Here is a 57,671-nt window from a genome sequence, read left to right as displayed (position 1 = left end):
ATAATTTGATACAATGATGTTGTATCAAGAATGACAATCGCCAGGAGCATATTTCGGATAAACCTTTTCACGCTCTAAAAATAGCCCGCACCCGCTTCAATCACAAGTAAAAAACTACAATTTATGCATGCTATGGTATTTCTGTCCGTTGTAACCAGGCTCAAAAGGCCTACTCGCTCCGCAAACTCTTGACCGGGTTCATGAGGGCTGCCTTGATGCTTTGGAAGCTGATTGTAAATAATGCGATTGCTGTGGCCAGTATTCCCGCCAGGGCGATAACCCACCATTCGAGGGTGGTTTGATAGGCGAATCCCTGGAGCCATGACTGCATGGCGTACCACGCGATCGGGGATGCGATGACTATGGCGATAAGAATCAGTTTCAAAAAATCTTGTGAAAGCAAGCCCACAACCCCGGCCACGCTTGCACCAAGCACCTTGCGTACGCCGATTTCCTTGGTGCGCTGCTCGGCCATAAAAGCGGACAACCCGTACAGTCCCAGGCAGGAAATGAAAATAGCCAGACCGGCGAAAAGATTAAAAATGTTTCCCATTTGCTGCTCGCTCCGGTAAAGGTTGTCGAGGTCTTTGTCCAAAAATCCGAACCTGAACGGGAAGGCGGGGTTAAGTTGCAGATTGATCTTTTCCAATGCTTTGATCGTCTGTTCATTATTACCGGCCTCAGTACGGACCATCACCACGCCGCCCCATCTGTTGATGCGAAGGATCAGCGGCTCCATGGCATATTGCAGCGATTTGAAATGAAAATCTTTAACAACACCAATGATCGTCCCCTTCTCATCGCCGAGGGACATGCTTTTGCCTACCGCATTATTTACATTCATTCCCATGATCTGCATGGCTTTCTCATTGATCATATAACTGGAACTATCGCCGGAAAAAGTCTTGTCAAAACCGCGTCCTGCCAGCACTTTTGTTTTAAAGACATTGATAAAATTCTCATCCACATCCAGAGACGGGAATACAACCTGATTCGGGGCCGTTTGACCATCCCATACCACGTCAACAGTTCCCGATTCAACTGCTGTTGGCAAAGCGGAAATGACCGTAAAATTTTCCGTAAGGTGATTTTGTGCCAATGCCAGTTTTAATGCCTGCTGTTTTCCCCACAATTCTCCGCTCATTGGCAGGTAGAGGAGATTTGATTTGTCGAAACCCAGGTTTCGTTTTTTGATAAAATCAAGTTGTTTGTAAACGACCGCAGTGCCTACGAGCAACACAATGGCCACAACAAACTGCGTAACGACCAGTGCATTCCGAAAGAGCAAATTCCCACCGGCAACCCTAAGTTTGCCCTTCAAAACTTTTACAGGTGCAAATCCCGATAGAAACAATGCGGGATAACTGCCTGACAACAAGCCCGTCAGCACAGCAATGCCGATCAGGCTCAGCAGCAGTTTCCCGTCCAGCAAATGAATGGTGAGGCTTTTTTCAGTCAGCATTTTAAAGATCGGGAGCAACAGGAATACGATGCCGATCGCGATGATCAGGGACAGGAATGAAAAGATGAGCGACTCGCCAAGGAATTGAAAAATGAGCTGATGGCGGTTTGCGCCCACCACTTTACGCAGTCCTACTTCCTTTGCCCTGCGCTCGGAACGCGCCGTAGCGAGGTTCATGAAATTGATGCAGGCTACAATCAGAATGAAGATCGCAATGATGAAGAAAATGTTGACATACTGAATGTTACCATGCCCGGCAACGTCAAGCTGGTAATTGGAATGAAGGTGAACGTCGGTCAGCGCCTGCAACTCGAAATCGATTTTAATGGTTTGACCATGCCCTTTAAAAATGGAGGAAATCTGCTTGATCAGGGCCTGCCGGGCGGATGCTGACGCCGCCGTTTTGTCGTTCAGTTCGAGATAGGTGTAAAATATGAAGTTGTTCCAGCTATTATTTTGTAATTCTGTGCTGGTCCTTGCCAGCGTTTTCATGGGGATCAGGCAGTCGAATTGCAAATGTGAATTGGGTGGCGTATTGGCCAGGACCCCTCCTACCGTGAAGTTTTCTTTATTGTCAATGCGGATGGTTTTGCCAATGGCATCGCTGGTGCCGAAATATTTGGCGGCCATTTCTTCGGTGATCAAAATAGCTCCGGGATCTTGCAGGGCAGTGGCTTTGTTACCGGCCAGAAGCGGAAAAGAGAAAAAATCAAGAAAATTAGAATCCACGTACATGACCCGCTTTTCGTCCACTTTCTTTTCCCCTACTTCAAACAGCATCGGTATCCATTTGCTGATCCGCACCCCGCTTTTGATCTGGGGCAGTTCGGATTTAAACCCGGGCGCCATGCCCGCCGCGCTCACCGCCGCCCGGAAATCTCCTGCACTGCAAGTGAGCCTAAAAATCTGATCGGCACGGGAATGGAAGCGGTCGTAGCTAAGCTCATTCTGAACCCATAGGAGGATCAAAATACTACAAGCCATGCCGATGGATAAGCCGGCAATGTTCAGAATGGAGTAAGATTTTTGACGGACAATGTTCCGCCAGGCGATTTTGAAATAGTTTTTTAACATATCAGGGCTAAGAGAAAAAGTTGGATCGTATTTTGTTTTTTGCTGCCGCCGGCGTACAAATGGCGGAAGCACAGTAATAACATTTATCAGATATCGAAAAAGGGCCTGCATTTTCCCTGAATGTGCATAAGAATACGCGTATAATTCGTCGAGGTCACCTTCTACTTCTTCAAGCGTGTTGTCCGGGTGAAGCCAGCGAAGAACCGTTTTTGCCCACTGTGGCGGTTGCGGGGCATTCATATCCCGCTTAATTTTAATGTGTCGTCGGGCATCAGTTTCCAGAGCTTATTGCGCAGCTCCTGAATATCAGCCAGCGCGGTTTTTCCCAAAGCGGTCACCTTAAAAAGGCGTTTTCTCCTTCCACCGCGCTCGGCAGTGGCCCCACCCAGCCCGGAGGTTACAAACCCCTTTTCTTCCAGCCGGATCAATGTATTATGGACTGAGCCGAAAGCGACGAGCCTGCCCGTCTGCTGCTCGATTTCCTGGGAAACCGTTACGCCGTAAGCGTTCTCGTCAAGAATCGCAATCATCAACAACACCAGCTCTTCAAATTCGCCTAAATACGTCCTGCGCATTTAAAAAATGATTAGTTTACATTTTATAGTATAAATGCGTACCAAGTTTAATAACCATGCAAAAATGCGCTTTCTAAGCGGTTAGGGCCATTTTCGCTTAGATTTGGTTGTTCGTAAATGACCGGAATGTGTCCGATATTGAACAGGGCAAATGCGGAAAGCAGCTGGCATTTGCTAACCCATTTTGGATAACTTAATTCAATTGCAAACTTTGGTGTATACTTAACCAAATACAATGAAAATCCAGCTAACAATTCAGGGGAGCTCAATTCGGGGGATCGAATCGCTTTATGAAGAGATCAACAGGGTTTTTATGAAAGAGGAAGATTGGCTTCTTGGGAATAGCCTGGATGCGCTCGATGACCTTCTATATGGAGGCTTTGGAGCAGCTAAAGGCGCAACACAAGTAGAAATTACCTGGCAGGATATTGACATTAGCAAGGCAGCGCTGGGTCATGACGAAACCAGGCAATATTATCTCGACAAACTGCAACCCGGCTCGCCATTTAACAAAGCATTATTTTCAGAAAAACTGCAAGCGCTTGAAAACGGAAATGGCCAGACTTACTTTGATCTGGTTATGGACGTATTTTCAAGCCATGCCAACATTGTCATCAAGTAAAGGAATGCTATAAAAATCCCCACTTATTAAAATGAGATTAGAAACCGATTACAATGGGATTAGAACTAACGTTTGGTCACTATCGGTGACTCGGTTGAGAATGGTAAACTTTGGTACTATATAAAAAAAGTCCTGTACTTCATAAAGAAAATGAAGGGTTTGGAATGGTTTTAGGGAATCGATACGTGCATATTTTTCGTTAATAAACCTGCTTAGCGGTTTATTGATTAATAACAGCAGCCGTAAACGACCATCTCTATTACATTTTAGATATTAATGGGTAAAAAACATAAGGCCGAAGTGCCAACTCCCTGGCAGAGGCTCGTTGGAATGCTTCACGTCGAGCGTTCGACAATTAATTACATTTTTATATATGCCATCCTGATCGGCTTGATCGGGCTTACGCTTCCGCTCGGGACCACGGCGGTTTTCAACCTGCTTTCAAATGGCGCGTTATACAGTTCTACTTATGTATTGATCGGCGTTGTGCTGATCGGGATCATGGTCGGCGGGGTTTTACTCATTGGCCAGCTCACATTGGTAGAGCTTATCGAGCAGAAGATTTTTACCAAAGCGACGCTTGAATTTGCATACCGGTTTCCGCGGATCAAAAAATCGGAACTGGAAGATGAAAATCCGCCGGAGCTGGTAAACCGCTTTTTTGATGTGATTACCATTCAAAAGGGGTTGACCAAACTGCTCGTAGACATTGTGGCCGCGGGTGTGCAGATTGCGCTATCAGCGATTTTGCTCTCTTTTTACCACCCTATCTTCATGACTTTCGGGCTGTTGACCGTTGTGGCGACGATTGTCGTTCTATTAATGTATTATAAAAGAGGTGTGCAAACCAGCCTTGAAGAGTCACATTATAAATATGAGGTGGTGGCTTACCTGGAATCGGTTGCAGCCGATTTGGACCTTTACCGGGGACAGCCTGACAAGCTCAGGCAGGTGATCGTGAATACAGACCGCATTACCGCAAATTATTTGCAGGCAAGAAACGATCACTTCTGGGTGCTTCGCAAGTTTTTCGCCAGCTCGGTCATCCTGAGGACATTACTGATGGGCGGGTTGCTTTTTTTAGGTTCCTATTATGTTGTGCAAAGACAAATGACACTCGGACAGTTTGTAGCAGCGGAGGTGATCATTGTACAGATCAGCTACGCGATTGAAAAGTTTATGACCAGTTTGGACACCATTTTTGATATGGTGACGGGAAGTGAGAAACTGGCCGCAGTAACCGACCTGGAACTGGAAGAAAGTGAGGTGCGCCATGGCTAGACACGGGATTGACCTGACCAGCCGCATTGATTGGGAGGAACTTGGCGTCCTCTCCGATAAGCAAATACTGAAAACGCGCGGGACCCGAATGCTCGGCCGCATTATGCTCATCCTGCTGTTTTTGTTCATCATTGTGCTCTTCCTTCCCTGGCGGCAGACGATCCCGGGCCGCGGCACGGTGACCGCATTGACCCCGGAAGACCGGCCACAAACGGTTCAGAACCAGATAGGCGGCCGCATTGAACATTGGGCTGTGCGCGAGGGACAGCAAGTGCAAAAAGGCGACACGATCCTGGTGCTCTCGGAAACGAGCCAATCATACTTTGACCCCAATCTGCCGCAACGCTTGCAGGAACAACTCAGGGCAAAAGAAGGCTCCGAAAGTGCCGCGGCGCAAAAAATGGATGCTACCAATGCCCAGATCAGCGCGCTCACGCAGGGTTTGAAATTTCAGTTGACGTCGGCAGAAAATAAAGTTGAGCAGGCGATCAATTACGTGCAGGCAGACAGCGCCGACCTGGTGGCGATCCAGAAGTTTTTTGAAATCAGCAAATCCCGGCTCGAACGTTATGAAGCGGGTTATCGGAATGGCCTTTTTTCCCTAACCGATATTGAAAGCCGCCGATTGAAATTACAGGAGGATAATGCCAAAGTAGTAAGCCAGATCAACAAGCTGAACAACTCGCAGCAGTCACTCCAAAATGCCCGCATCGAGCTGGAGAACATTCGCGCCAAATACATGGAATCCGTTGCTAAGGCGCGGTCCGATTTGAGCTCGGCACTGTCCAGCCGCGTGAGTGCGCAGGGAGAAATTGCGAAGCTTCAAAATGAAATTTCAAACATTAATATCCGTCGCGGACTGTATGTGGTGCGTGCGCCGCAAAGTGGTTTTGTGGTGAAGACTTTGAAGGCCGGGATCGGTGAAAACATAAAGGAAGGCGAATCCATTGTCACACTCCAACCTTTTCAACCGCGCGTTGCTGCGGAAATATATGTGGATGGCATGGACGTGCCGCTGATCCTGGACAGCAGTGATGTCCGCCTGCAATTCGAAGGATGGCCTTCGGTGCAATTTGCAGGCTGGCCATCGGTGGCTGTTGGTACATTTGCGGGTAAGGTGACAGTTATAGACCTGGTGAGCAGTAATAATGGTAAATATCGTATCCTGGTAACGCCCACTAATCCAGTGCCTTACAATGACGAAGAATGGCCGACACAGCTTCGGCAGGGATCCGGTGTTTACGGAAGGGTGATTTTGCGCTCGGTGCCTATATGGTACGAAATCTGGCGATTGCTGAATGGTTTTCCGCCGAGTCTGGAAAGTGAGCCTGAAAAAGTGAATGGCGGAAGTGGAAAGTAGCATGAAGCGGACTCAAATGAATGTAATGATCAAATGGGGCGTTGTGGGCCTGTCGTTATGCACCTGGCTGTTTGTCCAGGATGCGCAAGCAGGCATTGCCTGTGCCCCTGATTCTTCAAAAATATTTACGATCACAGATCTTAGGGAACTCGTGATGCAGAATAATCCGGTCGTTAAACAGGCGGGACTGCTGGGCGATGCCGCGCGGGCAAGGGTAACCCAGGCATTGGGCAGTTTTGACCCAAACCTGAAAGCATCATTCGACCAGAAGCAGTTTGGCGGAAAGGATTACTATAACCATTGGACCAGCGAACTGAAAGTGCCTCTATGGCTCGCCGGTGCGGATTTGAAAATTGGTTTTGACAGAAATGTAGGCGCTTACACGAATCCGGAAACCACGACGCCGCTGTCGGGCCTGGGTGGCGTGGGCATCAGTTTACCCATCGGTCAGGGACTGTTGATTGATGCCAGGAGAAATACATTGCGGCAGTCGCGGGTGATGGTGGATTATGCCGAAGCGGAAAGGGTGAATGAGATCAATAGGGTGTGGTTTCAGGCCGTGAAGGATTACTGGAACTGGTTTTATGCGCACCAGCAATACGACCTCATCCGCCGTGGTGTGGAGCTGGCCAACACACGCTACATTGCCACACGCAACCAGGCGTTACTGGGTGATAAACCGGCCATTGATTCCGTAGAAGCATTCATTACCGTGCAGGAGAGGTCTATCCAGCTCGCTAAGATCGAGATTGAGATCCAAAATTCGAGATTGCTCGTTTCGAATCACATTTGGGATGAAAAAGGAAACCCGCTTGAATTGCCGGAAGATGCCGTACCCGTCAATGCCGACTCGGCTGTGGCCATTGTATCGGCCTATCAGCTGGATAATTTGCTTAACAGCGCCGAAGATAGTCATCCCAAACTTCAAATGCTCCGCAGTAAGGGCGTGCAGCTTGCCATTGAGCGTAATTATCTGCGCGAAATGCTGAAACCGAAACTGAACGTCAGCGGCTCGCTGCTTACCACACGCAGGGATTTCAATTCCTATGTTCCTGACTATTATGATATTGGCTGGAACAATTACAAGGTCGGAATTGATTTCTCATTCCCGCTTTTCCTGCGCTCGGCAAGGGGGAAGCTGAATGAGATCAAGGTAAAGCAAATGGATTTGAACCTCAATGTGCAGAACGAAACACGGACCATTCAAACCAACATTCGCAGCTCGTTCAACGACCTCAAAGCATATCAGGCCCAGCTCACTATACAGGCGCAAAGCATTGTAAACCAGCGCGCGCTGCTTCAAGGGGAATTGCAAAAATTTGACCTGGGAGAAAGCACATTGTTCCTCATCAACAGCCGCGAATCCAAGCTGATCGATATGCTGATGAAACAAGCGGAACTTGTCGCCAAATACCAGCAATCCCTAGCAGATCTTTACTATAAAGCAGGGATGATTCAGGATTAGTGTTTAAAACTACAATTTCTCACCCGGCAAAGTAGCCCTTTCCCAGTAATCACATATCGCCCTCAACTGGTCCTTCAAACCTTCATAAGTTGGCGCTTTAACGTAAAAACCCTGCACGAGGGACATGTAGGCATCGTCAACATCCTTGGGATTGACTGACTCAGATAAAAATATGAATGGGATCGTTCGGCGTTTTAGCTGATCATCTGCGTTGATCACTTCTTTCAATTCCAAACCGGTCATTTTGGGAAGATACAAATCGCACAGGATGATAAAGGGTCTTTCCTTACTGCTATTGAGATAGTCTATAAGCGCCTGACCATTGTCAAAATTGATCACCTCACTGGTGCATCCAATTGATTTTAATGCATCTGTGACCAAGTAGCGGTCATCTTCATCTCCTCCAACGTATAATATCGGTCCGTTTTCCATGTAGCGTTTACCATCACAAACATAAAAAAATCTTGCCAAGTCGGGCGGGAAGTTGGCTTAGGGGCCGGTGACTTTCATCTACCGGCCCCGTAAGGGAACTTCAACCAACCTAACCAGCAAGATAATAACAGTAAAGAACGGACTTCACCCTTCCACAGCTAATTAGGGTCCTACCTTGATGAACTTATGCACCTCCTTTACACCCAAATCATTGAGAACTTGTATGGTATAAATTCCGGTTGGCAGAGTGGATGTTTCGACTTGGTAGGGCTTTCCGGAGAAGTTTACATCTTTGGATAAAATTATTTTTCCTGCTGCATTGTAGACCCGCAATTTTCCGGCTGAAGCTACATTACCCGTTTCCACTGTGAGCTGATCGGCGACCGGATTGGGGTAAACCGAGAATCCATTGGCCTTACCCAGGTTAACACTACGGATCGTGCTGAATGTGAAGGTTTTGTCAAGATCAATCATTTTCAGACGATATAGATTCTCGCCATTTGACGGGTTAAGGTGGATGAACTCGTATTTTCTTTCTTCAAAACTCTCCCTACCTGCCTGTACATCACCCAGAATGTCCCAGGATTTACCTGCGTCGTGGCTATGCTGGATTTCAAAATGGCTGCTGTTGACTTCGCTGCTCGTAGACCACCGGACCTGCACAAAGTTTTCGTTTTTCTCGGCTGTGAATGCAACCAGCGTAACCGGCAGGCTCGCGCAATCGGTTTCTACTTCTTCCTGCGAGTTACACCCCGTGCTATTATTATAAATTGCAACAACATCCGGACTGCTCGTTGTCAGGAAAGCACATATACCCGCCACCGCACACGTCCCCAGACTCTCGTTATTCGTAATGGTAAGCCTTTGCTGAATGTAAGTGAGGCCATTCAAATCTTTCAGATTTTCGAGCAGCGGATTGGAATCCAGTATAAGCTCCCCGCCTATGGCTGTCAGATTGTTCAATCCTTTGAGAGAGGTCAGTGCGTTATTACCCAGAATTGAGAAAGTATCTGTAACTGAGCCCAAAGTCTCAAGACCCGACATGTCGGTCAGCGCCGCATTATTTTCAATAATGACAGCATTTAGGTTTTCAAACTTACCGATCCCGGCCAGACTTGTCAGCAGCGGATTTCCTGAGATCCATAAAGTGGAATACGGCCCGATAGACACAAGATTGTTTAACCCTTCCAGGCTCAGCAGCGAGCTATTTTCAGCAATCAGTAAACCACTATTTGTTCTTGTGAAAGCTGATAGATTACGGATATTGGTCAAGTTAGGATTAGCAAATATTATAAATCCAGGCAGTTCCATAAGCTCTCCGTCAACAGATATGAGGCCGTCCAGCCCTCTCAGACTGGTTAATCCCGGATTTTGTAAAATGATAATCTGCTCGGCAACTGTGGTCACATTTTGCAAACCCTGCAAATCCGTCAGCGCGCTATTAAGAATGACCTGAAGTGCTGTTAATGTAGTGAGTTTTGAAAGCGCCTGAATGTTGCTTAAAGCGAGATTGTTAGCGATAATCAAAGAACCGACTTGGGTCAAAGCTGCAAGTTCGTCCAGGTTGGTCAGCCCTGCATTATCTGATATTACCAGCAAGTTTTCCAGCGCGGTAATATTTTCCAGGCCTTGCAGATCGGTAAGCAAATCGTTGTCTTCGATGATGACGCCCCCCGCGCTCGATAATGTGAGATCGCTCAAAGTCGTCAGTGCAGCACTCTGATAAATATAGATGCTTTCAACTGATTTAATATTTTGCAACCCTTTCAGATCGGTGAATAAAGGATTTGCTCCAATACTAAGTTGGCCTCCAATGGCCGTGATATCCGAAAGCGGCAAAAGATCTGTAAGGGATGCATTATCAGTAATGGCTAAATCGCCACCCAATGCTGTAATATTTTCCAGGCCGGCCAGGCTGGTCAGCAATGGATTGTAGGATATTTCCAGATCATCATTCACCACAGTGATGCCGGAAAGGGCTTGAATGCTGGTTAGCGCGTCATTATTCGATACAGTAAGTTGGTCGGCGAGCGTTACAACATTTTGAAGTCCCTGCAAGTCGGTAAGCAAGGGATTGTAGTCAATGGACAGGTCATCGCCGATAGAAGTTAGTGTAAGACTGCTCAGTGTGGTCAGCGACGGATTATCAGAAATATCCAGATCACGTCCGACAGACTGGATGTTTTGCAAGCCAGCCAATGTTGTGAGGGCAGCATTTTCATAAATTAAAATGTTGTCCGGCACATTCGTAATTTTTGAAAGTGCAGTTAGATCTGTCAATAACGGATTGTAGTAAATCTCGATGTTGCCTCCAACAGAGACAATGTTGTGAAGGCCATTGAGACTGGTCAGTCCCTCAACACCTTCGATAGAAATGCTTGTACCAACACTGGTGATAAAAGACAAAGGAGAAAGATCAGTAATGTCCGAGGCTCCTGGTTGCCCGAAGATGTGCAAGCTTTCCGGCAAGGATGTACATCCGCCAAAGTCGTTGGCAAAATCAGTGAGTTCAGCTTGCGAAGAGATAATAACATTTCCACTGGGGCATTGTGCGAAAGAGGCAAAAGGAAGCAATAACGCAATGAGGCAGTAAATTTTTTTCATGCAAAACGGTTGAGTATAATTGAATAAAGGAAAGTTTAACTTAACTGCAAGAGCGTATAATGGATATTCTACTGTGCGGATTTTTTATGCATGCGACATTTGTCACTGCAATACTTTACATCTTCCCAAACCTTTTCCCATTTTTTACGCCAGCTAAACGGCCTGCCGCATACTGCGCAAATCTTTTCGGGAAGATGTTGTTTCTTCATTTTGTTAAAATGGATGTGATAAATGACACTGCCAGCAAAAAGTTTGGTTTTTTGCTGGCAGTGTAAAAATGAAATGCTATCAATGATCAATTATAGCCAGTAAGGATCAAATTATAGCTTAAAGCCTAATGTTGCTCTCAGGATATTGTTTTTCTGGTTGCTATCTTTAAAAAGCGGGCTCATCCCCCATTCATGTGACAAATCAAGCGTTACAAATCCGAATTCAAGACCAACCCCGGCGTTCAGGCCGTAGGAAAAGTCTTCAATATTTTCTTTATCAAAACGATCAGAACCATTCTTGTCCACATTCAGAACATAGTTTCCTACCACACCTCCTTTGATATTAAACCGGAAAAATCCACCTTTTGCTTTCGTCAAATAAACACCCAGCATTAGCGGCGCCTTTAATGAATGGATTCTTGGGCCTGTCAATAATGGCGCGGTTGAAATGCTGTCTTCGCTGGTCACATTCATGGAAGAACTGAAATAATGCACTCCTGGCTGAATAAAGAACTTGCGCATTCTGAACCTGAAATCAAGGCCCGCATTCCATCCTGCGCGTCCTTCGTACTGATCATCCTTGAAATCTGCATTGAAATTGGAAGCATGTATCCCGACCATTGGAATCACCCACATTCCGGAATTCCTTTCGCGTTTCTCGCCAAACCGCTCCCTGAAACCAAGTCTCCCTTCATTGTCTGCAGCTTCACGGTTTTCAGCATCATATCTGCTTGGAGCTGCCCCGTAAGGTGCCGCACCCGCTGGGGCCGGCTGGCCTTTTTTATACCGTAACCAAGCCTGGTAGTCTTCATAATCAGCTTGATCCTGGGGCGCCATGCCTTCTCTCACAGGCTGAGCAGCCTTGGGTTGTTGTGCATTATAATCTGCGGGAACAATGATATTGTTGATGATGATGGTTGGCTGTCCGGGCTGCTGCGGATAATTCTTATAAGTAGATTCCAGCGCACGCTGGGCTACTGCCGCCATATTGGCTGCGTTTGGATCCGCGGTCACATTGCGCTGGACAATGTAAGGTGCATTGGAATTTTGTTCAGTTCCCGAAGTGTTTTGAACAGCATTTCCCGGTTGCGGAGGGTTAGCGTTCCCTACCGCAGGCGCTGGCGCAATAGCAGGCGCCTCAACGGGACGCGCAGGCATCCCTGTGCTGGAAGCAAGCTCCTGCTCCTTTTCCTGTATTTCTTTTTGAAGATTTGCCACTTCCTCATTGAGCTTATCCACGTTGTCCGAAGCTTTACGGGCATTTTTTGCATCACGCTGGGCATCCTTTGCAGCACTGGAAGCCTTCTTGCTTAATTTTTTGTCCTGCGGGTTAGCAGCAAGGTCCCGGGCTGCGGCTGTATTGGCATCAGCAGAAGCCTGTGCTTCTGAGGCAGTTTTCTGCATTTCAGCGCGCTGCTTTTCCAGATCCTGCTGTTTCTCGACGAGCTTGATCTTTTTCTCATTCACTTCCTTGCTGGCCTCAATGGCCTTTTTCTGACCGTTTAAGGCCTGTAAGGAGTCGTTAGAAACTACTTGCGCAAAAGCCGACGTTGAGAATAGTATTGCAGCCAATACGTGTGTTGCTAGTTTTGTTTTCATAGGTATTTTAGTTTTAATGATGAATCAATCCGAGCGGTGCGCCCGAAAAAAGAGTGGGAATTGACGATAATGAAGCATCAAAATCGGGAAGCCGCGTCAATTGATCTATCAGGGAAGAATAAAATACTATGCCTTGCAGCGAGAAAGCTTTAAGCGTAACAACACGCGACACGAATATCTGTACTAATTGCTTTTTCCTAAATATTTCCAGAGAACGATCACAGATAAAGTCATAAATATGACAGCGAAATTGATCCCAAGCTGAGAACCTTCACCTCTTGACACATGGAAAATAATGGCAGCGACCATTAACAAAACGATCCCATAGCAGGCATAGAGCGTCAAAACCGGCCAGATGCGTAATAAGCGCGGAATGATTATCCCGATGCCGGCAAGGGTGTCTGCCACACCCGCAATGGTTACCAGCACATGATTCCCTGCGGTCCATGGCCACATTTCTGAGAGTTGTTCTGCCGGCATGAAAAGTTTGATATACCCACCCCACAAAAGCGTTAAGGCCAAAAGAACCTGCAACGACCATAACAAGGCATTAAACACTTTAAATTTGACTTCCTGTTTTTCCATTTTGTTTTGCTTTAAATCCATAAGCAAAACTATCTACCTTTACTATCCATACGATAGCGCTTCCTGATCGGATAGCACTATCCAATCAGGAAGTAACGGGAAATAAACAACGATCAAAATGTTAACCACAGGCGGTTGCCCTAAAACGGCGCTTTCAATAAAAGACGCATTAGAAGCCCTTGAAGGGAGATGGAAATTGCTGATCCTCTTCTCGTTATCAGGCGGAAGCAAGCGATTCAAGCAGCTTGCAAAAGAAGTGCCTGGCATTACGGACAAAACATTATCCAAAGAGCTCAAAAACCTCGAAGGCAACAAGCTGATCACCCGAAGCGTTTACGACACTTTTCCGCCCACTGTCGAATATACAATCACAGACCATGGCAGATCACTTGAAAATGTACTTGAAGCACTGCATTACTGGGGCTTACGACATCGTGCCGTTGTGATAGAAGATTAAAATACAGCATCATCATTGCACATTTACATGCAATCATAGCATTTGCATCATGCTGGTTAAGAGATACTTCTATTCAGCCACTCCTGAACAATGTTAGTCAGATTACTTGTGGCTGCGGTAATCGCATCCAGCCTTTTAAAGCTGGCTATTGCTCTATCATTTTCCTTCCAGACCAAAAGTCCGTGATCCTCAGTGATAAGCTTGTCCACTGGCTGTTCTTTAACCTTTGCACCTCTGTGAAATACGAGTTGAATTTGTTTCGGAGGCTGGATTCTCATCGTAACCCTATCTTCGGCTCCAACCGAATAATTGGGACCGTTCCACTTAATGTTTTCTGCCAAACGGCTGTCAGCCTGTAATATAATCAGGCGCAGTGCATCAATCTCCCTGCGGAGCGGGTGTTCTAATTTATCCAGGAAATCAGACACCTCCGGATTTATGGGCATAATGTTTTGGATTAGTGTATACAAAGCTAACAGCACGTTTATGAAAATCGGAGAGAAATTATTTAAAGTACTAATTTTATGAAAGCACTATTAGGATTAACACTCATCGCAATGCTCATCGCCGACCAACCTCGCAGGGTTTTACTGTTTTATACTGACAACGGAAAGGAAACGTGGAAAGAGCAAGTGAGCACGCTGAATGGACGCCAAAAGGATATCCGGGACCGCGATATTGAAGTAAAATCTTTTTCCAATTCAAAAGAAAATATCCCGGAATGGCGTAAATGGAAAATTGACACCACAAGCGCATTCACATTTCTTCTCATCGGTCGCGATGGCGGGGAAAAGTTAAGATCGAATGAGGTGGTGAGTCCCGAAAAATTATTTGGCCTGATCGACGCCATGCCAATGCGGAGAAATGAGGTGAAACAGAAGCCATGATGGACAGACTGTCTTGTAAGAATTTCGATTAAACAAGACTACGGGTGTAAACCTGATCTGAATTACAGAACGAGCGCTGAACTTATGGGGTCGATATAAATTTCAGAGGTCGTCCGTGAAATGGCGTCTTGATTTCGCCTGGTTGAATTTTCGCGTATTATAATCGCCAGATTTGTTCCGGGGAATTGACAGGCTTTCCCAATGCTCATTAGCAGCCATTTTTGCAATGTAAACGATCTGACCGATGTGGTAAGGATAATGGGCAAGCTGCCGGTTGATCGCCTCCATGACTGTGTGGCCGTCATTCCGGATGTAAATGACCGTTTCCAGCTGGTCGTCGCGGAGGTCGCGTAACGTAGTTAACAAACGCTCCCAGCCATTGTCCCAATGTGCCATAATTTCTTCGCGGGTCGCAAAACGATCTTCAAATTCAGCATCCCGGTTTCGCCATGGTTTCTCTCCATCCGTCGTTAAAAAATCAGTGAAACGCGACAGCATGTTCCCACTAATGTGATTCACGATCACCGCAATACTGTTGCTCTCCGCATTGTATTGCCAGAAAAGATCCTCGTCGGGCAATTGCGCGATCGCTTTCTCGCCGAGCATTTTGTAATACTCAAATTGCTTGATCGCACTGCCTAAATAGCTAGTTTCCATGACCCGGTTTCTTTTGTCAAATACAGAGCGTAATATTAAGGTAATTATTCTGGATGGGAAAAACGCCGCCTGATGATACGGCAGCATTACTGGCTAAAATTGAAACCAACATGAATTTTCAAGGACTCGATACTGACATACTAATTAAACGACTGACGAAATTCAATCGGCGACAGGTTTGTGTTGGCTTTGAATAATTTACTGAAAGACTGCGGATAGTCAAACCCGAGTTCGTAAGCGATTTCGCTAACAGACTTGTTGGTTCCCGAAAGCTTTTCTTTGGCCTTATGAACGATCACATCGTGCAAATGATGCTGGGTACTTTTGCCTGTCAGCGTTTTTAGCAAGCCACTCAAATAGTTAGGAGACACGTGCAATGCACCGGCGATCTCGGAAACAGACGGCAATCCTTTCTTCGCCAGTTCATTGTTTTCGAAACGTTCTGTCAGCAGGTTTTCCAACCGGATTAAAATGTCATGGCTGCTGGCTTTTCGTGTGATAAATTGACGCTGATAAAAACGGTCGGAGTAATTCAGTAAAACTTCTAGTTGGCCGATAATGATGTTCTGGGTAAAGGAATCAATGCGCGCGTGATATTCTCGGCGAATGTTCTGCAAGATATCGGTAAGGATCTGCTCCTCCTGTTCGGACAAGAAAAGCGCCTCCTTGACAGAATAATCAAAGAATTCGTGTTGTTTGATTGTTTTGGCCAATGATGTATGCCAAAGAAAATCGGGATGGAAAATCAACAACCACCCCGAATGTTCCAGCACCTGATCGGGGCCGGCTTCTATGCCGATTTTCTGACCGGGAGCCATGAATGTCATAATGCCCTCATCAAAATCATAGGCCTGCTGGCCATATTTCAGCTTGGCGTCAAAGTTTCGTTTCAGCGCAATCGCATAAAAGTCCAGCACCCAGCTTTGGGGATGATCTCCGGACAGCTCCCTCATATCTTCGAACCGCAACACGCTGACCAGCGGATGCGCGGGTCCAGGCAATTTCCTTAAACTATGGAATTCACTGATGCTCTTGATATGGTAAGGCTCCTTGTCTTTCATTTTGTAATATCCCTATTTTTGAACAAATGCAGCTGAAAATGTTTTGGCAAAATCTGTTGTTTTTACACTACCCAATTTTGCCGGTCTGTTTTGGTAATAATGTTCAGCGATGAGGCCCGTATGATGCCCTGTCTGCAATTCGACCATGCTGGCCGCCATGTGCGGCGGCATGCCTGCGGCTTCCAGGCGGCCCTGGATCTCTTCTCCTGGAACCACGATCCACTTCAACTCCGGCATGCCAATTGCTTCTCCTAAAATGCGGGCTACTTCATTGCAGGTTAGCTCGTCGCTGGCTACATACCGAATGCTTCTGTCCAAAGCAGATTTTTCAAGCTCTTCCACTGCTGCTGCGGCAATGTCTTTGGGATCTACCAACACCGTTCTGTCGTCCCCGCCGTAGGCCGCGACTATGACCCCAGCATTTTTGATGGCAGGGATAAATCCGAAAAGGTTATAGTAAAATGATGTTGGGCGAAGATGGGAAATGCTAACGTCTGTCGGGAGCTGATCCAGTATTTTTTCCAAATAATACGATCCGGCGATGCCACCGTTGCCTTTGTCCAGATGCGCGCCCCAGCTGCTCAGATTTACAACACGCTTCATGCCCGAACCAGCGATTGCCGACGCATAATTATTGCTAATGCTGCTAAAATAGGCGACCGGATCCAGGTGCGGGTCGAAATAACTTACGGGCGGGACCATGGTATAAGCTGCATCTGCACCTTCAAACACTGTGGCCAGAAAATCTGCATCCTGAACTGAACCGAATGCTGCCTTTGCCCCTATTTCCTGAATAAGATCTTGCTTGTCCGGATTGCTGCTGATGACTGTAACTTCATGTCCTCCTCTAACCAATTCTTCTGTAAGCGGCTTACTAATGTGCCCTAATGAACCTGTGACGATTATTTTCATTGCGAATTTTGTTTTTGCTGTCAGGAAGCAAAATTCGTCAGGAACAGACACGCGCACATAACCAAATCTATGCTTGTTGTGCTAAAAACTCCGATTCAAGTTTCGGTCATCCCCTTTTCCTACCCTGGACTGCCAAACTTTCGTGCACAATGCATGTTGGTTCACCTTTACCTACTTCTTGGTCAACTTCATTCTGTCTTCGGAAGACGTGCCGTCGCTCCATACTCTTTTCCTTATTACTATGAGTCTGTCGTCTTCAATCGTTCCCTTAACTTCTATACGACATGGCAGACGATGGTTGTCGGATAAAAACTTAAAATCCAGCTTGTCTGTGCTGTTGATCATGACGTTTTTAGCGGTATCAAGTTCGGGAGGATACGGGCCACTTTCATACAGCCGCATTGCTTCTTTAAAAGTTATTTGGACACTCGAATTTGAGATTTTCTTAATATTCCATTCATATGCAACGCTGGATCCGGAAGTGAATAACGTATCGACATAAATACCCTCTAACCGGCTCGTAAAATCCGGCCCGGCAGCGGCAGGTGCAACCTTTTCATTTGAGCAGGAAAATAAGATTAAAGTAAATGGTAAATATATACACCGTGCCGTGGCAGAAAAGACCAAGTAGGCAAAGCCTTTTAAAGTAGGATAAGGAGCCATTTATTTATCTGTTTGTAGGTTAGAAGGTTACACAAGTAATTACTTACTGCTTAAAACGCAACGCTATAAAAAGAACAATCCCTTGATCACGGGTTTGAGCTGCTCATAACTGCACACCGTCCAGGTTATTTGCCTGGGAAAGAAAATTAAATATTGAGTGGGGAGCAGTATACAAATCAGCGATGCTCCTCTGAAAATTTGCTTCGAAACGGCGGTGTCATATTTTTGAATAATTACAGCGGAAAGGATCAGCAAAGGGAATCCATAGGTCAGGCTTCTTGAAATATCGAAAACCGAATAGGCAATAATGATGTGAATGAGCATGATACTCATCATTGTAAAGGCTAAAAATGTTTCGCCCTTTTTAATTAAATAAAATACAGAGACCACAAATAAAATCCATAAGCCTTCAAAACTTAAAAATATTCCTGCAAGCCGGTGCTTTAATTGGTAGGGAATCAAACTTAAATCCACCCCTGAACCTTTGCCGGTAGGTGTATGCAGACCGAACCGGTTGGAGAGTAAGATGCGTAATGCAAGATAAAAGATGGCTACCACCAATACGATGTTCGAGCGGTGCTCTGCCCAGTAACTCACAGACCAGAAACCTTTTACGGACCGAATATTAAAATCACTCTCTGATAAAAGACGGAACAGGAATATTGATGATAATGCTATCACAGCCCTTTCGTCAGTCCAGCACGCGAGCGTTAATGTTGAAAAAATGGCTATGCGGTTATGGAAATACATTCCAAGTAAAAGGAAAAAATACGCAAATCCATCAAACCAAAAATCGTAGTCCCAAATAAATGCTTTGGCAAGATAAATAGTGGATATACCAAGGACAATGGGCAGTACCGAAGAACGGGAAAGATGTTTGAGCAGCAATTTAATAAGCACAAACAAAAATGGGATCAGTAATGCCGATTGAATTAAATAAATGAATACAACACTTTTTGCATTTGTACCGGTTACGCCTATTGCTTTGGCTAATAGCGGGACGGTTAAGCGAAAATCTATTTTAGCACCATGGGTTTCCGTGGCACCGACAAAAGGATTTAGAGGAGCGTTTACTTTATTAAAAAAATAGGAATGAGTGATATTTAAATTTTGGTCTGAAAGTAACTCTAAATATTTAGGATAAGTCAGGAGCAGCACTGATATAAATATGACAAACGAGGTCGCTAAGATCCGCAGATTAGAGTCTAAACATTTTGCAAAAAACCTTTCAACAAATGCCCTTTTTAACCAATTATCCTGAGGCCCGTTATTGTCTGAATCTTTTGCTAATGGGGGCGATTTTTTGCCTGATATAAATACAAGTGCCTGGTTCATCGCGTGCATGGAGGTTGATTTCGATCAAGAATCCGCTCCGAACAACAGCGAACGACTCATGCTGGTTTGAAGGAACTATAACATAGACACCCAATGCCGGAAAAAACGTTGCGCGTTGTATTTAAGTAGTCACAAAGTAAGGAGTTAACGCTTATGCTATTATTATGGCTAAGTAATGTTTAAATTAGGAAAAAATAACCTTCCTGATCGTATTGGATGAACGCAATGCTAAACAATTAATGATTCTCCATGAAATTATTGATAAAAACGATTCTTTACACCTGGCTTTTGTGCGTGATCGGGTGCAAAGAGGACCAGGAGCCACAGAAAGCACAGTGTGGTTGCGATAGTGATGCAGAAGCATTAATTGACAGTATATCCGGTAAAATAGAATTTAATTCGGCTGAACAGCCTGTTAGGTACATCCTCGAAGGGTACTATGGAGCCGGATTTATGGTTTGTAATGACGCAACGTTTCAGGGCCTCTTGGTTCAAAATAAAATCATGAGTGGTGATAGTGTCGTATTTGGCGGGGAAGCAAAACATACGTGTAGGGATTGCGAATTCTGCGGGTTAATTTCGATTACTGCCTTAACAAAAAAATAGCCATCACTAGGAAGTTAGCGGAGCGTGAGTGAGCCTCCTTTAATTTTTGAAGGTCAAGGTGAAACGCGCGCCTTCATTGGGCTTACTTTCCAGCAAAACGCTCCCACCCAGGCTGGTAATCTGGTTATAGATCAGGTAAAGGCCGATTCCTTTACCGTCCGCATGGTTATGAAATGTTTGGTTTAATTGAAAGACTTTATCATTAATTGCCCCCAAATCAAAGCCAAGACCCTGATCCGAGAATATCAACTGCGTGGTCTTGGCATTCCTTATTGACTTAATAAAAATCTCAGGATTCCTGCCCGGAATTGCATATTTGATTGAATTCGTGATCAAATTTAGGAATGTACTTTCGAGATATTCCTGATTATACTTTACGGTCCGGTTCTCTGAAAAATCGATATGAAAAATTGCCTTTGAATTTTGTATCAGCGACTCCAAGGAACTTCTGACTTTATTCAGGGAGTGTTCAACGTCCAATTCTTCAATTTTCACAGTAAGCAGATCCTTCTGCAACAATATATCCACATAATGATCCAATGTTGATTTCAGGCTTTCTGCTGCGGATTTAAGAATATCCAAAAATAACAGTGTCTCCCCATCTGTGATTTTGGAAATGTCCATTAAATCAAACACGGACAGCAAGTTACTGACTGGGGAGCGAAGGTCGTGCGATGTGGTGTAAGTCAGCTGTTTGAGCTCCCGGTTCACCTTCGTCAGGTTCGCGATCAGCACATTACGGTCTCTTTCCAAGAGCTTTAAATGCGTAATATTTTTTGCAATAGCATACACCAGCTTCTCCTCATAGCGCGGAATGGAAGTCCAGGAAAGCCAGATTACCTCGCCATTTTTAGTAACATAGCGATTCTCATAGTCAAGGAGCGGTTTATTGTTTTTGAGCTTATCGCGGTACTGCCTGGTTACATCCCGGTCTTCGGGATGAATAAAAGTGTCAATGGGGCTGGTCAGCAACTCATGCTCAGTGTAACCCAGTAAATTCGAAACAGCTGGGTTAATGTCTTTGAAGTAGCCGTCAAAACCAGCTATGCAAAGCAGATCTGCTGAATTTCTGAAGAATAAGTCTTTATCAAATGAGGTTCTGGGTTCGGGCAAGGTTGGAGGTTCGTTCATGATTGAAATTTCATATTATTCTAAATTTAACCCGGAAAAAACTCCAACAGCATCAGCCTGTAAGTTTAATTGATGCGAAGTGTGAGCAACACTTCCGGGCGGGAATAGAATGATTACAATATCATACTATATTTGCGCATTTTAATACAACATCGTATTATATTTGAAAACATTTAAAATACAGACGATGAATTTTAATGGAAAAAATATCCTGGTTGTAGGCGGAAGTTCCGGTATCGGTTTATCACTCGTGAAAACTTTACATGAGAACAATGCGTCGGTGTTTGTGATTGCTCGGACAAGGCCAGCCGATCTTCCGGAGGGCATTTCGTACTTGCAAGCCGATGTGACAGGCGACCTTGAAGCGATCAGCGGGTTTTTGCCGGAACAAGTGCATGGCCTGGTTTATTCCGTCGGCAGCATTAACCTGAAACCATTCAACCGGCTTACGGCCGACGATTTTTTAAATGATTACCGCCTCAATGTCCTGGGTGCTGCCCAGATTATTCAGCATGCATTAAAGTCATTGAAAAATGCGGCAGGGGCTTCTGTTGTTTTGATAAGTTCTGTTGCAGCCAATACGGGGCTACCCTATCACGCAAGCATTTCGGCAGCCAAAGGTGCTGTACAGGGACTGGCCATATCGCTGGCCGCTGAGCTGGCTGGTCAGAAGATTAGGGTTAATGTAGTTGCGCCCTCACTCACAGATACGCCCATGGCTCAGAACCTGCTGAGCTCACCCGAAAAACGGGAAGCCTCTGCAAAAAGACACCCGCTTTTAAAATATGGGCAACCAGAAGATATCAGCCAGGCAATCGCTTTTTTATTATCAGACGACAGCAGCTGGATAACCGGCCAGATCATCGGCGTTGATGGTGGCCTGGGCAAATTAAAAACCGTTTAAAATGAGCACAAATATAAACAGCGGGCAGATTGCCGAACTCGAAAAGCAATATCGCATATGCCTGATAAACAGTGTTTTGGGATATAAATCGCTGAATTTGCTTGGAACAATCAATAAGAACGGCGACACCAACTTATGTGTGATCAGTTCAGCCTTTCACCTGGGGGCCAATCCTCCGTTGATAGGGATGGTTATGCGGCCCGGGCGGGAGCACAACGACACGCTCGCTAACATTCAGGCAACTGGTCAATTCACCCTGAACAATGTATTGCCCGCGTGGTACAAACAGGCGCACCAAACCAGCGCCAGTTATCCGTCCGGTGTTTCCGAGTTTGAGACTTGCGGATTTGATGCCCAATATGTTCCCGGATTTGAAGCACCTTTCGTGCAACAATCAACGGTCCGGATCGGATTGAAGCTTCGCGAAACCATTCCGATGGAGATCAACCGCACGACCATCGTGATCGGTGAGATCATTGAAATCCTGGTTGAAGATGCGCTCATCGGGCAGGACGGCACCATTGATCATATTCATGCAGAAACGATGACCGTGGCAGGATTGGATGCGTATTTTTTACCAAGCCCCGTCGGCCGGCTGGCCTATGCAAAACCTGATATTGAGCCACATGAAATAAATGAGCCATGAAATCATACCAGCTTATTCATGAGCTAATCTCACTGGTTGAAGAACTGGAAGGGCAAAACCCGGACAAAGAAGTCACCATGCAGGACTTTGCCGGCTTTGTGGTCCATAAGGCTGGCAACGCTGCGTCAGACGTTAACCCGACCGGCCCTGTGCGCCAGGATGTCAGATTTGGTAAAAATGAGATAAGCGCACAGGAACTGGTATTCCAGCTTGATAACAACATTGGCCAATTGTTTGTATACATGAGCCGGTATGCGAAATCATACATTAAAAAGGCGCTGGACGGTACACCATTGCTGGCAGCCGAAGATTTCACGGCGCTGGCCATTTTGCTTACCCATGACAACCTCTCCAAAAGTGAACTGATCCACTATAATTTGCAGGAAAAAACCTCGGGCACGGAAGTTATCCGGAGGCTTCTCGCAGCCGGACTTATTGAACAGTGGGACAATGAAAAGGACAAGAGAAGCCGGCAGATCGCGATCACCGATCAGGGCAAACAGTTGCTGTACATGGTGTTTGAAGACATGAACCATGTTGGTAGAATGGTCTCGGGGAACCTTACTGTTTCTGAAAAGCTGACGCTTCGGTATTTACTTCAAAAATTAGAGGATTTTCATCAGCAGCATCATCAACAAAAAACCATTTCCAGTAAAGCGGATCTCAAACGCGTGACCGAAGCCCTTGTTAACCAGGAAACTAGACTTGTTACCACCGACAACATGCAAATTCAGTAACGCTGCGATACAGGTTACTCTGCGTATCCAGGCAAGTACACGCAAAATGTTGATCCCTGACCAGGATTACTGATCGCCGTGATGACGCCGCCATGATTGGATACGACACGCTCGCAAATGGCCAGCCCGATTCCCGTTCCTTTAAAATCGCTTTGCGTATGGAGCCTTTGAAAAACCTGGAAAATCCGGTCCAGATACTTGATATCAAAACCAATACCTTCATCACGAACATTGATCTGGTGCACCACCTGGGTACTGTCCGGGAATTTCAGTTCAGCAGGCAGATCAGCTTTATTTCTTCTAATGTGTTCGATATGGATACGTGGCGGTTTTTCGCCAGGCGTAAACTTAATGGCATTTGAGATCAGGTTTTGAAATAAATGGGCAAGCTGTGCTTTGTCACCTTCCAGCATACCGAGTTTATCAATTTCAATAGCAGCTTCTCGTTCCTGAATTTCATAGGCCAGGGTTTCCAACACGTCGGTCATAACCGCATTCAGTGAGATCGGGCCATATTTTTGTTGGCGCGAATCGACGAGGGAATACGCCAGCAAGTCTTTCACCAATGCCGACATCCTTTGTGCCGATGCATTGATGCGGCTTAATAGAAATGCCGGTTTATCATCAACGCCGGCACCAAATTCCTTTGTAAGCAGGGAGCAGAAAGATTGGATTTTACGCAGAGGCTCCTGCAAATCGTGGCTGGCAATGTGGGCGAACTGTCGAAGGTTATAATTTAGCCTGACGAGGTCTTCGTTTAAAGCCGTTAGCTCCCGGGTCCGAAGTTCGACCCTGCCTTCAAGTTCCAGGGATAATTGTCTGTATTGACTTTCGCTTTGCTCTATTTTTTGCCGGCTGATCACCTGTGCTGCTACATTCTCACTGAGCTCTTTATTTCTCCTTCTCAGTTTCAACAAGTTGACAACCTGGCTAGCCAGGATTTTCAATGCTTTCAGCTGCTCCTGGGTTAAGACTTTTGGCTGATGGTCAATCACGCATAATGACCCTAATGCAAATCCATCTTCATCAACGAGTGGGGTGCCGGCATAAAAAATCACATGCGGATCACCGGTTACCAGCGGATTTTCGGCAAAACGGGGATCTTCCCGTGAATCACTGATAACAAAAGTTTCATTTGGGTCGAGTATCGCATGGGCGCAAAACGAATATTCCCGCGGCGTTTCACGCGCATCAAGTCCATGATTTGATTTAAACCACTGTCGGGCATCATCTACAAGGCTAACCAGGGAAATGGGTGTTTGGCAAATTTGCGCAGCCAGGTAAGTAATATTGTCGTAGTCCTGTTCTGGCAGGGAATCCAGGATGTTGTATCCTCTAAGTGCGCCCAAGCGATCACGTTCACCAGAGGAAGTATTGTTAAAATCCATCAATCAAAATCATCACTGTCCAAGCGTTAAATATACGGCTTTGTTTTGCAGTTGACACATTTTCAAATGCATTCCAACCAAATTGCCCCCCGGCTTGTCACCAATAGGTCACTAAACCTAAGATCTTACATGAGCGTTAACCTATCTTTACTTGTCTTCTTGTTTTTTACACTTAGCACGATAAGCTGCCGGGTCGATCAGGAGGGGCCGGGAATAGTCGGTCCGGAACCGGAGCCGCGAATCAACTACCTGGGCAGGGACAGTATCACAACGGGCGATTACCGGGGCATTGCAATCAATGCCTCCAAGGACGATGCTTTTGAAGTATTGGAAGCTTACCGGGAAAACAAAACAGTCGCTTACGTGAGTGCAGTCAATAATTATTTTGCAGACGTCAGCGACCTAAAAAATCGTCTCCAGTTTTTCGACTGGCTGGTGCTCGACGATACCTATGATACCCCAACAGGCATACAATTCCAACTAAACGCCGGCCAGGTTACAAGCATTCGCCTTAACCAGGGTACAACGCTGGGTCAATGGCCCGAAGCGGCTGATCCTGAGGTGGCAATAAAAGTCGGTGATACTCAGGCAATATTGTATAAAAAACTCGTTGCGCTGAGCAAACAGCCGGAGTATACACACAAATTTAAGCGGGTTGTCCTGGGTGCCAAGTACACCTACGCCGTGTACGATGCCATGAAGGCTGAACTGCCGTGGGCATTTATATATGATACTAAGTCCCAAGGTATGATGGAGCAGGTTCGCATTTATTTCAAGGACAAAAAGGTTGATTACATCATCGTAGATCGCTTTCAGCAATATTAAAAACCTTGATAAGCGCATACGTGCCGTTCTAAGGCGATGGTCAGGCGTAAGGTGCGCCGACCGTTTCCTTATAGACGCCGGCAACGCGCTTACTTAAACTGACCCGAAATCTCTGGGGTTTTGCGACGATACGTGCACCGGTCCAGGTGGATGCGATCACCATTCCGGCGGCGATTAGAATAATGTCTTTGATAATATACTGCGCTTCAAGGGTTGGGGCATGCAATGTGCCGGAGAAAAGTTCGGAAGGATAAAGAAACAGCGGGGACATTGCACCAACCATTTGAAGGGCAAGTAACCACACACCAACGCGCAAAAACATGCCGGTAAGGAAGCAAAAGCCGATCAAACATTCAAGAGTTGCAACAAACACCATTGCACTATGACCGTTGACAACCCCTAATGTAAGCTCGGATGTTGTGCGGGTGGCCAAAGACTCAATGGGGCTTATCCCTGTAAAAAATTTGAGCACGCCAAAACCCAGAAAAACGATCCCCATCGTAAAGCGCAGAATGTTGATACTATTGGCTACCAACCATTTATTCATGGATGTGTCGAGTTTATCAAAACGGTCGAACAGGCTAGGTGAATTCTTCATGTGTAGTAGGTCAAGTTTTACTAATCTACGCCTGACCTACCTTAAAAAGATCGATTTCCGGGAAAGTTTTCGACGACAGTTGCTCAGACGCCTGGGTTTTGCGTTCCAGGCAACCGAGCTATCTCCCTATCACGAACCGGTCCAGGAATTTCAGTCCGTCCCGCGAATAAATGCGAAAAATGTAATGCCCGCTCGGAATATTTTTGACCGAAATCCCCTTTTCAAATTGGCTGTCAATCCGCGAAACCACTTTGCCTGCATCGTTCACCACTTCTGCCTTTGAGATTTCCTGGAAATTGACATTTCTGAATTGTATATGATCTGAAACGGGATTGGGATACAAAAAGGCATTTTCTCCCGCATTCATTCGGACCGAAAGGACGCGGCTGAATGCAAATGACTCATCCCGATCGATCATTTTCAGCCTGTAATAGTTTAATCCTTCTGCCGGAAAGGAATGGGTGTATGTATAGTGTTGCACTTCCTGGCTCTCCCCCGCAGCTTTCACGTCGCCGATCGCAGACCATGCCTTGCTATCCGTGCTGTGCTGAATTTCAAAATTCCGGCTATTTTCCTCTCCGGACGTTTTCCAGGTGAGCAAAACTGACTTTGCTTCATTGCTGACGGCAAAATCAACGAGGTTTACCGGCAATGTGGTTTCCGAATCAAAAACACCCCAGGCTGAAAATTGCGTGACATTTTCGACTGTTATGCCATAACCTACGGTTGGGAAAGTTTCGGAGTACTTCGGGCCGGCTTTATTTTCCCAGTCCGTTCCTCCCCAGCGTTTCACGTAAATATTTGTTAAATCAAAACCAACAGGCATTAAAGGGTTGAGCGCAGGCCATCCAAACTTCAAACTGAATGGCTGTTCAAGTGAAACATGGTCTGAAGTAATATTCCATTCGGCATCAAGGCTTTGCGTATTTTCGGGATCAGGATGCGCGGGATTACGGCTCGCAACTCGCACAGCGATAGTGACGGGTGCCGAGGACGAGCTATTTGCCGTACCCGTAATGGTTACTGGCGTGAAATTTTCACTGGCAAATCCGTTCTGACCAAGTAAAGCTTTTCCAATGAGAAATTCTTTGTTGATGGCGCCGCCCGGCACCACGTATTTCAGGCTTCCTGTACCAGTTGTTACGATCCGTTGGTAGACTGTGCGTGAATAAAAACCGATGATATCCACCCCATTACAAGTTAGATCAAAGTTCCCGATATCGATAAAACCTGAAACCAGATGAACATTATTCGCCGACGAAACCGGAGATGCCAAAACCGAAAGGTTGCCCGTTAATGTTACACCCGCCTTATTGTCAATAGTCAAAGATCTTGTATTGAGTTTCGTGCCGTCGAGCGTTTGCTGAATATTGTAACCACCCAATGTGAAGGCGGCCACTTCCAGAAGACCCTCATTCATGAATTTGCCTTTGACTTGAAATGACCTGTCGCCCGTGTCATCCAGTGATTTACCGGAACCGATCGTCAGGTTCAGGCACGAGGCGTCGGTATCCAGGAGAACATTTCCATTGATCACCACATGGTCGGTTGCAGCCGGCACCACGCCGCCTTCCCAGGTCGCCGGATCATTCCAGGAACAACCCTCGCAATTTTTGGAGCTGACCGTGCCCGGATACCGAAGACTAGGTGCTGCCGCGCATGGTGAATAGCTAGCCTTTACCCAGCCCGTGGTCGGCGGATCTGGCGAGGAACTCGCGTCATTGGACGCAAGCGACAAAATTCCCGCCCTGATTACCCACTGGTTATAATTATACTGGATAAACTGCGGATTACAATATCCCATACAGCTCGATGAAACCGAATAGTTGGCTTCGTAAATGTTTCTGCCACCTGCGTCGGTGCCGGACAGATAGTACGGACCATTGACGTTGTATTCCGAAGAGGTGCAGCCTTCCAGAATCACGATTTGCGAATAGGTTTGAAAGGAAAGAAATACAAAATAGAGTAAAAGTAATTGCTTCATAAGCAGGACGTTTTTGAGGAATGGAAGAGAATTGATCACTACATAATTTGGTATAGTAAGCTCCTGATTTTCTGCGCATCCCTGCCGAAATTCTTCCCAAACACCTTATTTTTCTTCCGAATCGGGCATTATTTCAAACGAAAAAATCGCAGCATAATCTTCCTGTAAAGACGCGTTTTTTTGTTGCCGAGATTGCTTAAATTTACGATTAGCCTTTGCTCCTCAGCCCCTGCTATGATGTATCGTTACAAAGAACTGCTCCTGCTGCTTGCGTTCGCATGCATTGTTGTATCCACACCTGAATGTCAGGCCCAATATCAAAGTCAAACCGCGTACTCACGATTGATCGAAACACAGCAGGATTACAACAAAGCGGTGGAAAGCGGCGACTCGCTCGAAATTGCCGAGATGTGTTACCGGCTTGGTAAGCGCTACATTGGTTTAAACGACTTTTACCAGGCTACCAAATGGTTGCAGCGCGCCTTAAAGATCCGGAAGCCAATGGGCCCATCCGAGGATCTGGGAAAGGTTTATTCGATCATGAGCGAATGTGAAGGCTATCAGAACAACATGGCCGGCCATCTTGAATATGTCAAACTGGCCATTGACAATCTTGGGAAGTCGGGGTCCAGAAGAGGCATGATGATCAGTTACCGTTTATTGGGTGGAATTTATGCCAGGACGACCGAAGATCTCCGGCAATCCCCACTGACACTCTCTATCAAGCCTTCGCCCGACAGCGCGATTTACTTTTTCGCGCGGTCCCTCGAAATTGCCAGGGAGCTTAACCTTCCTACCGATGTAGCGCTGATTTACCAAAGTATGGCTAACTCCTGGCTTGTGAAAAAGGATTTTAAAAGAGGTGCAGATTATTTTCAAAAGGCTGCCATGATTTTTGATTCCATCCATAAGCCGGCAGGCGTGCGTGAAGCATATCTCACTGCGGCATCGTCATTTTTGGACCAGCAAAGTCCGGCAATTGCGAAATCGTGGATCGACAGCGCTTCAAAAGGCAGTGACTCGCTGCAAAAGTCGGATGTGGTCAGCGAGTCTTTTAAAATGCACCTGGTACGATCAAGATATTACCAGCAGACCGGCGACTGGAAACGCGCATTCCTCTATTGGGAAAAATACAGTAAGTACGTTATTTATCAGCGTGATGCGTATAAAAAGAATGCTGTGGATGGGCTTACGCTGCTGTTTGAAAATGAAAAAAAAGAGCTTAGTATCCAGCATCAAAAAAAGGAGCTGGCATTGCTCCGGAAAAATGAAAATTACCAGCGACGGATTACTTTGGGCATACTGACTGCATGCGCGATCTTCATGGTGGCGGGTTATTTCTTTTTCCATTTGTACCGGAAATACCGCCGCCTGAGCCACCTGAACAAAGAACTCGTCAAGGAACAGAGCCATCGTATCCGGAACAACCTGCAATCCGTTGCGGATCTTATTGAACTGCATATTTTTCAGTTATCCGATCCCGCGTCGATATATGTTTTGAAAGAAAGCTTGTCCAGAGTAGAAACAATATCGCTCATCCACCGGGATCTTTACAACACCGACTGTCAGGACGCCATTGAGATACACACATTTATTCCTGCTCTCGTCCGAAAAATCATTTCTCAGCTTCCGAACGGGATCCATGTCCATTTTGAGATTGAGGATTTGCTACTACACGTGGACCAGGCGATCCCGGTCTGCCTCATTATCAATGAACTCGCTACAAACGCTTCAAAACATGCATTTAATCACCACGCAGAACCAGAGCTTTACGTATCGCTCACTCTAAACGATAGCTGGATTAATCTTACTTTTAAAGACAATGGTCCAGGGTTTGATAAAGGCGTGCATAGAAACTCATTCGGGATCAGGATCATTGAGCTGCTAACGAAAAAGCTGAAAGGAAAACAGGCATTTAAAAATGAGGCAGGATGCACATTTACGCTTTCGTTTCCATTGTCCAGAAAATCGAAGTTTGGGAAAATCGCAAAAAGCAAGGAGTTAAATACAGGGAATTATGTTTAATGTGATCATCATCGAAGACGATACGCTTTTGGCCGAACGAATTTCCCATCACCTGATGCTGGAAGGATTTCACGTTTGCGGCATTGCCGACAATCAGCAAGGTACCAATGAAATTCTCTCAAAGAATGCCGTGGATATTGCGCTCGTCGACATCAATCTGAACGGGCCGGAGAACGGCATTGTGATCGCCAACGAACTTGTGAGGATCAATTCGGTTGCGGTCATTTACATATCAGGCGAATCGTCGGATGAGATCATCGAAAAAAGCAAAAAGACCCATCCCACGTCTTTCCTGATCAAGCCGCTGGACATGTGGGCAGTAGTTACACAGGTAAAGATCGTTGCGCACAATCTGGAACACGGCAACTATCTTTTCCCCGGTTCCGGAAATTCCCTCGAAAGCATTCATATCCCTGGAAATAAAGGACTTATGCGTTTCAAAAAACAGGAAATAGCATACATCCTTGCCGATCGGGGGCATTCCAAGCTATTTCTTACACGGGAGGCCCACCAGCGAATGTTCCCGAATAATCTCTATTCTTACATTCAGGTATGGATCCACATGGGGAAGATCGCCGAACAATTGCCCTGGTATTTTTATCGCCTGTCCCGTTCCATGACCGTCAATCTGAACCAGATAGATTTGATCGGCCAGGATAGCATTATCATTCAACAAAACGAACTTCCATTACCTGACGGCGCCCGTTCAACTTTGCTCAACCGACTCAATATTGTCAGGGCAAAATAGTCTAACCCCAGAGATTTCTTAAAATTTCCGAATATTCAGGCACCGGATAAAGCCTTCACCAGAGAACAATAATCCTTGATAACTTTGCACGTCCTTAACTTTACACAACCTTGAAGAATGATGACATTTGTTTCAAACTTCATTTGTAATACTTTTATAGACAGCGAACTGCTGATTTATTACAATAAAAGATTGAAATACTTTAAGCTTATTGCGCTGTTTTGTATACTCGTAACTGCATGCTCGAAGAGAGAATCCAAGCAGTATACGATTGGCTTTTCGCAGTGCACGGGTGCTGACGATTGGCGTAAAACCATGCAGGAGAGCATGTATAGGGAACTGTCATTCAATCCGGAGATCAACTTTGTGATGAAGGATGCGGGTGGGCAGAGCCAAAAGCAGATCACTCAGATTGAAGAACTGCTCAAACAAGATATTGACCTGCTGATCGTATCTCCCAATGAAGCCGAGCCGATTACGCCCATAGTAGAAAAAGCCTATCAAAGCGGAATTCCGGTTATTATTCTGGATCGCCGCACGAATTCTGATCAGTATACTGCCTATGTTGGTGCTGACAATGTGGAAGTTGGTCAGATCGCCGGAGCTTATACGAATACGCTTTTAAAAGGAACCGGAAAGGTGATTGAAATTAGCGAAAAACCGGGCTCGTCCGCAGACATTGATCGTCATAAGGGTTTTATGGAAACGATCAGCCGCTTCCCGGGCATTAGGCTGACGGCTAAACTGGATGGGGATTGGGACAAATATTCTTTCGAAGCGCCCCTGACCAAACTGCTGCAAACGCATACGGACATTGACGTTATTTTCTGCCAGAATGATCGCCGTGCACTCACTGCTTTTAAGGTTTGTAAAAATCTGGGTCTTGAAAAAAAGATCCGACTCATTGGTGTAGACGGGTTAACCGGGCCAAATGGCGGCATTGATCTTGTTGATAGGAATGTTTTAAATGCTACTATTCTATATCCAACCGGCGGAGAAGAAGCCATCCGAACCGCGATTTCTATTCTTCAAAAGAAGCCATTCAAAAGAGAAAACCGACTGCAAATCACCATGATCGATTCTACCAATGTCAGGATCATGAAATTGCAGAGCGAAAAACTGGTGGCGCAGCAGCAGGACATTGAGCGTCGGCAGGAGAAAATTGAGGAGCAGCGCGCAATATCTGAAAACCAGAGCATTGTGATTTACACCGTTTCCATTACACTTGCCCTGGCACTCATTTTCGGAGCCATTTCCTTTTATTCTTTACGCGAAAACCGGAAGATCAACAAGCGGCTGGAAGTTCAGAATCATGAGATATCAGATCAGAAAAACCAGATCGAACAACTTGCGCAAAGTGCCGAGATTGAAAATGAGGCCAAACTCAAATTCTTCACCAACATTTCGCACGAATTTCGCACACCGCTTACCCTGATATTGGCACCCATTGAAGATGTTTTGGCAAGTGAAAAAATCCGTGATCCGTTGATCAAACAAGAGCTTTCATTGATCCGGAAAAACACATTAAGATTGCTCCGGCTGGTGAGCCAATTGATGGATTTCAGGAAACTGGGAAGTCATAGAATGCAGGTGCGCGCTGGCGAACATAACCTGGTGGCGTTTGTGAAAGACATTATGGTGGCGTTTGAACGCATTGCTTCCAAACGAAAGATTGATTTTCAACTGATTGCTTCGGATCCCGAAGTGATGGTTTGGTTCGACGCCACGATGCTGGATAAGGTGATTTTTAATTTACTTTCCAATGCATTTAAGTTCACGCCGGACAAGGGAAGGGTTTATTTGTATATCAAAACAAATTCCGGTAATCAGGCGCAGATTACGGTGGAAGACAATGGAATAGGCATGACGGAATCGGAAGTTGCGCACGTTTTCGAAGTTTTTTATCAAGCTGAAAGCGGTTATAAAGCATTGGGAACCGGCCTCGGCCTGGCGCTTTCCAAGGAGTTGATTTCACTGCATAAAGGAACAATTTCAGTTCGCAGCCAGCCCAGTAAGGAAACAGCATTTACCATTGAACTGCCGCTGGGTAACAAACATTTCCACGAAGATGAATTACGAACCGAGCAGGCTGAGGACTTTTCCATGGTTCAAAATTTCGAAATTCAGGAAGAAGATCCCGCTTCCAATAATGCTTCTGCTAAGGAGGTTTCAACTCACGAACAATCTGTCCTGCTCATTGAAGACAACAATGATCTGGTCAGGCTTTTAGAACAAAAACTGAATGTCAATTATCAGATATTGGTTGCCAATGATGGGGAAGAAGGTTTGAGATTGGCATTTGAGCACATTCCCGATCTGATCGTGTGCGACGTGACATTACCCAAAAAAGATGGTCTGGGCGTGAGCGCGATACTCAAAGCGGATTTCAGGACTTCGCACATTCCAGTGATTTTACTTACCGCCAGAACCACCATCGAACAACAGATCGAAGGCATTCAAACGGGCGTGGATGCTTATATTACCAAACCGTTCAATCTCCAATATGTTCAGGAAAGCATAAAGACATTGCTGAAAAACCGGTCGGTGCTTCGCGAACATTATACGAGTGAGTTGCCGATTGAAACTTCGTCGGGAACAAATCCCAATAAACTCGACAAGAAATTTATCACACAATTCACTGCATATATTGAGGAGCGTTATGATAATTCGGAATTGAGTGTGGAAGACATTGGCAGAGACCTCGGCATGTCGCGCGTGCAGCTTTACAGAAAAGTGAAGGCGTTGCTAGGCATGAGCGTGAATGAATACATCCAGCAAGTAAGGCTCAACAAAGCCAAGTTCCTGCTGCGCCGCGACGATCTGACCATTGCAGACATCGCCTATAAAGTAGGCTTCTCCTCTCCTACTTATTTCTCAACAGCCTTCAAGGGAAAATATAACCAAACCCCTATGGAATATAAGAAATCGTGAGCAGCCGGTTTTTTATTTAACATTTTCAGTCTATTGTTCAATTTCTGTCTGAGACAATTCATCAAAAATGATACAAATTTTAAATAAGATGTATCAAAAGTGAAAGATGACTTATGTATCAAATTTCAAATAATAGGCTAAAACACTGATTATCATCATTATATACTTCTAAAATACCACTGTATCAAAGTTTAACTTTTTTGAGATATTATTTAGTTATTCCGGGCGCTTAGTGGCGGTAGTTTTGACAAAAAATCAGAACTACCAATGAAAAACAGTAAGGTATTAGTTTGGTCGATCGTCGTTGCACTTGGCGGATTCCTTTTCGGATTCGACACGGCCGTGATCTCGGGAGCGGAAAAAGCCATTCAACATTTATGGGATCTGTCCGCGGTCGAGCACGGATTCACCGTTTCCATTGCATTGATAGGAACTGTTCTTGGCGCAATGTTAGGCGGCATTCCGGCAGACAAGCTCGGAAGAAAAACCACCTTATTTTGGATCGCTGTTTTATATCTGGTTTCTTCGCTCGGTTCTGCCCTTGCAACCGACTGGTACGTTTTCATTTTCTTCCGGTTCTTAGGTGGCTTGGGTGTAGGCGCTTCTTCCGTAGCTGCGCCGATGTACATCTCTGAAATCTCTCCTGCCAAGTCACGCGGGAAAATGGTTGGCCTATTCCAATTCAATGTCGTTTTCGGAATTCTCATCGCTTACTTCTCCAATTACTTCATGCAGGATATGGGCGACGATGCTTGGCGTTGGATGCTGGGCGTGCAGGCTTTGCCGTCTCTGATTTTCTTACTCGCAATTCTTTACGTTCCAGAAAGTCCGCGCTGGCTGATCATGAAAAAAGGCGACGTGCAGCAAGCGAGAGAAATCCTGAACATTATCGATCCCCAGACCAGCGAAGAAACATTGTTTGCGATCATGAATGCGAACGAAGAAACCAAAGACAAACCTTCTGCCCGGCTGTTTTCGGCCAAATACAAAACACCCGTAATGCTCGCCATTTTGTTCGCGGTTTTCAACCAGGTATCGGGTATTAATGCCATCATTTATTACAGTCCGCGCATTTTTGAAATGACGGGATTAGGAGCAAAAGCTGCTTTCTTGTCTTCTGCGGGAATTGGTTTTGTCAACTTTGCCTTTACGCTTTTGGCGATCAACTTTATCGATCGTTTTGGCAGACGCACATTGATGGCGATTGGCTCCGTAGGCGTCATCATCACGCTTGGACTGGTTGCCAGGGCGTTTTTTATCCAGGATTTCACGGGCGTTCCGGTGTTCCTGTTCGTCTACATTGCATTTTTCGCATTCTCCCAAGGCGCAGTGATCTGGGTTTTTATATCTGAAATTTTCCCTAATGAAGTGCGGGCAAACGGCCAGGCGCTGGGAAGCTTTACCCATTGGTTCATGGCGGCTATTATCGCTTTTTCTTTCCCTATCATTTCCGAATATCTGGGCGGCGGAATCACATTCTCATTCTTCGCTATCATGATGATTTTGCAGCTCATTTTCGTTTGGCGCATCATGCCCGAAACCAAGGGAACTTCGCTGGAAAGGACTGACAAAACAATGATTCTACATTAATATCTCAACTTATATGACACCATCAATAACCGTTTTCGGAGAAATGCTTTGGGACATGCTGCCTTCTGGCAAACAACCCGGCGGAGCACCCATGAATGTGGCCATTCACCTGAAAAACTTCGGCTTGAATCCGGCCTTCATCAGCCGCGTTGGCGACGACGATCTGGGCGTTGAACTCATGGATTATCTTAACAATCAGGATTTTAATACAGATTTTATCCAAACCGGCATTACACATCTTACCGGAATCGTAAAGGTTAACCTGACCGATAAAACAGAAGTTACTTACAAAATTGTGCAGCCGGTTGCGTGGGACTACATTATGACGACGCCTGAAAACAAAGAGTTAGTAAAGAACTCAGATGTATTTGTCTACGGCACGCTTTCCGTTCGCAGCCAGCAATCGCGAGACACACTTTTTGAATTGCTGAAAGATGCAAAACTGAAAGTTTTCGACGTCAACATTCGTCCTCCGCATCTGGACAGAGCAACAACTGAATATTTGCTAGAACAGGCTGACATTGTAAAAGTTAACGAGCATGAGCTCAACACGGTTTGCACGTGGTTTGGCATACAGCCCGAAGTGGAAACGCAGATGAAATTTCTCTACGAACGCTTTAATCTGAAACTCGTTTGTGTAACGCTTGGTGCAGATGGTGCGATCGTTCTTTCCAGTGACGGATTTCATACGCAAGGCGGATATGTAGTGGAAGTGCAGGACACGATTGGCAGCGGCGATTCCTTTCTGGCCATGTTTCTCAAAGAGTATATTTCCGGCTCGTCCATTCCCACAGCCCTCAAAAAAGCCTGTGCAGTTGGTGCATTGGTTGCCTCCTATTCTGGTGCTACACCTGTGATTGCCGAAAAAGAAATTGCTGATTTTTTAACAAATAATCAAACGAATCATGTTTAAACGACTACCGCTTCTGGCTTTTGCCATACTCTGTTGGGTGCAACTTGCGGCTGCTCAGTCCAACATCACCGGAACCGTGAAAGACGGCGCCGGCGTAACACTCCCGGGCGTAAGTATCCTGGAAAAGGGTACAACCAACGGCACATTATCCGATGCCGATGGAAAGTACAGCATTAGCATTAATAGTGATGCAACGCTTGTATTTTCTTACGTGGGCATGGTCCCGAGTGAAGTGATTCCAGGCACCAATAGTGTCATGGATGTGACGCTGGAATATGACTCAAAAAGCCTGAATGAAGTGGTTGTTACCGGCTATCAGTCTGAGCGAAAGAAAGATATCACAGGTGCGGTGAGTGTGGTGAGCATTAAAGACATTAAGGACAGCCAGGTGGGTAATCCCGCAAAAGCATTGCAGGGAAGAGTGCCGGGCGTGTTGATCACCACGGATGGAGCCCCTGGCGGAGGTGCTACGGTAAGGATCAGAGGAGGCAGTACATTGGGCAATAATGATCCGCTTTACATTATTGACGGCATTCCGACCAAAAGAGGATTGAATGAAATTAACCCGGCCGACGTCGAATCTATCCAGGTTTTGAAAGACGCTTCGTCTGCAACCATTTATGGTTCAAGGGCTGCAAATGGTGTTGTAATTGTGACGACCAAAAAAGCCAAAAACGGTCAATCGCGGTTGAATGTGAATATTTCCACCTCAATTCAGGATTATGCTTCGAAACTAAAAACATTGAATGCAGACGGCCGCGGCCGCGCTTACTGGCAGGCTGCAGTGAATGAAAAAGCGGATCCAAATGCGAACCAGATTTATCAATATGACTGGAATAACGACTTCAATAGTCCGGCATTGAATCAGGTTAAATATCCGGAATTCATTGACGCGGCAAAGACAATGAAACCTGCGAACACTTATTGGTATGATGAGATTGCGCAAAAGTCTATTATTCAATCGTATGACATGTCTATTTCCAATGGTTCGGAAAAAGGCAATACGATGTTTTCGCTGGGCTATTACGATAACAAAGGAGTTGTAAAATCGACGCATAATAAAAAGTATAATGCAAGGCTGAACACGGATTTCTCGCTCTTTAAGTCCAAATTGAAAATCGGCGAGAACCTGTCTGCTACTTACATCCAGGATGTGCAGTCTCCAACGGCCGATATATTGTTTGCGTCGCTGGTTTCACAGCCCGTTGTGCCGGTTTACACAGTCGATGGCGGCTGGGGCGGTCCGGCTTCGGGAATGACTGACCGCCAAAATCCGGTAAGGCTCATCGAGGACAACCGTCAGAACAAAGGAAACTTCTATCGGCTATTCGGAAATGTATTTGCCGACCTGGAAATTATCCCGAAACTGCATTTAAAAACCAGCTACGGAATTGATTACAGCGGTGGATATAAAAGGCTGCTCCGGAAATCATACACCTCAGGTTTTTTGTCAGATCCAACCAATCAGGTTTCCAACTTCCAGGATTACTCGGGAAATTCGATCTGGCAAAACACACTGAACTATGACATTCAAACCGGTAAGCACCAAATTGGAGTCCTGGTAGGACAGGAAAGCATCCGATATATCGCCCAGGAATTTTCGGCGAGCAGAAGAGGCCTGGCGTTGGAGAATATCAATTATTCCTATTTGAACGCAGGAAGCAACAACATTAATAATGGCGGCAGCGGCAGTGCAAATTCACTTTTCTCCTATTTCGCGAAAGTTAATTACACTTATGCCGACAAATTCCTGGCATCGGCAACCGTACGACGCGATGGTTCGTCACGTTTTGGAAAGGACAACCGCTTCGGAACATTCCCTGCATTTTCATTGGGTTACCGTCTGAGTGAAGAAGCATTTATTAAGGATATTCCTTTCATTTCTGACTTGAAACTGAGATATGGCTGGGGACGCTCGGGCAACCAGGAAATTCCAAACAATGCTACGCAGTCTTTATACTCAGCCATTTATGGCAGCGATCCGACGTGGGACTTTGATAATGGCAGTGCTTATGACATTGGCGGAAATGGCACCGGCCAGCTTCCGTCAGGATTTACATTAATTCAGCAAGGCAATGATGCGCTGAGATGGGAATCCCTGGCAGAATCAAATTTTGGTGTGGATTTTGGGTTCTTAAACAACACATTGACAGGTTCTGTTGACTATTTCCAGCGAAAAACTTCTGACATTCTGATCAGCCCGGCCTATCTGGCTGTGATAGGCGACGGTGGAAACCGGTTTACCAACGGCGCTTCGATGAAAAACAGCGGTTTCGAAGCATTGCTTTCCTATGACACTAAAATTGGCAACGATCTTCGAATCAACCTGACCGGTAATTTCTCACTGTATCGCAATAAGATTACTTATCTGCCCAAAGAGGTGATTGCATCCTATCCGGGAAACGGGACGGACAAGACCATTCTTGGTCGCCCGGCTAATTCATTTTTCGGATATGTAGCCGACGGCATATTCCAAAATCAGAGTGAAGTAGACAATGCTGCAACGCAACCGGGAAAAGGCGTGGGACGAATCAGATATGCAGATTTGAACGACGATGGCACCATAGACGCCCAGGACAGGGATTTTATCGGAAACAGCACGCCTAAATATATGTATGGTTTCAATACTTCCGTAAGCTGGAAAAATTTCGATCTGAGCGTTTTCTTCCAAGGCATTAATGTAAAGGTTCAGAACGAATTCAAAACCTACACTGATTTCTCATCACTTTGGACCGGCACCAACTGGGGTGAAAGAACGCTGGACGCATGGACACCCGAAAACACAAGTTCTGATATCCCTGCATTAACATTGGTAGACAGAAATAACGAAGGCCGTTTCTCGACTTACTTCATTGAAAACGGTTCCTATTTGAAGCTGAGAAATGCACAGATCGGGTATAATTTCAAAAGTCTGAATGCTCTGAAAATCCAAAGTGCGCGGTTGTATCTGCAAGGGAGTAATTTATTTACTATTAAAAGCAAAGCTTTCACAGGTCCCGACCCGGAGATTCCCAACTTCGCTTTCCCCATACCCATCATAGGAACAATTGGACTGAATGTCACTTTCTAAATTCTGAAATCATGATCACAAAAAAAATAATATACGCCCTGACATTGCTCATGGTGCTTTTCACGGGCTGCGACGATGCGCTGGTAGAACCGGCCCAAGGTGTCATTTCGGGTGAAGATTTGGATACGCCGGAAAATGTGGACAAGATGGTTGTAGCAGCCTACTCCGCTCTCGGAAACGATCATTACACCTCCCCTTTTTCCAGTATGTGGGCTTACGGGAGCATTCGCGGAGGCGATATGTACAAAGGTGGCGACGGCCCGGGTGATTTGTCAGAGTTCCATTTGTTCGAAACATTTTCGCTGAACCGGGTTGATAATGCATTGATCGACCAGGTCTGGTTCAGATTGTACGTCGGTATCAGCCGAACTAATGATGCATTGAGAAGAGTGAGCGCAATGTCTGATGCAGAATATCCCGAAAAAGCAGCCCGCATGGGTGAACTGAATTTTCTGAGAGGGCATTTCTACTTCTTGCTGAAAATCCTTTTCAAATATGTCCCTTACATCGACGAAACCATTGCCAAAACCGATTATCCGACCATTTCAAATGACAAACTTTCAAATGATGAACTATGGTCAAAAATTGAAGCTGATTTCCGGAGCGCAGTTGACAGGCTTCCTGAGAATCAAAGTGACAAAGGCCGCGCAAACAAGATCTCGGCAAAAGCTTATCTGGCAAAAACACTTTTGTACAAGGCTTATGAGCAGAGCGAAACCCATGCAGTAGTAACTGTAAACAAAGCTCTGCTGACAGAAGTGAATGCGCTTTGTGATGAGGTGGTCAACTCCGGAAAGTATAACCTGAGTGCAGATTATGCTGACAACTTTCTGACAGCAACCGAAAACGGTCCCGAATCCGTATTTGCAATTCAATACTCGAAAAATGACGGAACGCCGCTCGGCCGACTTGATTACGGACACGCGCTGAATTACACCATGAACCAGGAATACGGCTGCTGCGGTTTCCACGTTCCCAGCCATGACCTGATCAATTCCTTCAAAACAAGTGCTGACGGACTGCCTCTGTTTCAAAACTACGCTGCCAATGACGTTGCAGCATCGCTGGATTTCCAGACCAGCTCATTCGATCCGCGGCTGGACCACACCGTGGCAAGGCCAAATGCGCCGTTCAAATATGGAAAAAGCTATGTATTCCAAAAATCCTGGGCCCGTGCTCCGGCAGTTTATGGGGCATTTGCAAGCATTAAAGAAGTGGTTTTACCGACGGACCCGTCGTTTCAAAAAGTGCCACCATTTATGTCCAGCGCCAAAAACTGGCAGATTATCCGGTTCGCCGATGTACTGCTTTGGAAAGCAGAAGCATTGATCGAACTGGGTAGACAAGACGAAGCACTTCCTTTGATCAACAGAATCCGTGCCCGCGCAGCCACAAGTACGGGTTTGCTCGTAGCAGCGGATGGTAAACCAACGGCCAATTTCAGGATCAAACCGTACGTGAAGGGTTCGGATTGGACACAGAGCTATGCAAGAATGGCCATGCGCTGGGAAAGAAGACTTGAATTTGCTGGGGAAGGTTATCATTTCTTCGACCTGGTTCGCTGGGGCGTTGCGGCTGAAAGCATTAATGCGTATTTCCAGATTGAGAAAACAAGGGCAACGCATTTGGGAGACGCGAAATTTACTGCCGGCCGGGATGAATATCTTCCGATACCATTGAATCAAATCAATTTCAGCAGTGGCTTATACAAACAGAATGCAGGATGGTAAATGTCAGCAACTGGTCTGATCCAAACACAATAAAATAACGATATGAAAAAAATAATCATTGCATTGCTCCTTATTTGTGCCTTAACCGGCTCGAATGCCATCTCTCAGGCTTTTAAGGAAAAATATCGCCCGCAGTTTCACTTTACGCCCAAAGCCAACTGGATGAACGATCCGAATGGCATGGTGTATCACAACGGGATTTATCATCTTTTCTATCAATATTATCCGGACGATAAAATCTGGGGACCGATGCACTGGGGACATGCTACAAGCAAGGACATGATCGCCTGGAAAGAGCAGCCGATTGCATTGTATCCGGATAGTCTGGGTTACATCTTTTCCGGAAGCGCCGTTGTTGATAAAAATAATACAGCCGGATTCGGGAAAGACGCATTGGTTGCCATTTTCACGCACCACGACCCGGTTCAGGAAAAACAAAAAACCGGCAAACACGAAACGCAAAGCATTGCATACAGCCTGGACGACGGTAAAACGTGGACGAAATACAAGGGAAACCCCGTGCTTCAAAATCCAGGGATAACCGATTTTCGCGATCCGAAAGTAAGGTGGTTTGAAGCACAGAAAAAATGGGTCATGACGCTGGCAACCAAAGATAGAATTACATTTTATTCGTCACCAGACCTGAAATCATGGACGCGCGAAAGTGATTTCGGAGCAAACGAAGGCGGCCACGGCGGCGTATGGGAATGCCCTGACCTGTTTCCGATCAAACACGAAGGGAAAGACATTTGGGTGCTGATTGTGAACATAAATCCGGGTGGGCCAAACAAGGGTTCCGCAGGTCAATATTTCTTGGGCGATTTCGATGGAAAAACATTCACTTCCAACTCCAAAGAAACCAAATGGCTGGATTTCGGAACCGACAATTACGCAGCTGTCACATTCGCCAATACAGGCGACCGCAACATTCTGATGGGCTGGATGAGCAACTGGCAATACGCCAATCAGGTTCCGACAGATCCGTGGAGAAGTGCCAATACAATCGCCCGTGAATTGGGTTTGAAAACGGTTGGAAAAGAACTGTACCTGACTTCGGTTCCTGTGAAAGAACTGGCTGTTTTGAACACCACAACATTTTCAATGAAGAATGTTAAAGTCAAAGATCAACTGGATCTGACGGATAAAACGAAGAATAAAACGGGATTATTTCGACTGGATTTAACAACTAAAAACACAGCAGATTTCTCTATTGTGCTGGCCAATGAAGCGGGTAACGAACTGATAGTTGGTTATGACAAAGCCAAAAATCAATATTACATTGACCGTTCGAAATCCGGTGCAATTGATTTTGAAAAAGGTTTTGGAAAAAAACACATTGCGCCCAGATTTGCTACGGAAACTAACATTCCATTCACATTGATTGCAGATGTAGCATCCGTGGAGCTCTTTGCCGACAATGGACTCACGGTAATGACAGATATTTTCTTTCCGGAGAACCCAATGTCCAAACTGTCCATTAAATCCGTTTCGGGAATCAGTGTTGACAATTTGAAATATACGGTTTTGAAACCTTCGGTAGAATAGTCCGCTAATCTTGCCGAAACAGGTTCTTATCGTTCGTAAGAGCAATTCAGAACCAAAACCAGGATTCATTCATCCATTCACTGCGCAGAAACATGTAACAGACATAACAATTTCTTCACAATCTATTAACACAGGCAAAATGCCGTTCGCAGACCTTTGCGGGTCAAACAAACGAACGGTTATGCCATTGTTAACATTTACCAGGTTTTCACTTCTTTTCATTTGCTGCTTCGCCTTTTGTACCGCTTCATTCGCCCAAAACGGGCTTATCACCGGTACGATCATGGATGCCCAAAGGCTTTCTATGCCAGGCGCTACGCTTAAAATAACTCCCGGAAATCAATACACGATCTCCGATGTGCGCGGAAAATTCGAGTTTCTGAATGTGCTGCCGGGAAATTATAAATTGGAAGCAACCTACATGGGTTACCAGCCTTTGTCCCAGGATATTGTGGTTGAAAAAGGCCAGGTCGCCTCATTTACCCTGGTGATGCAGGAAGGCGGACTGAATATGAATGAACTGGTCGTGCTGGGCGACCGGCTTAAAGGCCAGGCCAAGGCGCTCAACCAGCAGCGTAATAATGAAAACATTAGTAACATCATTTCTTCCGACCAGGTAGGCCGGTTCCCCGATTCCAATATCGGTGATGCATTGAAAAGGGTGCCGGGCATTACGATGCAGAATGACCAGGGCGAAGCGCGAAATATCATTATCAGAGGACTTGCTCCCGAGCTCAACTCTGTCACAATAAACGGCGACCGGATCCCGTCAGCCGAAGGTGACAACCGCCGCGTCCAGATGGACCTCATCCCGTCGGATATGATCTCGACCATTGAAGTAAATAAAACACTGACGCCTGATATGGATGCAGACGCAATCGGGGGTTCGGTCAACCTGATCACACGGGCGGCACCGAATGGCCAGCGGATTTCAGCGACGCTTTCAGGCGGCTATAACCCGATCCGCGGAAAAGCATTGTATACAGGAGGTTTTGTATATGCCAACCGTTTTGCCAAAAATGCAATCGGGATGGTTTTGAGCGGTTCTTATAATAACAACACTTACGGTTCCGACGATGTGGAGGCATCGTGGACGCGCGACGATTTCGGAAATGTGTATGCCAATGAAGCGCAGATCCGGAAGTATGATGTGCAGCGGATCAGACGCAGCCTGTCGGCCGCATTTGATTTTAAACTAAGTGAAAATCATACCATTACTGCCAATGCCATGTATAACTGGCGTGATGACCGCGAAAACCGTTATCGCCTCAGCATCGACGACATTGAACCTATTTACGATGATGCCGACAATATAACCGGATATGAAGGACGTGTTGGCCGTCAGACCAAGGGCGGACTAGATAATAACCGGAACAAAGCAACCCGCCTGGAAGATCAGCGCGTACAGAATTACTCGCTGAAAGGAGAGCATTTGCTCGGCCCGAAGGTAGATATGGACTGGAGTGTAAGCTACTCCACCGCCAGCGAGGACAGACCTAACGAACGTTACATCAACTTCCGCGAAGGCGGCAACACATTGATTTACAATGGCGACAGCCGCGCACCATTGTTTTCAACACCCGATCTGGACCAGGGCTCTCTCGGATTGAATGAGATCAGCGAAAACCATGATTTTACAAAAGAATCGGAACTTGGAGCGAAACTGAATTTTCGTTTGCCCTTCTCGGTAATCGCTGGTCAGAAAGGTCGGCTGAAAGTAGGTGGCCGGGTACGCCTCAAAACAAAAGACCGGGATAACATTTTCTATGAATACTCTCCCATTGACGAAGATATGATAGCCAATCTGGGCAGTGTGAACACTGTAAATTGGTCGGGAGAAAATTTTCAGGCTGGCTCGCATTTGGTACCAGGGCTTTTTGCCAGCAAGACATATCTGGGAACATTAAACCTGGGAAATTCAAGCCAGTTTGAACAGGAAGCCGTAGCCAGCGAATTCCTTGGGGCGAATTATAATGCCAAAGAAAACATCCTGGCAGGCTATATACGCTGGGACCAGGATTTTTCCGATCGGTTATCCATGATCCTCGGCGCACGTCTGGAAAATACATCGATTGATTACACCGGAAACCTGATCACTGATGAAGAAGAATTGACCGGTACGCGCACCGTAAAAAACGACTATCTGAATGTAATGCCCTCCGTCTCATTCAAGCTGAAAGCGACCGATGACCTTATCCTTCGTGCCGCTGCCACCACTGCATTGGCCCGGCCTAATTACTATGCATTGGCACCATATATCAGCATCATCCCCGGCGACCGCGAAATTACAGCGGGTAATCCAAACTTAAAGTCAACCTATTCATGGAATTTCGACTTTATGGCTGAAAATTATTTTCAGTCTGTTGGACTTGTTTCCGGCGGTGCGTTTTACAAGAACCTTAAAAACTTCATTTACACCTATCGCAACCAGCAGTATACAACCGCTGCATTTGCCGAAGATTTCCCGGGCCAGGTTAACCCGATCGGCGAAGGAGAAACGTGGGATTTTTATCAGTCAAGAAATGGAGAGAGCGTCAATGTTTTTGGTGTGGAAGTAGCTTTCCAACGTCAGCTTGACTTCCTGCCGGGATTTATGAAAAACTTTGGTATTTATACAAACTATACTTTCACAAAATCTTTTGCAAAAGGGGTTTATAACGAAGATGGCGACGTCAGAACGGATGTTACATTGCCGGGAACTGCTCCCCATATGTTCAATGCATCGCTTTCGTGGGAGGACAAAAAGTTCTCGGCACGCCTTTCGGCCAATTACACTGCGGCTTATCTGGACGCGCTTGGAGGAGAAGAGTTTGATGATATCTATTATGACAAACAATTCTTCCTGGACGCCAATGCAGCTTATAAGATTACCAAAAACCTGCGCATATTCGCCGAAGCAAATAACCTTACCAACCAGCCGCTCCGTTACTACCAAAGCATTCCCTCACGTACAGTACAGGCCGAATACTATCGCCCGCGTTTCAACATGGGCTTAAAATTTGACCTTACGAAATAGTTTTGAATATGAAATTAACTCACCAATTATACCTCGTCTCACTGATCGCACTGGCAGCATGTACCGGCAAAACCACCGACCAGAAAGCCGAAACCGGTCATGTATCCATTGATACGAATACTATGCTTCAACCGCTGTTTATAACGGACTCAACCATCCACGACACCGACGATCCGGCGATATGGATCAATCCGGCTGATCCTGCGAAAAGCCTGATCATAGGAACGGACAAGGATATCGATGGCGGTTTGTATGTTTTTGATCTGAATGGGAAAATACAGGCGGATAAGGTGATCCGCAACCTACAACGCCCTAATAATGTGGACGTGGCCTACGGCCTCATACTGAATGGGAAACCAATTGACATTGCAGTGGTTACCGAGCGTAAAGCCAATAAGATCCGCGTTTACAGTCTGCCTGACATGAAGGCGATCGACAATGGCGGTATCGAGGTTTTTACTGGAGAAACTGAGCGTGACCCGATGGGGATCTCACTTTACACTCGGCCTTCCGACAAAGCTATCTTCGCAATCGTTGGCCGGAAATCTGGCCCGGCTGAAGGCTACCTGTGGCAATATCAGCTAAATGACGATGGTAAAGGAAACGTAAAGGCGGACCTTGTGCGGAAATTCGGAAAGTATAGTGGCAAAAAAGAGATCGAATCCATCGCCGTTGATAATGAAATGGGGTACGTTTACTACTCGGACGAACAGTTTGGCATTCGCAAATACTACGCTAGCCCTGACAGCAGCGGCACCGAGCTTGCCATCATCCCGAACACTGGTTTCTCAGAAGACAATGAGGGGATATCGATTTACAAAACGGGCGGCAAAACGGGCTATCTGCTCGTATCGGATCAGGGCGCTGACAAATTTCACATTTTCACACGGGAGGGAGAAAAAAACAAGCCCCATCAGCACAAACTGGTACGAATTGTCAAAGTCGCCGCTCACAAGAGCGACGGCTCTGATGTAACAAGTCTGGCATTAAATCCTGCCTTTCAAAACGGGCTGTTCGTAGCTATGTCGGAAGGAAAAGTCTTTCATTACTATCGCTGGGAAGACATTATCGGGAACGCGGCCAAAAAGTAATGTCACCGTGTTAAATGCATATCAACCAATTGCAGTTCTTTCTTCACAAAATTCATTTCAAGTGTGCTTAGCTTGCAATTGAGAGCTTTTTTGAAGGAAGTTACTGCATTGGTATGATCATTTTTATGCAGTGCTATTTTTGCGTAAAGGCAATGCAACAAATGGTTAGTCTGGAAAAACGGGTTTGATTTTAACTGATCCAATATCTTGAGTGCACTTGCGTGATCTCCACTAAAATACAGGGCAGCTGCGTGACTTAGCGCTGTGAACGGGGAAGGATTACAAACCATCAGCTTATCATACAAACGGATAATAAGATGCCATTTGGTTTGCTGAAAAGTTTGCGCAGTAATGTGCAGGTAAGCAATAGAAGCTTCTAGCTGATACATTTCAAGGTTTGTGGATTCCTTTTGCGACTGCAGGAAATATTGGTTTGCCACGCCGATCATTTGCTGATTCCAGCCACTGCGGTCGTGTTCAGCAAGCGGTATCAGCTCATTGAGTGCGTTTAATCTTGAACTGGCGCGCGCCAAATTATATAACATCAGTGCATATAAGGATTTTACTTCTCCATTGGCGCATATTTTCAGATTGACCATTTCCTTCGCCAGGCAGAGCGCATCTTCGCAGAGCGTCTCGTCGTTCAGTTGTCCGTCGTCAGAAAGTCGATAGCCTTCTGTAAACATCAGATACAATATTTTAAGGGCTGTCCTGATCTTCTGTTCTCCAGGATCGGTTACTGACACTGAAAGATTCAAATTCTGTGACTTTCGCTGAATTTTCCAGCGGTAAAGGATCTTAGTGATCGTATTTTCATCTGAGGCCAGCAAGGCTGCAATCCGTTGCACTTTTAAACCGCTCACATTTCTGAGTGCTATTATCAACTGTACTTTCGGAGTAAGCTCCGGCTGGATAAAGCCAAAAAGCACCCGCAAGGATTCTTGTTCGCTTTCGGAATGTTGGTCATCTGCCATTAGGTTATGGTCAAATTGTCGACCTTCTTTTTTCAGCAGATTGTAAGCCGTGTTACGAATAGTCTTGTACAGCCAGGCATCAGGTCGTTCCGGAATGCCGTTATGCCACTTTTCAGATGCTAATGCAAATGCCTCCTGAACAATATCTTCTGCAACGGCGATCTCGACTATTCCGGTATGATACATCAATACCGCAACCATTTTACCAAAATGATTGCGGTATAAATCTGAGAGTAGCTGTGAGAGGCGGTCGTCCAATCTATTGCGGAGTTTCCATGATCTGCCGGACTTCGATGCTGATCTTCCCCTGAACAATGTGGGGACATTGTGTTGCGATTGCAACGGCCTGTTCCATATTGGCCGCCTTGATGATAAAATATCCGCTGATGCCTTCTTTCGAGTCTATAAACATCCCGTCTGTCGCAACTTGCCTTCCAACAATTCTGGACGCATTCTCCAAAGGATCACCTGAGATAAAGTTGTCAAATTTTATCAACTCTTCGACCCAACTGTTCATTTCGGCAATGTCTTGTTCAAGCTCTTGCTCCGACATTTGAGATAGTCTGTCGAGATCCTCACGAATAAGAAAAAGGAATTTTTGCATAATGATCTTTTCTGCTATAATACATTACTTCATGTTTAGCGGACACATTAGCTGAAATATTTTTTGAAATAAGTCAATTGAATTAATCCTCAGCACCAACTGCGGTAAAATGTTTCATAGTCGGCCAGTTGTTGGAGATCGTCTTTTTTTCTCCCCACTCCCCTACGCTGTACAGGTTGCCTCCGTCAATGATCAGCAGGTTTTTGGTATTGGCGGTCAGCTGTGCATCTGCGGCATAAGTGCCATTTCCATGCTCCATGATTGCGCCGGAATTTGAATCCATTTTCCAAAGTTTGCCTTTTTTCAGGATATACAATTTGTCATTAAATGGCACCATCTCAGTCACACCCTTGTAGCCGCTGCCCATTGAAACAAAATTCTGTCCGTCCATAGAAACCCTGAAAAGTGTATCTCCATTAACGATGAACAGGAAGCCGTAGCAGTAAGACAAGGCCGTGGCTGGCAGCCAGTATTGGCCGGGGGATTTGATGCCTACCCCACCGACAGGGTTGTAGTTGTACAAATATCCGTTTTGAAGAAAATAGACTTTCTTCTGTGCATAGATCATACTTTTTATGCCTGAAATACCCGTAATCGTTTCAGTTCGGGCACCCGTCAGTTTATTCACAGCCCAAATCGTGTTGTTGTGAGCTATGTATAGCGTATACTGCGTTGCGCACATGGCTTCGGCATTTTCCCAGTACATCGAGCATGTTGCTCTTTTGCCTTTCAATGCATCACCGGCGTATAAGTTGCCGCTAAGGGCATAAATGTTGCCATACATTACAGTGATGCCATACGTGTCTTCATTGCTTAGCTTTTCGCGCTGCACCGTAAAAGTAGTACCCGGCAACAACGTCATCACAGGCTGACCATTTTTCGAATAGGCATAGGAATCCAGCATCATAATCGACTTCATATCCATATACATGTATTGAAATCCGTCATAGCCCTGCGCCTGATAAGTATACATATTGATAAGGTCCGCTTCGGCAACATTGTTGAGATTGATCTTGATACTGTTGAGACGGTCGTGGCGGGTATGTTCGTGAAACAAACCTACAGTATGCCCGATTTCATGCAGTATCGCTCCTTTCGTGGCAAAAATCGGCAGGGTAATGAACTGCTGGCCGCCCACACGGCCAATGGATGAAGAGTATCCGCGGCCGCGTTTGAATGTGACATAATTGACCCGAATGCCTGGATAAGTATTTCCCAGATTTTGCAGCAACACAAATTTGATCGGGGTTGTTGCTTCAAATTCGGCGATTGCCGACATAATCGCATCCTTGTTGGTAATGGTCGGATCGATCGTGTAGTTGATCGTCGCATTGCTCCATAGCTCGGGTTTGTTGGACAGTCCGGCGGCCTCCGTGCGTGCATTCTTGCCTGCGAGCTGTTCGGGCGAGAGGATAATGTCTCCCTGGAACACTGCCTTTCCATCGATCTCGGAATAAGTGATCTCGCTGCCAAAAAGTGTACCTTTTTTTAATGTTCCGGTTTCCCCGGGATAGGCAGTTTCAGGGTCGGTACGGCTTGTCGCATTTTCAGAAATGGCAACAACCTCATTTTCCGGCATCATTTCCCGGCAGGAAGTCATATAAAGCATTGCACCGAGCAGCAAGCTTGTTTTGGTAAACAGCAGAATTGATTTCATGATAGCAGCGATATGATGATTGATACATTGGTCGAATGCGTTGTGCATTGAATGACCAAATGTAGATCGGGGTGAGCGCTGCCGCGGCTGATAATCGATGAAGGGAATGTGAAAATCGCTGAATGGAATACGGTCCCGTATAATTACGCAGGCATACTATCCGTTATCGTTCAGAAGGCAAATTATGTGAGTTTGATCACGTAAGCATTCAATTCTGCCATCTTACCATTCTCAAACCGCCAGACGTCACAATAGGAATAATTTGCAGTATTTCCATCCTCATCCTTCAAATCGATTTTGCCGACTGCGGTAACATAATCCCCTTCCCCGATCAAATTTTCTACCTCAAACTTAGGCGGTTCAAGGTAAGTATCAGCCATGTATTGTCGTACAGCCTCCTTGCCCCTCAATGTCTGCTCACCAACAAACGTCCATACGGTGGCATCTGTACAAAACGCCAGAAACCCCTCATTATCATCATTCATCACCGCGTCATTGGCAGCCTGCAATGTTTCCTTATTTGTCATAACTGTGAAAAGTTTAATTAATTCGGTTCATAAGGCCCGGGCGTGGAGCCTTCACTATGGTTATTCGCTGAGTCGGTTGATGCACAAAATTGCAAAAACAGAATAATGCATACTACAAGTTCAGATTATCTTAATCCGGACCGGCCCTTTAATCGCTTTCACATCAACAGGTATCCCCTTTTGCGTTATGGCCACGCTGCCTTTATTATGTAAATCAATTGCTACCCCGAGTACATCTTTCATATGCTTACGCCAATCGTCAGGAAACAGCATGCGTGCAATTTCAGAAGGACAAGTACTTTTCTCAACGCCACGGTGAATGGCCGTTGATAGGATGGTTGCTGCTATTTTCTCGTAATGTTGCATGGGTATGCCACTGGAATAAAGCTAGTGGTCAGAAATGGCCAACAAATTATGATAGCTATATTTTTCAAAGTATTTAAGGTGATCTTTTTCTTTATTGATTTCAAATAATTCATTTTTGATTTCTACCCTCAACCAATATTCCGGATTAAGATTGGAAAATGAACTCAATTTCAATAAAATGTCCGTATTTAACTTTCTTTCACCAACCAAATATTTATGAAGATTGCTATCCTTCATTTCAAATAGCTCAGCTAATTTCTTCTGACTCACATTCAGTGTTTTGAGATATAACTTTATGAAATCTATAATTCTCAACGGATCAGATACGCGTTCGGACGATATATAGTCCTCAATCTTGAATTGTATCGCTAGTAATTCGTTTTTTAGCTTTTGCTCTTTTGATTGTTTCTGGGAATGGGTCGTAATAAATTCTTTTAAAGAAGTTCTTTTTTCATCATTCCAAATATCACTTAACTGAATTTCTTTACTTTTCATGAGAGTAGTTTAAGAATTTATTGATCAATTTCTCGCCAATCTCGGGACTAATTACCATTGTGGTTTCGCCCCACTTTAATGCACCGTAATTTGTACAATATACTGCAATTAGTTTCATTTCATCTTCTTTGCTCTCTTCAATCACATCGAATGTCAACCATCCTTTAAAATGATCCATGCCTAAAACAAAGCTTAATCGACACGCAAATGCAATTAAACATCCTGCGACATGCTTATATGTTTTCGTCTTTCCTTTGTTATGAGGAGCCAATTCGATATACGCCATATAAGGTTCGACCGTGTCTCGTAATTGAAAAATAAGGCAACCTTCGATGATGTTCGGCGTGCCTTCGGTAACTAAGATATAAGCCTGGAAGCCTGGCTTCTTTGAATGTTTCTTGAAGTTGAAACGCCAGCCATCCGTTATAGAAGGCAGTACCACGCCGGAAGGCGGAACAATCTTCGCGTTAATAAACTGCTTATCAATGACGTGAAAAATAGATACATTCATTTAGTTAGTGTGTTTGATACAAAGATAGAGAAAATTATACAAATTGTATAATTTTCTCTATGAATTTTCGATCGCAATCAAGTCTGAGAAACTTACGAAATTGACCCTAATACTTTACACTCAACTTTAAATTTCCACCTAAACCCTCCCTGACAATCCGCATTAAGGTCGAGAGCCTGATATCACTTGCATTATTTTCGATGCGTGAAATATACGTTTTCGTCGTACCACATTTGTCGGCAAGTTGTGCTTATGTTAAACCTTGTTTCTTCCGCAATTCCTGAATCATAGCTCCTAATTTGAAGGCTTCAAACTCTTCTTCGTATTGCTCTCTCTCGGCGGCTCCTCGCTTTCCGTATTGGTCGTCGAGATGTGCCGTAAATGATGTTAGTTTCTTATTTAGAGGTCCGTTGTTCATCGAAATATTGAGTTTTAAAATAGCCCTGATAAACTTTTCGCTCATTGCTGATATAGTGTGATAAGATTATATAAAGTTAGCCAATTAGATAACAAATCGAAAATCTTTCACCTTATACTACCTGTAATTTATCTGCTTCTTTGGTAAGAGCAGGCAGATCTTCCTGCGTCAACTTCATCAATATTAGAGCGCATAAGAAGCCACACAATCGACAATATTTACTAATTTTGTATCGTGCACGATATAATCTTGTACGATATAAATCATCATATAAAAGAGACTGAATATGCAAAATACAAACACCAGCATGGCACAAAATATCTTCCGGGTGATTCTGGGACTATTCATGCTTCTCGCAGGCATCGGGCATCTGACCTTTCAGCGTGCCGAATTTCAGGCGCAGGTGCCCCAGTGGGTTCCCCTGGATAAAGATTTCGTAGTTCTTTTGTCTGGAATTTTAGAGGTAGCTTTTGGGTTGGCGATGGTTTTCCTTGCGAGACAGAAAGTATGGGTCGGGATGGCGCTTGCGCTGTTTTACGTCCTGATCTTCCCAGGCAACATTGCCCAATATCTGAATCGGGTCTATGCTTTCGGGCTAAATACTGACCGTGCAAGGCTAATCCGCTTGTTTTTCCAGCCAGTGCTGGTGCTGTGGGCGCTATGGTCAACCGGTTCGATTGCCTGGGCGAAGAAAAGGTGGATCAGTTGAGTATAACAGACGAAATACAAGCCGCAAATGCTATGGACACAGATGAATTACTGAAACTGGAAAACCAGATCTGCTTTCCCTTATATGCAGCATCGCGGCTGGTAACCCAATGCTACCAACCGGTGCTGGATAAACTCGGCCTCACCTACCCGCAGTATCTGGTAATGCTTGTACTATGGGAAAACGATAATGTGCCCGTTAAGACCCTTTCCGAAAAACTCTTCCTGCAATCTAATACGCTTACACCACTACTCAAGCGGATGCAGGAAGCGGGCCTGGTGGGACGCACCCGCTCCGAAAAAGATGAACGCAGCGTGTTAGTTTCCCTCACCGCCGAGGGCAAAGCCCTCAAAGCAGAAGCACCACAAGTGGCGCAGCAGTTCGGCGAGCACATGGGCATTAGCATGGAGGAAGCAGTTGCACTGCACGAGCTGCTTTACAAGCTGATCGGGAATATCAGTGGAGAATTGGTGTGATTTCCTTTTGGCCTTTGAAACTTTGGGAGATCCCGAATTCGAATGACAACTCCGTTTTGTAAGCCAGCATATTGTGGTACGCTTTTAGCAGACGATGGTAACTTAATATAAAAAGCACCATAACGGCCTTGTTAAATCCCGATAGATGATCGATACAGCACATTTCCAAACTCAAAATGATTCATCTACGGAGCGGTTGTTGGCTGAAATCGCACAATTTTCAGTTAAGTCAGATCATGATGGCTGCTTTCCCGAGCAGGAATTTGCCTTGCTGAGGAACTCAGGGCTGCTTACCATCACGCTTCCTGATCATGCTTTTAGCTTTGATCAATCCCAGACTTCCGATTTATTGCAGCTCCTGAAATCCGTTGGCAGGGCTAGTTTACCTGTTGGCCGGATTTATGAAGGGCATATCAATGCGCTTTACCTGATTTTTCTTTTTGGAAACGAGGCACAAAAACAGCATTGGAATAATGATGCGGATGAAAATCTGTTTGGCGTCTGGAATACGCAGGATGCTGCCGGTGTGGAAATCCATGACTTGGGCAATGGGCGTTACAGGCTGAGCGGATGTAAAACATTTTGCTCAGGAGCCGGCTGGATCGGCAGACCGCTTGTAACCGGAAAATTAATTTCACCTGACAAAACAGGATGGCAAATGTGCATTATCCCGACCGAAAAAGTGCAGGCCATTCAAGCAGACAGTAGTTTCTGGAAACCGCTGGGCATGAAGGCGTCGGCTAGTTTTCGAATGGATTTTACGGGTATTGAGATCGAAGAAGCAGATTTACTGGGCGCGCCAGATGATTATTATCGTCAGCCTTATTTTGGCGCGGGAGCATTGCGGTTTGCAGCCGTTCAACTGGGCGGCGCAGAAGCGATTTTGGAAGAGACGCACCGTTTTCTCAAAGAGGTAAACCGCACCGATGATCCATTCCAAAGCACCAGAATGGCAGAAATCACTCATTTGATTGAAACAGGAAACCTATGGCTTAACCAGGCGGGAGCAAATCATGATAAATGGGCTGGTACGCCCGATGCGACGGAGAAGTTGCTTGCCTATGCCAATATGACCCGGACGGTAATTGAAGATATCTGCTTGCGAGCCATGCAACTGGCTGAAAGATCAGTGGGATCGCGTGGCTTGATGCGGCCCGGCGTGCTCGAACGTGTGCACCGCGACCTTACCACTTACTTACGACAACCCGCGCCGGATGCTGCGCTGATGTCTGTCGGAAAATATGTTTTGAACCAACAAAATACCAGAACACTTTGGGACTAGCACAAGAGGCCACTTTCTATGACCACGCACCGGTGCTTTTACCGGCTGAACAACAACTGCTGGGCAAGACACTGATCGTAGCGCCACATCAGGATGACGAGTCGCTCGGTTGCGGTGGGATCATTTATTTATTAAAACAAATGGACATTCCGGTGCATGTGGTTTTTGTAACGGACGGAAGCAAATCACATCCCAATTCTAAAAAATATCCGTTTGAAAAATTGGTTAGTCTTCGCGAAAATGAATCGGTTGAAGCACTGGCGATTTTAGGAGTTGGCAAGAATGACATTACATTTCTGCGACTCCAAGATGGACGTCTTCCTACTGCTGAGGCGCCTGATTTTCAGGATGCAGTGAATGCTTTTAAATCAGTTTTAAATCACTTTGAACCCAAAACCATTTTCACTCCCTGGCAACGCGATCCGCATCCCGACCATCGGGCGACGTGGCAAATTGTGAATCAAGCTGTTCAAGCCGCCCCCTACGCGATTAGGAAATTTGAATATTTTATCTGGCTCTGGGAACGGGCTGGTTCGGATGACTTACCCGTCGCGGGTGAAGGTAAAATCTGGAAAGTGGACATTGAAATTGCGCAGGATTATAAGAAAACGGCCGTGGAAGCTTATTTGTCGCAGACTACTTCCCTGATAGACGACGATCCGGAAGGTTTCACATTGTCCCCCGAGGTTTTGGCGCATTTTGATAACCGTTTTGAAATATTTTTAGAGAGATAAAAACAATAAGCCATGTCAGATCAAAAACAAACATTACCGGAAGATTACTTCAATGACGTTTACCGCAACAGCAACGATCCCTGGAATTTTGAAACCAGTGAGTATGAGTTGAATAAATACAAAACGACAATTCAGGCACTGACGAAGGCGCATTATCACAATGCTTTTGAAATCGGCTGTTCCATAGGCGTGCTTACCGAAATGCTCGCTCCGAAATGCGATGCGTTACTTTCAGTAGACGCAGCAGAAGCGCCACTCGTGAAAGCGCGTGCACGGTTGGAAGGCTCTAAACATGTGCAGATTGAGAAAATGGCTGTTCCTGAACAGTTTCCGGATCAGCAGTTCGATCTGATCCTGATGTCAGAAGTGGGCTATTATTTTGCTATGCCTGATCTTGAAAAGTTAATGGAAAAGATTTTGGCACATTTGGAAAAAGGCGGGCAGTTACTGCTCGTTCACTGGACCCCGGAAGTGCACGACTACCCATTGACCGGTGACCAGGTGCATGAACTATTTCTTGCCGCAAGCGGCCAGTCCAAACCGCTTAAACACGTGCATAGCCACCGAGAAGAGAATTACCGTTTGGACTCTTTTGAAAAACAGTAACATCCGGTTTGTTGATAAAAGCACGTAATTGGGCAATCGCCTGATCAATGGGCTGTAATGCCATAGCTCCATTCGTCTCTTTGTAATAGGAATGGAGCATACTCCATAACGGTCCGAAATAGGTTGAATTTACCAATGCCGATTCCAGCCGATCTGTGTCCATTTGCAAATGTGAAGTGATATGATCCAGTTCATTCGCATCAATCCTTTTTGTCTGCTGATATTTGGACCAGCAACGCCGGAGCATGTTTCTTAAACGGAACGTGCTGATAAGCAAGGTAACGTCTTCCACCATTTGCGTTTCGGCCTTTTCCTCGTCTTGCTGCCACTTCCTGAGCTGCTCGGAGAACCCGATTTCCACGCGGCCATCGGTTCGGGTGGATGTGTAAACTTTAACATGAAAGCTGTTGCGGATCCTGGCATCCTGGTTCAGCAATGCTTTGTAAAATGCCACATCTTCCAAAAACGGCAAAATGGGTAGCTTCCCTGCCTGCGCATACATTTTACAAGTAACGGCCATGTTAGCCGCAAAATATTGAAAATGACGCGGATAAGGATTGTGAACCTGCGGATCAACCAGGCATTCGGCATGCGTTAGCAAGCAGCGGTAGGTTACGTCTCTCAGATGATACAGACGTGCAATTTGTTCGTTTTTATGCGTCAAAATTCTGCCACCGACGGCATCATTCCCTTTTGCGATTTCCGCCATAATCTGAAAAACCCATTGGCTATCAACAATGGTGTCGCCATCGGTGGATGCAATAATGCCATCATCAGATCCTGATAAGGTTAATCTTTTATATGCTTCGTCCATCAGCAAACGCCTCACCGTGCCAATATGTGCCTGGTCTTTCGGTAATGCAATATTTCCCGCCGAAAGCCCAAATGCCGGGAAAGCTTGTGCATAGCGGGTAACGATCTGGAAAGAGTCGTCGGAACTGTTATTGACCAAAACAATTACCTCATATGTGCCCCGTGGAAGCGGTTGTCCGCTCCCATCCGTTTGATTGCGTAATGCTTCAAGGGTTTGATGCAAATGACTTGCTTCGTTGCGGACAGGGACTATAACGCAAACTTTACAAGATGAAAAATGACGGCCGATGCTGTTAGAGACGAATGTCACGTCAGCATGCTGAGGTTCCGGACTTTGCGTTTTCGAGATCAAGATGATGGACAATAATTTTTTTGTGCCCACTACTCTATAATTGTACCTGATCCAACTGCCCTTAAATTTCCCCAGGCGTCGTCACTTGCCATACCGCAATTTTAAAATTATCGATTATCGGCAGACTGCTGATTCCCTTTTAGCCGGAGGACTTCCGCTTCAAGTTCTTTGACATGTTCCTGCAAAGGAGTAAGCATTTCGTTAATTTCTTCGACCGAATAACGGGGCGTGATATACTTTGGACAATTCCAGTCAAAAGCGATTACATGAAGAAGAATAATCCGTTCTGCAAGGTGTTGATAACCCTCTGGAATTACCAGGCCAGCTAGATCCGGATGGCTGTTAATGTCCACCGTTTCTAATTCGGCATAAATCTTTAAGCGCGCCTGATGGGCATAATCCATCAGGATAATGGACACTTTCGGATGG

The 57,671-nt window shown here is 45.6% G+C and carries 54 protein-coding genes and 1 pseudogene (2 of these 55 running past the window's edge); 26 read left to right on the top strand and 29 right to left on the bottom strand.

Translation table 11 applies throughout. The annotated features are described in order from the left end of the window. From L0659_RS13760 to L0659_RS13750, 3 genes are all read right to left on the bottom strand, one after another. Nucleotides 1-71, bottom strand: the start of a protein-coding gene (locus tag L0659_RS13760) for a hypothetical protein (RefSeq protein WP_235126682.1). Its footprint begins 310 nt before the window's first position; 71 of the gene's 381 nt are visible here — the first part of the coding sequence; its start codon is at nucleotides 69-71; the stop codon falls past the left edge of the window. A 98-nt stretch (nucleotides 72-169) separates the two neighbouring features. Continuing rightward, a complete protein-coding gene (locus L0659_RS13755; RefSeq protein ID WP_235126680.1) occupies nucleotides 170-2,776 on the bottom strand; it encodes an ABC transporter permease in 2,607 nt (868 codons plus the stop codon). Further along, nucleotides 2,773-3,111, bottom strand: a complete 339-nt coding sequence (locus tag L0659_RS13750) for a PadR family transcriptional regulator (RefSeq protein ID WP_235126679.1) — start codon at nucleotides 3,109-3,111, stop codon at nucleotides 2,773-2,775. The genes L0659_RS13755 and L0659_RS13750 overlap by 4 nt, the downstream gene beginning before the upstream one ends. 235 nt (nucleotides 3,112-3,346) lie before the next feature. Between L0659_RS13750 and L0659_RS13745 the strand changes: the two genes are divergently transcribed. The 4 genes from L0659_RS13745 to L0659_RS13730 all read left to right on the top strand — a co-directional run bounded on the left by L0659_RS13745 (nucleotide 3,347) and on the right by L0659_RS13730 (nucleotide 7,839). After that, a complete protein-coding gene (locus L0659_RS13745) occupies nucleotides 3,347-3,733 on the top strand; it encodes a barstar family protein (RefSeq protein WP_235126678.1) in 387 nt (128 codons plus the stop codon). Between the two features lie 276 nt (nucleotides 3,734-4,009). Further along, nucleotides 4,010-5,014 carry an ABC transporter ATP-binding protein gene (locus L0659_RS13740; RefSeq protein WP_235126677.1) on the top strand — a complete coding sequence of 335 codons (1,005 nt, stop codon included), beginning with the start codon at nucleotides 4,010-4,012 and terminating at the stop codon, nucleotides 5,012-5,014. Next, on the top strand, nucleotides 5,007-6,374 hold the full coding sequence (locus L0659_RS13735; protein WP_235126676.1) for an HlyD family secretion protein: 1,368 nt from the start codon (nucleotides 5,007-5,009) through the stop codon (nucleotides 6,372-6,374). The genes L0659_RS13740 and L0659_RS13735 overlap by 8 nt, the downstream gene beginning before the upstream one ends. A 1-nt stretch (nucleotide 6,375) precedes the next feature. After that, nucleotides 6,376-7,839 (top strand): TolC family protein, encoded by a 1,464-nt coding sequence (locus L0659_RS13730; RefSeq protein WP_235126675.1) that lies wholly within the window; start codon nucleotides 6,376-6,378, stop codon nucleotides 7,837-7,839. Between the two features lie 9 nt (nucleotides 7,840-7,848). Here L0659_RS13730 and L0659_RS13725 read toward each other — a convergent pair whose 3' ends face one another. From L0659_RS13725 to L0659_RS13705, 5 genes are all read right to left on the bottom strand, one after another. After that, nucleotides 7,849-8,271, bottom strand: coding sequence for a response regulator (locus L0659_RS13725; protein ID WP_235126674.1), 423 nt, complete (start codon nucleotides 8,269-8,271; stop codon nucleotides 7,849-7,851). Nucleotides 8,272-8,433: 162 nt separating this feature from the next. Then, complete coding sequence (locus tag L0659_RS13720) at nucleotides 8,434-10,875, bottom strand: T9SS type A sorting domain-containing protein (RefSeq protein WP_235126672.1); 2,442 nt, start codon at nucleotides 10,873-10,875, stop codon at nucleotides 8,434-8,436. Nucleotides 10,876-10,943: 68 nt separating this feature from the next. Then, nucleotides 10,944-11,084 carry a DUF2256 domain-containing protein gene (locus L0659_RS13715; RefSeq protein ID WP_235126671.1) on the bottom strand — a complete coding sequence of 47 codons (141 nt, stop codon included), beginning with the start codon at nucleotides 11,082-11,084 and terminating at the stop codon, nucleotides 10,944-10,946. Nucleotides 11,085-11,195: 111 nt separating this feature from the next. After that, nucleotides 11,196-12,683 carry a porin family protein gene (locus L0659_RS13710; protein WP_235126670.1) on the bottom strand — a complete coding sequence of 496 codons (1,488 nt, stop codon included), beginning with the start codon at nucleotides 12,681-12,683 and terminating at the stop codon, nucleotides 11,196-11,198. A gap of 183 nt (nucleotides 12,684-12,866) precedes the next feature. After that, complete coding sequence (locus L0659_RS13705) at nucleotides 12,867-13,268, bottom strand: DoxX family protein (protein ID WP_235126669.1); 402 nt, start codon at nucleotides 13,266-13,268, stop codon at nucleotides 12,867-12,869. A gap of 118 nt (nucleotides 13,269-13,386) precedes the next feature. On the opposite strand from L0659_RS13705, the gene L0659_RS13700 reads away from it, so the two are divergent. Then, nucleotides 13,387-13,725: a helix-turn-helix domain-containing protein gene (locus L0659_RS13700; RefSeq protein ID WP_235126668.1), complete on the top strand. Its 339-nt coding sequence runs from the start codon at nucleotides 13,387-13,389 to the stop codon at nucleotides 13,723-13,725. Between the two features lie 56 nt (nucleotides 13,726-13,781). Here L0659_RS13700 and L0659_RS13695 read toward each other — a convergent pair whose 3' ends face one another. Continuing rightward, nucleotides 13,782-14,171 carry a DUF1801 domain-containing protein gene (locus L0659_RS13695; RefSeq protein WP_235126667.1) on the bottom strand — a complete coding sequence of 130 codons (390 nt, stop codon included), beginning with the start codon at nucleotides 14,169-14,171 and terminating at the stop codon, nucleotides 13,782-13,784. 78 nt (nucleotides 14,172-14,249) lie between these two features. On the opposite strand from L0659_RS13695, the gene L0659_RS13690 reads away from it, so the two are divergent. Further along, entirely contained in the window at nucleotides 14,250-14,612 is a 363-nt protein-coding gene (locus tag L0659_RS13690) for a DUF4174 domain-containing protein (RefSeq protein ID WP_235126666.1), read from the top strand. Nucleotides 14,613-14,714: 102 nt separating this feature from the next. Here the strand turns inward: L0659_RS13690 and L0659_RS13685 are convergent, their stop codons facing one another. The 5 genes from L0659_RS13685 to L0659_RS13665 all read right to left on the bottom strand — a co-directional run bounded on the left by L0659_RS13685 (nucleotide 14,715) and on the right by L0659_RS13665 (nucleotide 19,240). After that, nucleotides 14,715-15,269: a DUF1572 family protein gene (locus tag L0659_RS13685; RefSeq protein ID WP_235126665.1), complete on the bottom strand. Its 555-nt coding sequence runs from the start codon at nucleotides 15,267-15,269 to the stop codon at nucleotides 14,715-14,717. Between the two features lie 140 nt (nucleotides 15,270-15,409). Continuing rightward, on the bottom strand, nucleotides 15,410-16,330 hold the full coding sequence (locus L0659_RS13680) for an AraC family transcriptional regulator (RefSeq protein WP_235126664.1): 921 nt from the start codon (nucleotides 16,328-16,330) through the stop codon (nucleotides 15,410-15,412). Nucleotides 16,331-16,342: 12 nt separating this feature from the next. Next, nucleotides 16,343-17,242 (bottom strand): NAD(P)H-binding protein, encoded by a 900-nt coding sequence (locus L0659_RS13675; RefSeq protein WP_235126662.1) that lies wholly within the window; start codon nucleotides 17,240-17,242, stop codon nucleotides 16,343-16,345. 171 nt (nucleotides 17,243-17,413) lie between these two features. Continuing rightward, on the bottom strand, nucleotides 17,414-17,905 hold the full coding sequence (locus tag L0659_RS13670; RefSeq protein ID WP_235126661.1) for a hypothetical protein: 492 nt from the start codon (nucleotides 17,903-17,905) through the stop codon (nucleotides 17,414-17,416). A 63-nt stretch (nucleotides 17,906-17,968) separates the two neighbouring features. Further along, complete coding sequence (locus tag L0659_RS13665) at nucleotides 17,969-19,240, bottom strand: hypothetical protein (protein WP_235126660.1); 1,272 nt, start codon at nucleotides 19,238-19,240, stop codon at nucleotides 17,969-17,971. Between the two features lie 249 nt (nucleotides 19,241-19,489). On the opposite strand from L0659_RS13665, the gene L0659_RS13660 reads away from it, so the two are divergent. Beyond that, a complete protein-coding gene (locus L0659_RS13660) occupies nucleotides 19,490-19,846 on the top strand; it encodes a hypothetical protein (RefSeq protein ID WP_235126659.1) in 357 nt (118 codons plus the stop codon). Nucleotides 19,847-19,885: 39 nt separating this feature from the next. Here L0659_RS13660 and L0659_RS13655 read toward each other — a convergent pair whose 3' ends face one another. Beyond that, complete coding sequence (locus L0659_RS13655) at nucleotides 19,886-20,977, bottom strand: PAS domain S-box protein (RefSeq protein ID WP_235126658.1); 1,092 nt, start codon at nucleotides 20,975-20,977, stop codon at nucleotides 19,886-19,888. A 187-nt stretch (nucleotides 20,978-21,164) separates the two neighbouring features. On the opposite strand from L0659_RS13655, the gene L0659_RS13650 reads away from it, so the two are divergent. The 3 genes from L0659_RS13650 to L0659_RS13640 are packed head-to-tail and all read left to right on the top strand — an operon-like array spanning nucleotide 21,165 to nucleotide 23,264. Then, nucleotides 21,165-21,881, top strand: a complete 717-nt coding sequence (locus L0659_RS13650) for an SDR family NAD(P)-dependent oxidoreductase (protein WP_235126657.1) — start codon at nucleotides 21,165-21,167, stop codon at nucleotides 21,879-21,881. Between the two features lies 1 nt (nucleotide 21,882). Further along, the gene (locus L0659_RS13645) at nucleotides 21,883-22,527 is read left to right on the top strand and encodes a flavin reductase family protein (RefSeq protein ID WP_235126656.1); all 645 of its coding nucleotides are present in this window, start codon (nucleotides 21,883-21,885) and stop codon (nucleotides 22,525-22,527) included. Beyond that, nucleotides 22,524-23,264 carry a MarR family winged helix-turn-helix transcriptional regulator gene (locus L0659_RS13640; RefSeq protein WP_235126655.1) on the top strand — a complete coding sequence of 247 codons (741 nt, stop codon included), beginning with the start codon at nucleotides 22,524-22,526 and terminating at the stop codon, nucleotides 23,262-23,264. The genes L0659_RS13645 and L0659_RS13640 overlap by 4 nt, the downstream gene beginning before the upstream one ends. Before the next feature lie 14 nt (nucleotides 23,265-23,278). Here L0659_RS13640 and L0659_RS13635 read toward each other — a convergent pair whose 3' ends face one another. After that, the gene (locus tag L0659_RS13635; RefSeq protein ID WP_235126653.1) at nucleotides 23,279-24,652 is read right to left on the bottom strand and encodes an ATP-binding protein; all 1,374 of its coding nucleotides are present in this window, start codon (nucleotides 24,650-24,652) and stop codon (nucleotides 23,279-23,281) included. Between the two features lie 129 nt (nucleotides 24,653-24,781). On the opposite strand from L0659_RS13635, the gene L0659_RS13630 reads away from it, so the two are divergent. Next, on the top strand, nucleotides 24,782-25,477 hold the full coding sequence (locus L0659_RS13630) for a hypothetical protein (protein WP_235126651.1): 696 nt from the start codon (nucleotides 24,782-24,784) through the stop codon (nucleotides 25,475-25,477). A gap of 40 nt (nucleotides 25,478-25,517) precedes the next feature. On the opposite strand, the gene L0659_RS13625 is transcribed toward L0659_RS13630, so the two are convergent. Together L0659_RS13625 and L0659_RS13620 are read right to left on the bottom strand one after the other, a co-directional pair. Next, entirely contained in the window at nucleotides 25,518-26,075 is a 558-nt protein-coding gene (locus L0659_RS13625) for a DoxX family membrane protein (RefSeq protein ID WP_235126650.1), read from the bottom strand. A 118-nt stretch (nucleotides 26,076-26,193) separates the two neighbouring features. Further along, nucleotides 26,194-28,059, bottom strand: coding sequence for a T9SS type A sorting domain-containing protein (locus L0659_RS13620; protein WP_235126649.1), 1,866 nt, complete (start codon nucleotides 28,057-28,059; stop codon nucleotides 26,194-26,196). Nucleotides 28,060-28,293: 234 nt separating this feature from the next. Here L0659_RS13620 and L0659_RS13615 point away from each other — a divergent pair, with 234 nt between their 5' ends. The 10 genes from L0659_RS13615 to L0659_RS13570 all read left to right on the top strand — a co-directional run bounded on the left by L0659_RS13615 (nucleotide 28,294) and on the right by L0659_RS13570 (nucleotide 46,718). Then, nucleotides 28,294-30,084 (top strand): sensor histidine kinase, encoded by a 1,791-nt coding sequence (locus tag L0659_RS13615; RefSeq protein WP_235126648.1) that lies wholly within the window; start codon nucleotides 28,294-28,296, stop codon nucleotides 30,082-30,084. Beyond that, entirely contained in the window at nucleotides 30,077-30,832 is a 756-nt protein-coding gene (locus L0659_RS13610; RefSeq protein WP_235126647.1) for a response regulator transcription factor, read from the top strand. Before L0659_RS13615 ends, L0659_RS13610 begins: the two co-directional genes overlap by 8 nt. Nucleotides 30,833-30,949: 117 nt before the next feature. Further along, nucleotides 30,950-33,763, top strand: a complete 2,814-nt coding sequence (locus L0659_RS13605; protein WP_235126646.1) for a substrate-binding domain-containing protein — start codon at nucleotides 30,950-30,952, stop codon at nucleotides 33,761-33,763. A 267-nt stretch (nucleotides 33,764-34,030) separates the two neighbouring features. Beyond that, nucleotides 34,031-35,353 (top strand): sugar porter family MFS transporter, encoded by a 1,323-nt coding sequence (locus tag L0659_RS13600; protein ID WP_235126644.1) that lies wholly within the window; start codon nucleotides 34,031-34,033, stop codon nucleotides 35,351-35,353. A 13-nt stretch (nucleotides 35,354-35,366) separates the two neighbouring features. Further along, nucleotides 35,367-36,266 (top strand): carbohydrate kinase, encoded by a 900-nt coding sequence (locus L0659_RS13595; protein ID WP_235126641.1) that lies wholly within the window; start codon nucleotides 35,367-35,369, stop codon nucleotides 36,264-36,266. After that, on the top strand, nucleotides 36,259-39,336 hold the full coding sequence (locus L0659_RS13590; RefSeq protein WP_235126640.1) for a TonB-dependent receptor: 3,078 nt from the start codon (nucleotides 36,259-36,261) through the stop codon (nucleotides 39,334-39,336). The genes L0659_RS13595 and L0659_RS13590 overlap by 8 nt, the downstream gene beginning before the upstream one ends. Before the next feature lie 11 nt (nucleotides 39,337-39,347). Further along, nucleotides 39,348-41,066, top strand: a complete 1,719-nt coding sequence (locus L0659_RS13585) for a RagB/SusD family nutrient uptake outer membrane protein (protein ID WP_235126639.1) — start codon at nucleotides 39,348-39,350, stop codon at nucleotides 41,064-41,066. Nucleotides 41,067-41,108: 42 nt separating this feature from the next. Continuing rightward, nucleotides 41,109-42,611, top strand: a complete 1,503-nt coding sequence (locus L0659_RS13580) for a glycoside hydrolase family 32 protein (RefSeq protein WP_235126638.1) — start codon at nucleotides 41,109-41,111, stop codon at nucleotides 42,609-42,611. A 181-nt stretch (nucleotides 42,612-42,792) separates the two neighbouring features. Next, complete coding sequence (locus tag L0659_RS13575) at nucleotides 42,793-45,627, top strand: TonB-dependent receptor (RefSeq protein ID WP_235126637.1); 2,835 nt, start codon at nucleotides 42,793-42,795, stop codon at nucleotides 45,625-45,627. A gap of 8 nt (nucleotides 45,628-45,635) precedes the next feature. Next, nucleotides 45,636-46,718 (top strand): phytase, encoded by a 1,083-nt coding sequence (locus L0659_RS13570; protein WP_235126636.1) that lies wholly within the window; start codon nucleotides 45,636-45,638, stop codon nucleotides 46,716-46,718. A 2-nt stretch (nucleotides 46,719-46,720) separates the two neighbouring features. On the opposite strand, the gene L0659_RS13565 is transcribed toward L0659_RS13570, so the two are convergent. From L0659_RS13565 to L0659_RS13525, 9 genes and pseudogenes are all read right to left on the bottom strand, one after another. Then, the gene (locus L0659_RS13565) at nucleotides 46,721-47,950 is read right to left on the bottom strand and encodes an RNA polymerase sigma factor (protein ID WP_255727197.1); all 1,230 of its coding nucleotides are present in this window, start codon (nucleotides 47,948-47,950) and stop codon (nucleotides 46,721-46,723) included. 1 nt (nucleotide 47,951) lies between these two features. After that, nucleotides 47,952-48,296 carry a YciI family protein gene (locus L0659_RS13560; protein WP_235126633.1) on the bottom strand — a complete coding sequence of 115 codons (345 nt, stop codon included), beginning with the start codon at nucleotides 48,294-48,296 and terminating at the stop codon, nucleotides 47,952-47,954. 82 nt (nucleotides 48,297-48,378) lie between these two features. Continuing rightward, nucleotides 48,379-49,953, bottom strand: a complete 1,575-nt coding sequence (locus L0659_RS13555; RefSeq protein ID WP_235126632.1) for a M12 family metallopeptidase — start codon at nucleotides 49,951-49,953, stop codon at nucleotides 48,379-48,381. Nucleotides 49,954-50,135: 182 nt separating this feature from the next. Further along, a complete protein-coding gene (locus L0659_RS13550; RefSeq protein ID WP_235126631.1) occupies nucleotides 50,136-50,480 on the bottom strand; it encodes a nuclear transport factor 2 family protein in 345 nt (114 codons plus the stop codon). 120 nt (nucleotides 50,481-50,600) lie between these two features. Further along, complete coding sequence (locus L0659_RS13545) at nucleotides 50,601-50,846, bottom strand: DUF3253 domain-containing protein (protein ID WP_235126630.1); 246 nt, start codon at nucleotides 50,844-50,846, stop codon at nucleotides 50,601-50,603. Between the two features lie 21 nt (nucleotides 50,847-50,867). Continuing rightward, on the bottom strand, nucleotides 50,868-51,341 hold the full coding sequence (locus tag L0659_RS13540; RefSeq protein ID WP_235126629.1) for a helix-turn-helix domain-containing protein: 474 nt from the start codon (nucleotides 51,339-51,341) through the stop codon (nucleotides 50,868-50,870). Continuing rightward, the gene (locus L0659_RS13535; RefSeq protein WP_235126628.1) at nucleotides 51,331-51,852 is read right to left on the bottom strand and encodes a hypothetical protein; all 522 of its coding nucleotides are present in this window, start codon (nucleotides 51,850-51,852) and stop codon (nucleotides 51,331-51,333) included. The genes L0659_RS13540 and L0659_RS13535 overlap by 11 nt, the downstream gene beginning before the upstream one ends. 106 nt (nucleotides 51,853-51,958) lie before the next feature. Then, nucleotides 51,959-52,087, bottom strand: a pseudogene (locus tag L0659_RS13530) (helix-turn-helix domain-containing protein); the annotation flags it as partial. 15 nt (nucleotides 52,088-52,102) lie between these two features. Beyond that, complete coding sequence (locus L0659_RS13525) at nucleotides 52,103-52,315, bottom strand: hypothetical protein (RefSeq protein ID WP_235126626.1); 213 nt, start codon at nucleotides 52,313-52,315, stop codon at nucleotides 52,103-52,105. A gap of 241 nt (nucleotides 52,316-52,556) precedes the next feature. On the opposite strand from L0659_RS13525, the gene L0659_RS13520 reads away from it, so the two are divergent. The 5 genes from L0659_RS13520 to L0659_RS13500 all read left to right on the top strand — a co-directional run bounded on the left by L0659_RS13520 (nucleotide 52,557) and on the right by L0659_RS13500 (nucleotide 56,077). Further along, a complete protein-coding gene (locus L0659_RS13520) occupies nucleotides 52,557-52,979 on the top strand; it encodes a hypothetical protein (protein WP_235126624.1) in 423 nt (140 codons plus the stop codon). Beyond that, nucleotides 52,931-53,455 carry a MarR family transcriptional regulator gene (locus L0659_RS13515; protein ID WP_310590702.1) on the top strand — a complete coding sequence of 175 codons (525 nt, stop codon included), beginning with the start codon at nucleotides 52,931-52,933 and terminating at the stop codon, nucleotides 53,453-53,455. Before L0659_RS13520 ends, L0659_RS13515 begins: the two co-directional genes overlap by 49 nt. A 145-nt stretch (nucleotides 53,456-53,600) precedes the next feature. Next, on the top strand, nucleotides 53,601-54,737 hold the full coding sequence (locus L0659_RS13510) for an acyl-CoA dehydrogenase family protein (RefSeq protein WP_235126622.1): 1,137 nt from the start codon (nucleotides 53,601-53,603) through the stop codon (nucleotides 54,735-54,737). Further along, nucleotides 54,728-55,471 (top strand): PIG-L deacetylase family protein, encoded by a 744-nt coding sequence (locus tag L0659_RS13505; protein WP_235126620.1) that lies wholly within the window; start codon nucleotides 54,728-54,730, stop codon nucleotides 55,469-55,471. The genes L0659_RS13510 and L0659_RS13505 overlap by 10 nt, the downstream gene beginning before the upstream one ends. A 12-nt stretch (nucleotides 55,472-55,483) precedes the next feature. Next, complete coding sequence (locus tag L0659_RS13500; protein ID WP_235126618.1) at nucleotides 55,484-56,077, top strand: class I SAM-dependent methyltransferase; 594 nt, start codon at nucleotides 55,484-55,486, stop codon at nucleotides 56,075-56,077. On the opposite strand, the gene L0659_RS13495 is transcribed toward L0659_RS13500, so the two are convergent. Together L0659_RS13495 and L0659_RS13490 are read right to left on the bottom strand one after the other, a co-directional pair. Continuing rightward, entirely contained in the window at nucleotides 56,016-57,242 is a 1,227-nt protein-coding gene (locus L0659_RS13495) for a glycosyltransferase family A protein (RefSeq protein WP_235126615.1), read from the bottom strand. The genes L0659_RS13500 and L0659_RS13495 overlap by 62 nt on opposite strands. A gap of 107 nt (nucleotides 57,243-57,349) precedes the next feature. Continuing rightward, a protein-coding gene (locus L0659_RS13490; protein WP_235126613.1) for a pyridoxamine 5'-phosphate oxidase family protein crosses the window boundary here: on the bottom strand, nucleotides 57,350-57,671 show its final stretch. It continues 404 nt past the right edge of the window; the window shows 322 of its 726 coding nt (coding positions 405-726); its start codon lies off the right edge, out of view — the gene reads right to left on this strand; its stop codon occupies nucleotides 57,350-57,352.

Source organism: Dyadobacter sp. CY347 (assembly GCF_021502655.1).
Classification (GTDB): Bacteria; Bacteroidota; Bacteroidia; order Cytophagales; family Spirosomataceae; genus Dyadobacter.
The sequence above is the reverse complement of the archived record's forward strand: the minus strand, read 5'-3'. Positions and strand labels throughout refer to the sequence as shown.

Bases quoted from the DNA above. Each gene is read 5' to 3' on its own strand.
- L0659_RS13755 (WP_235126680.1), bottom strand. From the start codon at position 2,776: ATGAATGCCCCGCAACCGCCACAGTGGGCAAAAACGGTTCTTCGCTGG.
- L0659_RS13750 (WP_235126679.1), bottom strand. From the start codon at position 3,111: ATGCGCAGGACGTATTTAGGCGAATTTGAAGAGCTGGTGTTGTTGATG.
- L0659_RS13745 (WP_235126678.1), top strand. From the start codon at position 3,347: ATGAAAATCCAGCTAACAATTCAGGGGAGCTCAATTCGGGGGATCGAA.
- L0659_RS13740 (WP_235126677.1), top strand. From the start codon at position 4,010: ATGGGTAAAAAACATAAGGCCGAAGTGCCAACTCCCTGGCAGAGGCTC.
- L0659_RS13735 (WP_235126676.1), top strand. From the start codon at position 5,007: ATGGCTAGACACGGGATTGACCTGACCAGCCGCATTGATTGGGAGGAA.
- L0659_RS13730 (WP_235126675.1), top strand. From the start codon at position 6,376: ATGAAGCGGACTCAAATGAATGTAATGATCAAATGGGGCGTTGTGGGC.
- L0659_RS13725 (WP_235126674.1), bottom strand. From the start codon at position 8,271: ATGGAAAACGGACCGATATTATACGTTGGAGGAGATGAAGATGACCGC.
- L0659_RS13720 (WP_235126672.1), bottom strand. From the start codon at position 10,875: ATGAAAAAAATTTACTGCCTCATTGCGTTATTGCTTCCTTTTGCCTCT.
- L0659_RS13715 (WP_235126671.1), bottom strand. From the start codon at position 11,084: ATGAAGAAACAACATCTTCCCGAAAAGATTTGCGCAGTATGCGGCAGG.
- L0659_RS13710 (WP_235126670.1), bottom strand. From the start codon at position 12,683: ATGAAAACAAAACTAGCAACACACGTATTGGCTGCAATACTATTCTCA.
- L0659_RS13705 (WP_235126669.1), bottom strand. From the start codon at position 13,268: ATGGAAAAACAGGAAGTCAAATTTAAAGTGTTTAATGCCTTGTTATGG.
- L0659_RS13700 (WP_235126668.1), top strand. From the start codon at position 13,387: ATGTTAACCACAGGCGGTTGCCCTAAAACGGCGCTTTCAATAAAAGAC.
- L0659_RS13695 (WP_235126667.1), bottom strand. From the start codon at position 14,171: ATGCCCATAAATCCGGAGGTGTCTGATTTCCTGGATAAATTAGAACAC.
- L0659_RS13690 (WP_235126666.1), top strand. From the start codon at position 14,250: ATGAAAGCACTATTAGGATTAACACTCATCGCAATGCTCATCGCCGAC.
- L0659_RS13685 (WP_235126665.1), bottom strand. From the start codon at position 15,269: ATGGAAACTAGCTATTTAGGCAGTGCGATCAAGCAATTTGAGTATTAC.
- L0659_RS13680 (WP_235126664.1), bottom strand. From the start codon at position 16,330: ATGAAAGACAAGGAGCCTTACCATATCAAGAGCATCAGTGAATTCCAT.
- L0659_RS13675 (WP_235126662.1), bottom strand. From the start codon at position 17,242: ATGAAAATAATCGTCACAGGTTCATTAGGGCACATTAGTAAGCCGCTT.
- L0659_RS13670 (WP_235126661.1), bottom strand. From the start codon at position 17,905: ATGGCTCCTTATCCTACTTTAAAAGGCTTTGCCTACTTGGTCTTTTCT.
- L0659_RS13665 (WP_235126660.1), bottom strand. From the start codon at position 19,240: ATGAACCAGGCACTTGTATTTATATCAGGCAAAAAATCGCCCCCATTA.
- L0659_RS13660 (WP_235126659.1), top strand. From the start codon at position 19,490: ATGAAATTATTGATAAAAACGATTCTTTACACCTGGCTTTTGTGCGTG.
- L0659_RS13655 (WP_235126658.1), bottom strand. From the start codon at position 20,977: ATGAACGAACCTCCAACCTTGCCCGAACCCAGAACCTCATTTGATAAA.
- L0659_RS13650 (WP_235126657.1), top strand. From the start codon at position 21,165: ATGAATTTTAATGGAAAAAATATCCTGGTTGTAGGCGGAAGTTCCGGT.
- L0659_RS13645 (WP_235126656.1), top strand. From the start codon at position 21,883: ATGAGCACAAATATAAACAGCGGGCAGATTGCCGAACTCGAAAAGCAA.
- L0659_RS13640 (WP_235126655.1), top strand. From the start codon at position 22,524: ATGAAATCATACCAGCTTATTCATGAGCTAATCTCACTGGTTGAAGAA.
- L0659_RS13635 (WP_235126653.1), bottom strand. From the start codon at position 24,652: ATGGATTTTAACAATACTTCCTCTGGTGAACGTGATCGCTTGGGCGCA.
- L0659_RS13630 (WP_235126651.1), top strand. From the start codon at position 24,782: ATGAGCGTTAACCTATCTTTACTTGTCTTCTTGTTTTTTACACTTAGC.
- L0659_RS13625 (WP_235126650.1), bottom strand. From the start codon at position 26,075: ATGAAGAATTCACCTAGCCTGTTCGACCGTTTTGATAAACTCGACACA.
- L0659_RS13620 (WP_235126649.1), bottom strand. From the start codon at position 28,059: ATGAAGCAATTACTTTTACTCTATTTTGTATTTCTTTCCTTTCAAACC.
- L0659_RS13615 (WP_235126648.1), top strand. From the start codon at position 28,294: ATGATGTATCGTTACAAAGAACTGCTCCTGCTGCTTGCGTTCGCATGC.
- L0659_RS13610 (WP_235126647.1), top strand. From the start codon at position 30,077: ATGTTTAATGTGATCATCATCGAAGACGATACGCTTTTGGCCGAACGA.
- L0659_RS13605 (WP_235126646.1), top strand. From the start codon at position 30,950: ATGATGACATTTGTTTCAAACTTCATTTGTAATACTTTTATAGACAGC.
- L0659_RS13600 (WP_235126644.1), top strand. From the start codon at position 34,031: ATGAAAAACAGTAAGGTATTAGTTTGGTCGATCGTCGTTGCACTTGGC.
- L0659_RS13595 (WP_235126641.1), top strand. From the start codon at position 35,367: ATGACACCATCAATAACCGTTTTCGGAGAAATGCTTTGGGACATGCTG.
- L0659_RS13590 (WP_235126640.1), top strand. From the start codon at position 36,259: ATGTTTAAACGACTACCGCTTCTGGCTTTTGCCATACTCTGTTGGGTG.
- L0659_RS13585 (WP_235126639.1), top strand. From the start codon at position 39,348: ATGATCACAAAAAAAATAATATACGCCCTGACATTGCTCATGGTGCTT.
- L0659_RS13580 (WP_235126638.1), top strand. From the start codon at position 41,109: ATGAAAAAAATAATCATTGCATTGCTCCTTATTTGTGCCTTAACCGGC.
- L0659_RS13575 (WP_235126637.1), top strand. From the start codon at position 42,793: ATGCCATTGTTAACATTTACCAGGTTTTCACTTCTTTTCATTTGCTGC.
- L0659_RS13570 (WP_235126636.1), top strand. From the start codon at position 45,636: ATGAAATTAACTCACCAATTATACCTCGTCTCACTGATCGCACTGGCA.
- L0659_RS13560 (WP_235126633.1), bottom strand. From the start codon at position 48,296: ATGCAAAAATTCCTTTTTCTTATTCGTGAGGATCTCGACAGACTATCT.
- L0659_RS13555 (WP_235126632.1), bottom strand. From the start codon at position 49,953: ATGAAATCAATTCTGCTGTTTACCAAAACAAGCTTGCTGCTCGGTGCA.
- L0659_RS13550 (WP_235126631.1), bottom strand. From the start codon at position 50,480: ATGACAAATAAGGAAACATTGCAGGCTGCCAATGACGCGGTGATGAAT.
- L0659_RS13545 (WP_235126630.1), bottom strand. From the start codon at position 50,846: ATGCAACATTACGAGAAAATAGCAGCAACCATCCTATCAACGGCCATT.
- L0659_RS13540 (WP_235126629.1), bottom strand. From the start codon at position 51,341: ATGAAAAGTAAAGAAATTCAGTTAAGTGATATTTGGAATGATGAAAAA.
- L0659_RS13535 (WP_235126628.1), bottom strand. From the start codon at position 51,852: ATGAATGTATCTATTTTTCACGTCATTGATAAGCAGTTTATTAACGCG.
- L0659_RS13525 (WP_235126626.1), bottom strand. From the start codon at position 52,315: ATGAGCGAAAAGTTTATCAGGGCTATTTTAAAACTCAATATTTCGATG.
- L0659_RS13520 (WP_235126624.1), top strand. From the start codon at position 52,557: ATGCAAAATACAAACACCAGCATGGCACAAAATATCTTCCGGGTGATT.
- L0659_RS13515 (WP_310590702.1), top strand. From the start codon at position 52,931: ATGGTCAACCGGTTCGATTGCCTGGGCGAAGAAAAGGTGGATCAGTTG.
- L0659_RS13510 (WP_235126622.1), top strand. From the start codon at position 53,601: ATGATCGATACAGCACATTTCCAAACTCAAAATGATTCATCTACGGAG.
- L0659_RS13500 (WP_235126618.1), top strand. From the start codon at position 55,484: ATGTCAGATCAAAAACAAACATTACCGGAAGATTACTTCAATGACGTT.